Genomic DNA, 56484 nt, shown 5'->3' on the forward strand with positions numbered 1-56484 from the left:
CCCCCCCCCCCCCCCCCCCCCCCCCCCCCCCCCCCCCCCTCCCCGGTTGCGCCTTTGGCGCAACCGCATCTCCCTGAGATCAGCCAAAGACCAGAAGGACAAGGATCCCGCCCGTGATCAACAGGCTGCCGGTCACTTCGCGCGGCGCGATCTTTTCGCGAAAGAAGAACACCGTCGCCGCAAAGGTGAATAAAAGCTCGATCTGACCAAGCGCCTTCACCACTGCCGCATTTTGCAAGGTCATCGCCGAAAACCAGCACAGCGAGGCCCCTGCCCCGCAGACACCCGCAAAAAGCGATACTTTCCAGGCCTTTGCGATGCGGGAGAATTCCTCCCGCTCGCGCCAGAGCATCCAGCCCCCCATCACCACCACCTGCACGACCAGGGTCGCCACCAGCGTCAGGGTCGCCTGGGTCAGGAAATCCGGCCCGCCAAGCGAAAGCGACGCCGCCCGGTACGACACCGCCGACCCCCCGAACGTCGCCCCGGACCCCAGCCCGATCAGCGCATTGCGCGAGAAAACCGAGGTCAGGAGGCTCCGCCACCCCCCCTGGACATGCGCGACTGATATCAGCATCACACCCGCCACGCTGATCGCGATCGCAGCCAGCGCGCCCGGCGTCACCCGCTCGCCCAGAAAGATCAGTCCGAACAGCGCGGCCTGGGCGGGCTCGGTCCGCGAATAAGCCGTCCCGACCGCAAAATTCCGAAAGGAAAACAGGTGGATCAGCAGGAATGTCCCCGCAATCTGCGACAGCGCTCCAAGCAGAACCCAGACCGCGAAGTCGATCTGCGGCACCGGCAGTGGCCCGCGCCCCGAGGCCAGCATCCCCGCCAGCATCAAAAGCGCCACCGGCAGACCAAAGCCAAAGCGCACGAAGGTCGCGCCGGTCGTGCCCATCGCGCCTTTCAGATGCTTCTGCGCCGCCGAGCGCAGATTTTGCAAAAAGGCACCGGCAAGGGTGATCGGGATCCAGATTTCCATGCTCAGAACCTCCAGTTTTCAAGGGACTATGCGAGCCAGGCGCCACTGGCAAGCGCTCAGGGCATGCGCCTTCCCCACAGGGCGGCACGCGCCCCGGTGAAAGCGCCCCGAATGAAAGCACCCCGATGAAAATAGCCGGAAAACCCTCCCTTGCGCCTCAGGGCATTTCCCTCCAGCCTCGCGTGAAACCCGATTTCAGGATGTCCGATGCGCCCGTTTGCTCTTGCTGCCCTTGTCCCTCTGGTCGCCGGCCTGCTCTCCGCCGCCCCCGCCTTTGCCGCCTGCCAGGGCGAGGGTCTCTTTGAATGCCGCATCGGCAAGAAAGAGCTGGAAGTCTGCCGTACCGGCAGTGCGGTGAGCTATCGCTTCGGCCCCGCAGGCAAGCCCGAGCTCGAGATCGCCACGGCGCTGAGCGAACTGCAGTACCAGCCCTGGCCTGGCGTCGGCCGCGCGATCTGGGAGGCTGTCACATTCCACAATGACGGCACCAGCTATGAGGTCTGGTCCAGCTTTGACCGCCAGGACTCAGATGCAAAGCCCGAAGGCGGGGTGAATGTGCTCAAAGGCGAGAAGCTGATCGCCGCGCTCGACTGCACCAAAGGCTCGGTGCGAAACGGGCTCGATCTGCTTTACGGCGCGAAAGAGAGCATCGGCCAATGCTGGAGCTTTGAGAATCACCGCTGGACCACCGCGCCCTGCAACTAGGCCAAATCCCCTTTTGATTGCCCCTGCCGTCCGCCCCGGGCGGACCGATCTGCTGCGGACCCTCAGGCAGGATCGGTTTTCTTCGCCGGCGGAACGGCGTCAGGGGGAAGCGCGCGCCCCACCCCACCCGCGCGCGGCGCGGTCGGGCCCGCGCCGTCCCAGGCCTCGCCCATCGCGAGAAGGCAGCTCAGCCCATCCGCATAATTTTGCAGCAAAAGCCAGTTTCCATCCACATCGGCACGGATCTCGATCATCGCCTCGGAATCGCGCAACCCCTGGCCCTGGGCGGCAAAGTCCCGCCCATGTTCCAGACGCGCCAGCAGCCGGGCCCTCGGGGCGCAGATCGTCTCGCCGCCGGGTCCCTTTTCCGCCGGGCCTGTCTCTGCCGGGCCTGTCTCTCCCGGGCCTTTCAGGGCCTCCTGCGCCGATAACCCAGGGGCACCGCCCGGAAACACGGCGAGACAGGCGGCGGATAAAAGGGCGAGGCGCTGCGTCATGCATGAAATCGTAACATAGAAATGACAGATGCCATGCAAAAACACGCCCCTCCGGGGGGCCGCGTTTGAGTCCTCCCGGCCACACCTGGCCCACACAATATCCGGTGGTTAACTTTTTCCCTTTCTCCTCATCCGGTGGTGGTGCCTATAGTCAGAGCAATGAACCGGGGGGAACACCCGGTCTTGAGGCAGGCCAATAACAACAAGCAAGGAGGGCGCGATGCGCTGCCCGTTCTGCGGTAATATCGACACCCAGGTGAAGGACTCGCGTCCCGCCGAAGATCACGTCTCGATCCGTCGTCGCCGTTTCTGCCCCGCCTGTGGCGGGCGTTTCACCACCTATGAGCGCGTGCAGCTGCGCGATCTGGTGGTGGTCAAATCCAATGGCAAACGCGAGGATTTCGACCGCGACAAGCTGGAGCGTTCGATCCGGATCGCGATGCAGAAGCGCCCCATCGACCCCGAGCGCATCGACCAGATGATCTCCGGCATCGTGCGGCGGCTCGAAAGCATGGGCGAAACCGATGTGCCCTCGCGCACCATCGGGGAAATTGTGATGGAATCCCTCGCCAGGATCGACACGGTCGCCTATGTTCGCTTTGCCAGCGTTTACAAGAACTTCCAGGCTGCGGGTGATTTCGACCGCTTTGTCAGCGAGCTGCGGCCCGCCACCGACAAGGCCGAGGAATAATCCCCCGGGGCCTGAAAAAGGCCCCGGAGCGACCATGACCCGCCAGATCGACGAGACCCATATGACCCATGCCCTGCGCCTCGCGGCGCGGGGCAATGGCACGTGCTGGCCCAACCCTTCGGTCGGCTGCGTGCTGGTGAAAGACGGGCGGGTCGTCGGGCGCGGCACCACACAGCCCGGCGGGCGCCCCCATGCCGAACGCGTGGCGCTGACCCAGGCCGGCGCGGCTGCGCGCGGCGCCACCGCCTATGTGACGCTGGAGCCCTGCGCCCATCACGGCAATACCAGCCCTTGCGCCGAGGCGCTGGTGGCGGCAGGTGTGGCGCGGGTCGTCACCGCGATCACCGATCCCGACGCCCGCGTCGCCGGTCGGGGCCACGCGATCCTGCGCGCGGCGGGAATTGAGGTCACCGAAGGCATCCTCGCCGCCGAGGCCACGGAAATCACCGCAGGTTTTCTGAAACGCGTGACGCGCGGATTGCCTTTTGTGACGCTGAAACTCGCCACCACACTCGATGGCCGCATCGCCACCGGCACCGGCGAAAGCCGCTGGATCACCGGGCCGGAGTCGCGCCGCGCAGTCCATGCCATGCGGATGGAGCATGATGCGGTGATGATCGGCTCCGGCACCGCCCGCGCCGATGACCCGGATCTGACGGTGCGCGACCTCGGCGCCCCCCGCCAGCCGGTGCGCATCGTGATCGACAGCCGGCTGAGCCACCGCCCCGGCAGCCGCCTCGGCCGCACAGCGCGCGAGGTGCCAGTCTGGCTGCTGCATGGGTCCGACGCGCCCTCCGCCGCACAGGCGGCCTGGGCCGCAACGGGCGCGAAACTGCTCCCCTGCCCCAGAACCGGCGCCCATCTCGACCTGACGGCCGCGCTGAAAACCCTCGCCGCCGAGGGCCTGACCCGTATCTTCTGCGAAGGCGGCGGCAGCCTCGCCGCAGCGCTGATCCGCGCGGGCCTCGTCGATGAACTGGCATGCTTCACCGCCGGCGCGCTGATCGGAGAAGACGGGCGCGCCGCCCTCGGCCCGCTGGGGCTCAGCGCCCTGCAAGACGCGCCCCGCCTGCGGCTGATCTCAGAACGGCGGACAGGCGCAGATCTCCTCTGTCGCTGGAAATTCTGACCCTCGGCGCGCCACAGAGAAACAAGGCGCCCGTGTGGCACGCCCCGCCCCCTGCCTGAAAGGCCGCGGCGTGCTTGTGGCCCCCGCATGCCGGGATCAACAGGCTCAGAAATCGGTCGGCGCGCCGCCTTCCTGCTTGCGCCGCGCCACAAAGCGCGCGAGCTCCTCCTGCGCCGTATGATCCATGGCCGGAGGCTCGAATTCCGCAAGGATCTGCTTATAGATCCGATGCGCCCGCTCGGCGGTCCAGGTCGCGCCATCCAGCGCCCAGGCCTCATAATTGCGCCAGTCGCTGGCAAAGGGCTGATAGAACGCGGTCTGATAGCGCGCCTGGGTATGGGCGCAGCCAAAGAAATGCCCGCCCGGTCCCACCTCACGGATCGCATCCAGCGCGATGTCGTCCTCGCCGGAAGCAAAAGTCGCCTCCTCGAAATAGCGCTGGATCATCTGCAGGACCTCGCAATCCATCACGAATTTCTCAGGGCTCGCTATCAGCCCCCCTTCGAGCCAACCCGCCGCGTGATAGACCATATTGGTCCCTGACTGCACCGCCGCCCAGAGCGAATTCGAGGTCTCCCACATCGCCTGGCCATCGGGCACATTGGCCGCGCAAACGCCGGAAGACCGCAGCGGCAACCCGTAATATCGCACCAGCTGCCCGGTCATCTGCGTCGCGCGCATATATTCCGGCGTCCCGAACGCGGGCGCACCCGATTTCATATCGACATTCGAGGTGAAGGTTCCGATCGCCACCGGACAGCCCGGATTGATATACTGGAGCAGCGCCACCGCTGCCAAAGCCTCGGCCAGTGACAAAGCCACCGCCCCCGCCATCGTGACCGGCGCCATAGCCCCCGCCAGCGTGAAGGGTGTGATCACCACCGGCTGGCCACGGCGCGCGAGCCGCATCGCGCCATCCAGCATCGGATAGTCATGCTTCAGGGGCGAGACCGAATTGATATTCGTGTACATACGCGGCTTTGCGTCAAATTCGGAATGCGAAAGCCCGCCCGCGATGCGGACCATCTCCATCACATCCTCGACCCGCTCGGCGCCCAGGCTATAGGCATGGACCACCTTATCACTCACCACCAGCTTTTCCTGCAAACAGTCGAGATGGCGCACGCTTGCGTGAATATCAATCGGTTCGACCGGATAGCCGCCCGCGACATGGATGCAGTTGAAATACTGCGTCAGTTTGATGAATTCCTGGAAACTCGCGAAATCGCCGGATCTTTTGCCGCGCTCCAGATCCCAGGAGTTCGGCGGTGACGACACATTTACAAACACCATGTGTTTGCCGCCGATCACGATCTCCCGCTCGGGGTTGCGCGGCGTGATGGTGAACTGGCTGGGAGCATGGCCCAGCATCTCCATCACAAAGGCCTCATCCATCCGCACATTGGTGCCGTTGATGATGCAGCCCGCCTTACGCATGATCTCCAGCGCTTCGGGGTTCAGGAACTCAATGCCGATCTCCGAGAGGATAGTCATCGCACCCCGGTGGACACGCTGGACGCCATCTGCATCCAGCGGCTCGGTCGGGCGGTCGGGGTTCAGCGGGATCCGCCAGGGCATCTGTTCAATGGCCAAAGCGCCGCGAGATTTCATCCCGGCGCGACCGCCGCTGCGCTTGCGCCGACCCGTGTCAGCCCCGCTGTCAGAAGCGTGGTCACCTGCCTGGATCTCTGAATCCCCGGTCATCTGCGGCCCTCCCTGAAGCTCCGGGCGCGCGGCCCGGTCAGGAATCACGATGACTGAGCCGGCGCGCACAGGCGCAACAAACCGGCGACATGCTGGTGTCGTTTTTGGCGCGCGGCTGCAGATAATCAGTCCGACAGCTGATCCAGCCAGGCCGGCAACGCACCGATATCACGCAAGACCAGATCGGCATGCGGCGCCAGATCGGCCTCGGTGGCGATCCCGGTCAGCACCGCGATCCGCGTCATGCCCGCCGCGTGCCCCGCCTCCATATCATGGCGCGAGTCGCCGATCATCGCCACCCGCTCGGGCCTGAGGCCCTGTTCGCGCAGAAAGGCGTTCAGCATCCCCGGCCCCGGTTTCGCACCATGGCCGCTGTCATAGCCGGCGATGTAATCGACCAGCCCGGTCAGCCCATGTGCCGCCATATGTGCCTTCGCCGGGCGTTCGGAATCATTGGTGACGATGCCAAGTTTCAGCCCGCGCCCCCGCAGCGCGGTGAAAAGCGGCACCAGCGGCACCGCCTCGACCATGCCCGCCTGGGCCGCCGCCTGGTCGATCCGCCCGGTCAGTGCGGCAAGTCCGGCCCCCGGCAGATGCGGTTGCAGCGTTGCGGCAATATCCGCCGCTGTCGCCGCGATGACCGGGCTGTCGGGGTGAAAATCATTGGTATCAGGCAGATAGCCGATAGCCGCCGCCAGCCGGCTGGCATGATCCGCATCGCTCGCGATCTCGGTCAGAAAGCTTTGCGCCCAGGCGCCCCAGCTTTTACGGAAGTCGAAAAGCGTGCCATCCTTGTCGAAAAGCAGGGCGTCGATCATCACTCGGGTTCCTCTGGCTGCGGCCCTTTGCACCATAGGACCGGGGGTATGCATCAGGATCGTCTCACAGATCACAGCCGCCGCCGAAAACGCGCATGCGGCCTGATCCGGGCGGCTCAGGTCCAGTCGGGCACCTCGCCCCCGGGCAAAGCTGCCCGCGCCGCCGCCACCTCTGCGGGCGCACGCCCCGCCCCGGCCGCGAATTCAAGGACCCGTGCATCATCGCCCAGCAGGAAATCCATCACCGCTGCCAGGACCTCTGTCTCGCCGGCCCGCGTCTGCAAGTCCTGGATCCCGATACCGCTTTGCGCCAGGAACGGACCAATCCGGTCCTCATCCGCCGCAAGCCAGGCCAGGGCCTGCAGGGCCAGGATCTGCGCATTTTCCTGCTGTGTCATCGGGGCGGGCTCCTCATGTCATCGCGCGCGTCCTAAGCCTCATCCATTCCACAGACACCCGCGGCCGGCAATGCCGCATGTCCCGGCCGGGCCGGGATGGGTCGCCAAAACAGGCGGCGAATCCGCACCGGATCTTTGGAAAAGTTTCTGCCAGATCAACCTTCGGGAGAAACATTTTTGACCAGTCAAGGTCGCCGCCATACCTGGCCCTTGCTGTTATCCAGACCTTTACCCACAGATTCCAGGAATTATCCCCGAAAGGTGACCAGATTCGAAAGGATTTGTTAACCATCTGCGTAACAAAATCCTCACCAGTGAAACCACACTGTCATTCCTGCTTCCTGCCGACTGATGATCATACAATCTGACCCTTTGTCGGGCCGCCCCCTGTCGTCCGCCACTGCCCCAACTCTCCTCCGCGCCCCATTCCGACCTCTGTTCCAGCATGGAAGCCTTATATGCAACGCCGTATCCTGATCGCGGATTCTATCCCGGCGAACCGGGTCATCTTCCAGGCCCGGCTGGGCGATGGCTTTTTCCGGCCCCTGCTGACGGCGGATGCCGGCTCCTGCCTGCGCGCGGCGCGGCGCGAGCGCCCCGATCTGATCGTGGTCGATTGTGACCTGCCCGATATGCCCGGCCCGCAGCTGATCGCCGCCTTGCGGAGCGATCCGCGCACCCGCAACCTGCCGGTGATCGCCCTTGTCGCGCCCGACTCGGCACAGCGCCGGCTTGTCGCCCTGCGCGCCGGTGCGGATGATGTGATGGTCAAGCCCCCCGATATGTCGGTCCTGCTGGCGCGAATCCGCAATCTGCTGCGCCAGCGCGAGGAACGCCAGATCATGTCGCGCGCCTGGGGCAGCGAGATTCCCGAGATGCTGGGCCTCGCCGACCGCAAGGACAGCTTTCTGCCGGTCGGTCCCATCGGTCTGATCGCCGCCCGGCCCGAGACCGCGCAGAGCTGGAAACAAAAGCTGGCACCAAGGCTGCGTGACCATGCGCGCGTGCATGCCCCGGTCGAGGTGGCAAGCTATGGCGAGCAGCCGGCCCCCACCCATGTCTTTCTGATCGAGGCCGATACCGGCACCCATGGCGGCGGTCTGCGACTGATGACCCAGCTTTCCGGCATCTCGCATTTCCGCCACAGCATGTTCTGCATCATGGCGCCGGAAACCAGCGACACCGCCGCGCTGGCCTTTGATATGGGCGCCCATGACGTGCTCGACCCTTCGGTCAGCGCCGAAGAGCTGGATCTGCGCATCCGCCTGCTGTTGCGGCGCAAACAACAGGCCGATGCCGAGCGGAGCTCGATCGAAGCCGGGCTGCGGCTGGCGATCATCGACCCGCTGACCGGCGCCTATAACCGCCGCTATGCTTTCCCGCGCCTGGCAGGCATCGCCGAACAGGCGGCGGTCGAGGGCAGCGAATTCGCGGTGCTGGTGATCGACCTCGACCGGTTCAAATCCGTCAATGACTGCTATGGCCATACCACCGGCGACACTGTCCTGGTCGAAGTGGTCCGCCGCCTGCGCGACAATCTGCGGATCGACGATATGCTGGCGCGGATCGGCGGCGAGGAATTCCTGATCGCCCTGCCCGAAACCACTGCCGCCGAGGCGCAGCGCATTGCCGAACGGCTGCGCTGCGTGGTCGGCGCTACGCCGGTCGATGGCGGCAAGGGGGTCGCGCTCAGCGTGACGGTCTCCATCGGCCTGAAAACCGGCGGCGGCCCGATGGCGCCTTCCGAGGATATCACGGCCATGGTGGATGCGGCCGATGGCGCGCTTTTGCAGTCGAAAACCCTGGGCCGCAATGTCGTAACGCTCAGCCATACCGCCGTGTGACGCCACCACTTGCCGCCATCCTGTGGCGCCCCCGTGATATGGTCTGGCGGGAAGAACCCGCGTCCAGCGCCTTGCCCGAACCGGGTGCCAGACCTCGCCCTCGTATCCTCAGGCCAGGCAGCGCCGCACCTGTCGCTGCAGGAGACCTTCGGGCGGCCCCTGCGCCCTGGTCATGAAGCCAGCTTTCCAGCCGTTGCCAGAGAGCGCAAAACGCGATCGGGCAGAGCTTATCCGCCGCCGCGTTTTGCGGAAGAACCCTTGCTGGAAACCGGTCCCACAGCCGCCCCGCCGCGGTCCCCACAGGCAAAACAGCGCGGACGGGCCCGGTGCGCCAGGTCAGCGGCGGATCGCCGCCAGTTCCGCCAGACCCGCCAGAAATTCCGCGCTGCTCAGCATGACCTCCTGCCGTCCGAGCGCCGCTGCCTCCCCCATTGCAACCCCGGTGAGCTTTTGCGCAAAAACAACGGCTTCGGACAGAGAACGACCGCGCCCCAGCCCGGCAATGATCAGTGCGGCGAACAGATCCCCGGTCCCCGACAGCGCCAGCGGCAAATGCGGCGCGGGGTGACGGCTCACGCCGTCCGGCCCCGGCTCCGGCCCGATCACCACGCTTTCAAGGCAGCCCGCCGGGCTGTCTTCCAGCACGCATCCGGTCGCAATCACCCGCGCCCCGGGGCGCAGGTTCAGCCCCGCCCGCGCCAGCGCCAGATCTTCGAGCCGCGCAATCTTCTGCCCCGACAACAGCGACAGCTCAAACGGGTTCGGCGTGGTCAGATCGGCCAGCGGCAGCAATTCGTCGCGGATCACCGCCACCACCGCTTCGGGCACATAGCGCCCCGGCCCGGCATCGCCGATCACCGGGTCGCAGAGATAGACCAGTCGCGGGTTGATCTCGCGCGCTTTTGCAATGAATTCCGCCGCCAGATGCGCGATCGCGGCCGAACCGATATAGCCCGTCACAATGTAATCGGCCCGTTCGGGCAACCCGCGCTCCATCGCGCCCAGAAGCAGATCGGCGAAGAAATCCTCGGGCAACGCGCGACCGCGCAGGCTCGGGTAATCGGGGGTATTCGAGAACACCACCGTCGGGATCGCTGCCACCTCCAGCCCCGCCGCGCAAAGCGGAAACAGCGCCGCCGAATTGCCGACATGGCCGAACACGACCTGGCTCTGGATCGAAATGACGAAAGGCGGTGTCTGCATGGCTATGTCCTTCCCGCACATGATCCCGGTCATGGCTCCGGGCGCGCGGGCAGAGGTTACAACCGCCCGCGCGCAAAAGACCATGGGGTAAACCACGGGGCTTTGGGGAATTTCCGCAAAGACCTGAAGACGGGGCCCGAATGACAGACCCCCGGCCTGCCGCTCAGGACAGGCCCCGGACGCGCCCTTGTAACGCGCCCGTGAGAACGGGCGTTGACAGACCGCCATTGCGGCAGGTAGCGCAGAAGCGACGGTTCCCGCGAGGGAGGAAAGAGGGAACGCAGCAGGGCATCCGCCTCATCTGCGGCTGCCCCCGCAACTGTGAGCGGCGAGGGTTTCGCGATATGCCACTGGGGCCACAAGGCCCTGGGAAGGCGCGAAACCCGGAGACCCGCGAGCCAGGAGACCTGCCGTCGGCCATATTCACGGGCAGGCGCATCGGGCGGGGGTTCCTGATGGCGAGGGTGACATGCGGGTGAGTGCCCGCCGGTTCCTTGCAGTCTGCAGTGACGTGCAAAACGCCTTTCGGGGTAAACTTCATGCCGTCCATTTCCCGCCGCACCTCTGTGCGGCTTTTGCTGACACTTACCGCTCTCACCCCCATCGCCGCTGTGCCGGCGCTGGCCGAAGAGACCACCATCGGCCTTGGCACCATCTGGCTGCCGGTCGATGACGACGCAGGCCAGGGGCTTGAGGCCAGAGCGCCCACCGCCAGCCGGCTGGGCGAAAAAATCCGCGACATCCCTGCTGCCGTCGAGGTGATCGGCACCGAGACCATGGCCGAACGCGGTCTCCATTCGATCACCGCCGCCGTGTCGCAGACCGCAACCGGGGTCACCTCTATCTCTGCGCCGGGCTATGACAATGCCTTTGCCGCGCGCGGCTTTCAGGGCACGAGCTCGGTCATGATGCTGTTTGACGGCACGAGGCAGTTTCCCGGACGCGGCAATATCTCCTTCCCGGTCGACAGCTGGCTGATCGAGGAATTCGAGGTCCTGAAAGGCGGCGGTTCGGTGATCCATGGCCATGGCGCGATTGGCGGTTTCGTCAATGCGATGCCCAAACGCCCGTTTGACGGCGCGCCACGTCATTTGCTGACCGCGCTTGCGGGGTCAGATGGCAGGCTGCGCTTTGGCGCCGACAGTGGCGGCTCGCTCTCGGACACGCTTTCCTACCGCATCGCGGTGATCGCAGATGGATCCGACGGCTGGATCGACGGTGCGGATGACAGTCTCGGCGCCGTGACCGCCGCGCTGAGCTGGAAGGCGACGCCTGATCTGACCTTCACCTTGTCCGCCGATTACGCAAAGCGCGAGCCGATGACCTATTATGGCACGCCTTTGCGCAACGGGGTCCTCATCGCGGGGACCGAGGCGCTGACCTACAATGTCGAAGACGCGAAGACCGACTTCACCGATCACTGGCTGCAGCTGAAAACCGAATGGGCGCCGTCGGACGCGGTCCGCGTGTCGGCAGTGCTTTACCGCATCGGCTCTGACCGCAGCTTCCGCAATGCTGAAACCTATGAATGGGATCCGGTGACCGATACGGTATCGGTCGGCGAATTCGTCGCCATCGACCAGGATCAGGATCAGACCGGCTTCCGGCTGGATGCAGGCTTTCGCCATGGGATCGCGGGCTATGACAGCCATACGGTGATCGGCTTTGACCTGAACCGCTCGAAATCCAGCTATGCCAGTGCCTTCAACTTCGGCTCGGTCACGGTCGATCCGTTCAACCCGCGCCCCGGCCGTTTCCCCACCGGCCTGACCCCGGTGGCGCAATACCGCTCGACCCTCGACCAGCGCGCGATCTTTCTGGAAAACCGCACCGAGCTTGGCCAGGGGCTGGCGCTCAGCCTTGGCCTGCGCCAGGACTGGTTCGACCTGAGCCGCCAGGGCATCGCAAACCCCGCCACGAGCTTTGACGCCAGCTACAAGGCCCCATCGGCGCGGGTCGCGCTCAGCTGGGCGGCGACTGAGACCACGGTGGTTTACGGCCAGCTGGCCTGGTCCACCGACCCGGTGAACATGCCGCTGATGGATTACGCCGCGAATTTCCGCGATTTCGATCTGACCACGGGGCGGCAATTCGAGATCGGGCTGCGCCAGAGCTTTGCCGATGGCCGCGCCGAATGGTCGCTCACCGCCTATGATATCGTGAAGCGCAATGTGCCGGTGCTGGCGCCGGGCTCTTTCACGATGCAACAGGCCGGGCAGCAATCTTCGCGCGGGATCGAGCTGGCAGCCAGCGCCAGGGTGACCGATACCCTGCGGCTCAGCGGCAACATCGCCCGCACCAAAGCGCGGTTTGACGATTTCACCTTCCTCGATTTCAACACCTTTTCCTGGGTGGATTATTCGGGGAATGTGCCGCTGCTCGTGCCGGAAACCTCGGCCAATCTCTGGGCCTCCTGGGAATTCGCCAATGCCTGGACCGCGCATCTGGGTGTGCAATTCGTCGGCAAGGCCTGGTATGATTACGCCAATACCGGGAAACGCGGCAGTTTTTCACTGATCAATGCCGGGCTTGACTGGCAGGCGGGCGAGACCTCGACCCTGTCTTTGCGCGTGACGAACCTCTTCGACAAAAGCTATGCGGCATATCTCTACCCCGAAAAGGGTCAGGTGGCTCTCGGTGCGCCGCGCCGGTTCGAGTTGCAGCTGACCTCGAAGTTCTGAAAGCGCCCCCATGACCGATGCCCCACAAGATGAAACCTTCGCGTTGCTTGAACGGCTTTTCGGCGCCGAAGGGCATTTGTGGAGCATCGGCACCCTTGCAGGGTTCATGGGGTTTGACCTGACCGGTATCCCGCAAAAGATCGGCGGGGCACTGGTGCTGGAAGGTGAGACCGGGCGCGCCCGCCTCGCCCCCGGCGCAAAGCTTCTCGCGTTCGAGACCCTCAGCAGCGAGCCGAGGGGCTGGAACCACGGGATCGCGCTCTGCCAGGCGGGCGGGCCGCCGCCCCGGCCCCGCGACCGCCGCCTCACGGTGGTCGCGGATGACGCGGCCCTGGTCACCGCAGACCAGGGCGCACCGGCGCTTGATCTGGGGCTGGGCCATGCCGGGCTTCGCTGTCTCTTTCGACCTGCAGCGACGACCCGCGCCCAGGCTCTGCTGCTGGCGGGCCAGCACTGGAACGATTGCCGCGAGGCGCTGGCCGCTCTGCCGGGTGACTGGATTGCCGAGACGCCTTTTCTGCGCGCCGAGCGGGTGGCGGATGGCGCCTGCCCGATCCATGCGATCCCTTCGGCCGGGAGCCGGGGCCTGACCCATGCCGCGACCACGCCGGTACCGGAGGGCTGGCTGCCCTTTGCCCATATCTTCCCGCCGCATCCGGCGCGGGTGCGCCCGGGACAGCTCCGCCCGTTCGATCCCGATCTCCATGCTGCATTCCAGACCATCCTCGCGCGTCACGGCCGCCCCGACCTGACGGCGCTGAAAGCCGCAACCCGCGCGCGGCTGCAAAACCACCTGCCGCCCGAGGCCACCGATGCGCCCGGTCAGAGACCCGACCGCCACGCCCAGGCCGTCATCCGCGTCACCCTTCGCCAATGGCTCGCCGAGACCGGCCTCGCCCCGCCCGAAGCCTGGCTCTCGCGCTATGACCGCCCGCTTCTGGCTGCGGTCCGGGGCCAGATATGACCCCCTTCCCCCCTTTGACGCGGCGCGGGGCGCTGGCGCTCGGGGTTTCGGCACTCCTTCCGGCCCTTGCGCCGCGCGGGGCCCGAGCACAGGACGCGCGCGCGCCCCGTTTTGTCACGAGCGAACTGATCCTGACCGAAACCGCGCTGGCGCTTGGGATCAGCCCGCTCGCCGCCGGCAATCTGCCGCTCTATCGCCGCCTCGTCGGCGTTCCGGCTTTGCCCGATGGCCTCCATGACCTCGGCCCGCTCAATGAGCCGAATATGGAGCTGCTGGTTCACCTTGCCCCCGATCTGATCATCGCCGCCGACTGGCAGCGCGGGCCGCAGGCGGCACTGGAGCGGATCGCGCCGGTCCTCTGGCTGGAGACAATGCCCTTTTCCCGCCCCGGTCTTGAGATCGCGACCGATCTGGCCCGAAAGATCGCCGAGGCGGGGCAGATCAGCGCGGATGACCTTGTCACCGGATTTGACCGCGCCCGGAACCGCCTGAGCCGGGCCATCGCCAGCCGCAACCCGCCTCCTGTTCTGCTGGCCCGCTTTCTGGAAGATGGCCGACACGCGCTGGTTTTCACCGAAGGCTCGCTGCCCGGCGATCTGCTGGCCGGGGCCGGAGGGCGCAATGCGCTTCCCGGCAGCGGCCCGCCGGGCGCCTTGCCGCTTGGCCTCAGCGAGATCCTCGCGACCGGCGCCCCGATCCTCGCCACCGGGCCGCTGCCGCAGGGCGCGCTCTTCACCCGTGTGATCGAAAGCGGCGCCCTGCGCGCCATTCCCTTGCCGCCGGTCTTCCCCGCAGGCGGCCTCGCCTCGGCCACCCGACTCGCCGATGCCCTTACAACCGGGATCGGGCTGATCTGATGCGCGCCCTGCTGATCCTTTTGCCAGGCCTTGCCGCGCTGGTGCTCTTCGCGCTGAACGCCGGGACTGCGCTGCCGGGCCGCTGGCCAGCCGCGATCCTCTGGGCCGATCCGGGCGATATCCCGGCGCTTATCCTGCATCTGAGCGCCGTGCCGCGCCTCGTCACCGCCGCTCTGGCGGGGGCGGCGCTCGCGCTGGCCGGTGCTTTGCTGCAGCGCGTTTTCCGCAACCCGATTGCCGAGCCCGCGACGCTGGGAATCACCGCCGGGGCGCAATGTGCGCTGACGCTGACACTCCTGAACGCGCCGGGCCTTGCGCCGGCCTGGCTGCCGCTGCCGGCTTTCGCCGGCGCGCTGGCGGCGCTGGCGCTGGCGCTGGCGCTGGCCGCGCTGCAGGGGGTCTCGTCGCTCACGCTGATCCTGTCGGGGCTGGTGGTGACCACGAGCCTTGGCGGGCTGAATGCCGTGCTGACCCTGTTTCACCATGAGGTGCTGCAAAGCCTGTTCCTCTGGCAGGCGGGCGCGCTGGAGCAGGAGGGCTGGACCAGTGCCGCACGGCTTGCCCCGGCACTGGCGCTGGCGCTGATGCTCGCGCCTTTCGCGCGCAGGCCGCTCGAGGTGCTGGCGCTTGGCGATCAGGGCGCAAGGGTGCTGGGGCTGGCGCCGGGCGGCTGGCGGGTCATCCTGGCGACGGCGGCGGTGAGCCTTGCCGCGCTGGTGACCGCGCTGACCGGGGTTTTCGCCTTTCTCGGCATCATCGCACCGCTGGTGGCCCGCGCGCTGACCGGCCGGACGCCGGGAACCGGCGCGATTGCGGTGACGGGCGCCGGGATCCTGATGCTGGCGGATCAGCTGGTCCAGCTGCTGCGCCCCTGGATCCCGGTGCAGACCGGCACGCTTCTGGCCCTGATCGGGGCGGTGCTGATGATCGCGCTGTTGCGAAAAAGCAGCCAGCCCGCGCCGGAGCATCTCCTGCCCGCTTTACCACGCCGCGCGCGGCCTGTGCCCCGGCTGTCCCTTCTTCTGCTGGGGCTTTTGGCGCTGTTTGCCGTCGCCCTTGCCATCGGGCGCGGGCCGGAGGGCTGGGACATCTCGCCCCTCGCCATGTTTGACTGGCGGGTGCCGCGCGTGGCCGGTGCTGCGGCAGCCGGTGCGGCCTTCGGTCTTGCGGGCTGCCTGATGCAGCGGCTGACCGGCAATCCGCTGGCCAGCCCCGAGCTTCTCGGCATCAGCGGCGCGGCGGCCCTTGGCCTCGTGCTGGCCGTCGTGATGACGGGCGGCGGCGGACGCGGGCTGCTTTACGGCGCCACCAGCCTTGGCGCTCTCGCAGGTCTTGTCCTGATCCTTGCCGCAGGTGCGCGGCTGCGGTTTTCTTCCGAAGGGCTGCTGCTTGCCGGGCTGGCGGTCTCGATGCTCCTGTCGGCGGTTCTGGCGATGCTGCTGGCCTCGGGCCATCCGCGCGCGGGGCAGCTGATGACCTGGCTCTCCGGCTCCACCTACCGGATCGCCCTTTCGGATGCCGTCATCGCGTTGAGCGTGACGGCGGCGCTTCTTGGCCTCGCGCTGCTGCTCCGGCGCTGGCTCGACCTGCTGCCTCTCGGGCCGAACGCCGCCCGCCTGCTGGGGCTGCCGCTGACACGGGCCCGCGCAAGCGTGGTGGTGCTCGCGGCGCTGGCCACGGCTGTCGGCACGATCCTGACCGGCCCGCCGGGCTTCATCGGGCTGATCGCCCCCGCCATCGCGCGGTTTTGCGGCCCGCCCCGCGCCAGCGCGCAACTGCCGCTTGCCACGATAAGCGGGGCTGCGCTGATGGTTCTGGCCGACTGGCTTGGCCGCAATCTGGCCTTCCCCTGGCAGATCCCTGCGGGGATGATGGCGCTGCTTTGCGGCGGGGTTTTCCTCATGATCTTTCTCGCAAGGAGACCGGCGTGACCCGCATGACCATTGGCGACCCCGCTGGATTTCATCTGGAAAATCTGGACCTTACCCTAAACGGTCAGCCGGTTCTGCAAGAGATCAGCCTGCGCCTTGCCCCCGGTCGGGTCTGTGGCGTGATCGGGCGCAACGGCTCGGGAAAGTCGAGCCTTTTGCGGGTGCTTGCCCGGCTGTCCCCGGTCGATGCCGGCCTGTGCCGCCTTGACGGCATCGCGCTTGACGCCTGGAGGGCGCGCGATTTCGCCCGCCGTGTCGCCCTGATGCCGCAAAGCGCGCCCGCCACCGGGGTCATGGTGCTGCAGGATCTGGTGGCGCTTGGCCGCTATCCCTGGCATGGCGCCTTTGGCCGCGCGGGCCCGGAAGACCAGCGGGCCATTGCCGAAGCCATCGCGCTCTGCGGGCTGGAGGGGCTTGCCACGCGCCCCCTCGACAGCCTCTCGGGCGGTGAGGCGCAACGCGCCCGGCTTGCGATGATGCTGGCCCAGGGCGCTGACTGGCTGTTGCTGGATGAGCCCTCGGCCTCGCTCGACCTGGCCTGGTCTTTTGATCTTTTATCCGCCCTGCGGGGCCTTGCGCGCACGGCCGGGCGGGGTGTGGTGATCGCGCTGCATGACATGAACCTCGCGGCGCGGTTCTGCGATGATCTGGTCGCGCTGAAGGCGGGCCGGGTGACCGGCGCCGGAGCGGTCGCCGACGTGTTCCGCGCGCCGATCCTGAGCGAAACCTTCGGCCTTGCTGTCACCACCGGCAGCCTTTCGGGCCTGCCTGTCGCGATCCCCTCGCCCTGATCTCCCCCTGATCCAATCCTCGGGCCCCATGAAAAACGCCGCTCCCGGAAGTTGGGAGCGGCGTTCAGAAGACTGACCCCTGTGAGAAACGTGAAGCCCGGCCAGCCCGTCTGTGGGATGGATCAGAACCTGATCTGCGAGGTCAGATAGAAGGTGCGCCCGGCCTCGGGGTAGCCCTCAACCACCGAGACATTGCGGTCAAAGAGGTTGCGGATGCCAAAGCCCACATTCGCCTGATCGCTCACCTGCCAGGCCATATCGAAATTGGCCAGCGCGAAGCCGCCCATTTTCGTATAGATCGGCGCGTTGCGGTTCCCCGAGCCAATGGCCGGATCCGACCAGCGGCCGCCATAGACCTCGACCGAGGGCGAGATGGTCAGCCGGTCCATCGCCTGCCAGTCCAGCCGCAGATAGGCTTTGTGATCGGGCAGATCGGTCACTTTCGCGGTGGTGACAACCGGATCTTTGACGCTGGTATGCAGGTAGGTGTAATTCGCCGTCAGCGCGACACTGTCATTCACGTCCCAGTTCGCCGCGATCTCAAAGCCCTTATAGGTGCCTTTCGCGAGGTTCTGGCGCTGCGATTGCGGAAGACCGGAAATCGGGTCGATCGTCCCCAGATCAATTGACTGGATCAGATCGGTGATGCGGCTGTAGAACACCGCGCCTTCCAGCTGCACCGGGCCAAGATCGCCCTTATAGCCCAGTTCGAAATTCAGCGCGCGCTCTGCATCCAGATCCGGGTTGGGCACCATCGAGCCAAAACCGGTCGAATAGCGGTGGAAGAGCGTCGGGAAGCTGGTCCTGGACGAGAGGCTCGCATGATATTCGCCGCCTGCACCCGGGGTCCAGATCGCAGCCAGCTGCCAGTTCACCGCATCGACCGAGACCGTCGGCTTGCCCGGACTGGCAGCAGTGCGGTCGGCCTCAAGCACTTTCGCCTTGTCATAGGACAGGCCCGCAACGATGCGCAGCTCGTCATTGACGCGCCAGGTGTCCTCGACCGCCAGCGAGAGGGTCTCTTCCTTGCTGTGCTCGGTCGGATCGATCCGTGCCAGCGTCGGATGGTCGGGACGCGCGTAATTGGTGGAGCGGTGGACATCGCGGCGGAAGAAAGACGCGATCCGCAGATCGTGATCGCCAAAGCTCAGCCCGTATTCGACGCTGCCGCCGACCGAATAGTCGTCATAGACGCTGTTAAAGGCCCGCGCGAGGGTCTGGGCGGAATGGTTCGCATTGTCCCAGGCCGAGAGCGTATTGTCGAACGTGTTGTAGAAAAGCCTGGTCTTCAGCGTACCGGATCCGACTTCGGTCGTCGAATAGAAGGCGATGCTGCTGATATCCCATTGCGGCCAGGTCCAGTCCCGCTGGTTCGACCCCGGACCGGTGCCCGGATAGCCCATGACCGGCAGAAGCGTGCTGTAAGGCGCCGATTTCGACCCTTCCTGGCGGGTATAGCTCAGGACATATTCGTCGGTCGCATTGGGCGTATAGCCAACTTTAAGGTTCAGACGGCTGTCATCGGTGGCGCTGTCTTTGCGCAGACCTTCGCCCTGATAGGGGTAGCGCGGATCGGGAACATAATCGCGCGACAGGTAGAAACCGTCGACATCGCGCCGCATGTAAGAGACCTGGCCGTACCAGAATTCCTGTTTCGTGCCGAGCGAGAGATAGCCCGTGCGCCCCGTCACATCGCCGCGATTGCCGGCGTCGATGCCCAGCCGCGCCTCGCCTTCGAAGGGCTGCGTCGGTTTGCGGGTCACGAGGTTGATCGCGCCGCCCATGCCGCCCGGGCCGTTGATCACCGAGACATAGCTTTTCTGCACCTGGACCTCGGCAAGATCCGGGGTCAGGAAGCGGCCATGATCCAGCCGGTTGTCGGCAGGCAGAAAGATGCGGATGCCGTCAATCGACAGCGGCACATGCCAGCGGTCAAAGCCGCGCACGAAAACCTCGCGCTCGTTTCTGGATCCACCGCCCGAGGGGGTGGAAGACACGCCGGGCAGAACGCTGAGTGTGTCATCAAGCGTGGCGCGGTTCTGTTTCGCGGCCTCTTCGCCGGTCACTTTCGCGGTGGTCCCCCCCTGACCTTCATCATCGACGCCAAGCCAGATCGTGCCGAGCGCGAAGGCGGCTTCCTCGGAGGACTGGGCGAAAACGGGGGCGGACAGCCCGGGGAATAACAGACCTGCAATCACCAGTCGCTGCAATAAAGACATCAGGAATCCTTCCAGTGGCATGGCTTTTCATCCGCACCCGCCGGGCTTTCGGCGGATTTTCGCGAATCGATATGTATGATGAAATATATCGAAACGAAATTGGCAAGAAGCCCGGGCGCAGGTTCCGGGGTCTTTTTCCCGGGCGTAGCAATCCGATCACTGTCAGTAGAAATGCGGCCTTCCGTCAGGCCCCTCGATCCGGCGCACCGGAAGGCCGTAAAGCCGGCTCAGGGCGGCTTCCTGCATGACGTCGGAAACCGGCCCCGAAGCGATCACACCGGCGCGGCTGACCAGCAGCGCCTCATCGCCCAGCATTGCCGCCTGGCCCGGATCATGGGTCGAGACCACCACCGCCTGGCCCGCTGCCGCCAGACCAAGGATCGCGGCCTCCACCGCTTTGACATTGGCAAAATCGAGGCTGGCGGTCGGCTCGTCCATCACCAGAACCTGCGCCTCCTGCGCGAGGGCGCGGGCGATCAGCACCATCTGACGCTGGCCACCCGAAAGCCGCGTGACATCCTCATCCGCCAGATCCGCAATGCCGAGCCGGTCAAGCGCGGCCATTGCGCGGGCCTCTTCGGCGCGACCGGGACGGGCAAAGGCACCGAGGCCCACCGAAGCCCCCATCAGCACAATATCCCGCGCCGTATAGGCAAAAGGCGAGGCCAGCGCCTGGGGCACATGCGCCAGCCGGGCGGCAATCTGGCTGCGGCTCAGACCGTCCAGATCGGCGCCGCCCAGCAAGACCTTGCCCGCAACCGGCGGGATCAGCCCCAGAAGGGTGCGAAACAGCGTGGTCTTCCCCGCCCCGTTCGGGCCGAGGAGGCACAGAACCCGCCCCGCATGAAGGTCGAACCCAATGCCCCGGATCAGTGCCCGGGCGCCATGGCCGACCGCCAGATCACGCGCCGACAGCAGCGGCGCCCCAGTCGCTGTCAGCCGTTCCATGCCCGCGCCCCCCTGGCCAGCAGGACCACGAAAACCGGCGCGCCAAGCACGGCGGTCAGGATGCCCAGCGGCACTTCCATCGGTGCGATCATCCGGGCGGCGGTATCGACCAGCACCATGAACGATGCCCCCGCCAGCAGCGCCGCCGGCAGCATCCGGTCAAAGCGCGGCCCCGCCACCAGTCGCGCCATATGCGGCACCATCAGCCCGATCCAGCCGATCACCCCCGCCAGCGCCACCGCCGCCGCCGTGATCAGCGTCGCCGCCGCGATCACCACAAACCGCAGGCGCCCGGCCTCGATCCCCATCGCGCGGGCCTCGTCATCGCCCATCGCCAGAAGCCCGATCCGCCAGCGCAGCGCGATCAGCGGCACGAGGCCCAGGATCACCGCAGGCGCCGCCGCCAGCAGATCGACCCGCTTGACGCCGGCAAGGCTGCCCATCAGCCAGAAGGTGATCGCGGGAAGCTGCTCATCGGGATCAGCGAGCAGCTTCACCAGCGAGATCCCCGCCCCCGCCAGCGCGCCGATCACGATCCCGCATAAGACCATGACCAGAAGCTGCGCACCGCCCCTGAGCGCCAGTGTCAGCCCGATCACCAGCGCCACCGTCGCGAGCCCAAAGCCAAAGCCCATCAGCTGGATCGCCATCACCGGCAGGCCCAGCAAGATCCCGAGCACCGCGCCAAACCCCGCCCCGGCCGAGACGCCAAGGATATCGGGCGAGACCAGCGGGTTGCGGAACACCACCTGATAGGCCGCCCCCGCCGCTGCCAGCCCCGCCCCGATCAGCGCCGCAGAGATCACCCTTGGGCCGCGGATATTCCACAGCACCACCTGCGCCTGGCGATCATCCCCAGCCCCCGTCAGGCCGCCGGTCAGCCCGCCGGTCAAAGCATCGAAAATCTGGCCGGGGCTCAGCGGGTAAGGCCCGAGACCGATCCCGAGGATCAGCGCGAAGACCAGCGCCAGCGCCAGCAGGGAAAGCCGCATTCTTCTGGTCCCGATCCTATTCGCCCAGCAACGCGTCCAGCGCTGCCGCATCCGGCGTCACCTGGTAGAAGAGCGTGTAGAAATCCGCGATCTCCTGGCGCAGATCACCCTGTTCCAGATCTCCCCCGACCAGGTCCGGGTAGAAGACATGCGCCAGATATTTCAGCCCGATCAAGCGGTTGACCGAAGGCGGCGCGTCGATAAAGCCAAAGGGCTCACCGGGTGCAAGATAGACGCGGCCCTGATCGACCGCCGGGATCCCCTGCCATTCCGGCATCCTGCGCACATTGGCCGCGAAATCGCGGTCCACCGTCAGAATGATATCCGGCGCCCAGGCCTGGATCTGTTCGGGCGAGACCGTCACCAGCCCGCGCGTCTCGGCCTCGACCACATTGATGCCGCCCATCCGTTCAATGATCTCGGCATTGATCGAGCCGCGCGCCGGGCTTTCCAGCCCCTCCGGACCACGGGCCAGGTAGACGCGGGGGCGGTCTGCATCGGGCACCTGGGCAAGCAAAGCGTCAGCCTCCGCATAGGCGGCTTCTGCGTAAGTTGCGAGCTGCTCGCCCCGCGCTTCGACCCCAAGGATCGCCGCCATCTCACGGATCGCCTGCGGCGTCGCGGCAAAGCTGCCATCGATCAGCACATAGGGCAGCCCCGCCTGATCCTGCACCCGCGTCGCAAGGTCGCGGTACGTGGCATTGACGGTGCCGAAATCGACGATCAGCTCGGCCCCGGTGGTCAAAAGCACCTCAAGGTTCAGCGTATCGCCCTTGCCGGTCAGCCGCCCCAGCGCCGGCAACCCGCGCGTCTCAGGCAAAAGATAAGGCAGATCGACGGGTTTTGGCGCCATCACCCAGCCGACCATCGCTTCGGGCTTCAGCGCATAAAGCAGCACCGAGGCAGGCGGCCCGGCGGCAAAGACCTTTGCCGGGTTCAGAGGCACCAGCACCTCGCGGCCGGTGGCATCGGTCACGCTTTGACCGTCAAATGCCAGAACCGGCGCGGCCAGGGCGGCAAAAACCGCGGCCAGCATGGCGCGGCGGGTTGGGAAGCTCATGGAATCGCTCCGAATTCGCCTTTGATATCAACAAGCGGCGTGCCATCGACACAATCGAGGCCGCGCACATGCAGAACCGCGCCTTCAACCCGCAACAGCCGCACCACCGTTGCCGCGATCGGATTGGGCCGGACCGGCGAGCGCAGCGAGAATGTCCCCACAGAGGCATCGCCGAAATTCGGGTTCTGCCGCATCAGATCGCGGCGCGAGAGATGCATCCAGTATAACAGCTGGATCCGCTCGCGCCCCTCGACCCCCGCCAGGCCCTCGATCCAGCGCGGGTCAAGTTCGACCCGGCAATCGGGCCCAGTCTCGGGATCGCCCCGGCGCGGGCACTGGCTGCGATCGGTCCAGGGGGTGCGCAACCGGCCGATGAACCAGATCGAGGCGTCGAATGCCCCGGGCAGCGGCACCGCCACCTCATGCGGGCGCAGGTCGGTCACGTGATCAGTCATCGGTGCCGATCATCACATCCGAGGCCTTGATCACCGCCGAGGCCTTTGCGCCCACGGTCAGACCCAGCTCTTTCACCGCCTCATTGGTGATCGCCGCCGTGACAATCGAGCCGCCAAGATCAAGGCGGACATGGCTCGTCACCGCGCCGGTGACAATCTCGATCACCGTTCCCGGCAGGACATTTCGGGCGCTCAGTCGCATCTCGGTCTCTCCCCTGATGGCGGCCCTATGGCCGCGCCATATGTATGGTGCAACACATCGGAGGGAGCAGCAAGCCCCGGCGCCCTGGCCACTCGGCCTGCCATGTGCAAAGCTGCGTGCAAAGCTGCGCGGAAAATATGCGTTTTGCCCGGGCGCCCGCTCTGCCAGGATGGACAGAGCAACCGGAGAACCGCATGCGGATCGCCCTTCTCAGCGATATTCATGGCAATCGCGAAGCGCTGGAGGCAGTGCTTGCCGATGCGGCGGCGCGGGATATCGGGCGCTGTGTGATCCTTGGCGATATCGTCGGATATGGCCCGGATCCGGCCTGGTGCGTGCAGCGGATCCAGGAGATGGAGGCCGCCGGCGCCCTGGTGATCCGGGGCAATCATGATGCCGCCATCGCAGGATCGGCGCGCGATATGAACGCCACGGCGCGGGCATCCATCGACTGGACGCGGCCACGGCTTTCCGCCGCGCAGACCGGCTGGCTTGCCGCGCTGCCGCTGACGATCCGCGAGGAGGACCGGCTTTACACCCATGCCTCGGCCCATAGCCCGGGCGACTGGATCTATGTCACCTCGGACCGCGATGCGATGGCAAGCTTTCGCAGCTCTGACGCCGGTGTGATCTTTTGCGGTCACGTCCATGTGCCGGCGCTTTACAGCAGTGACATCCATGACCGCATCCAGGCCCATGCAGAGAGGCCCCGGATCCCGGTGCCGCTTTTGGCGTCGCGGCGCTGGCTGGTGGTGGCAGGCTCGGTCGGGCAGCCCCGCGATGGCAGCCCCCAGGCCGGCTGGGCCATCTTTGACACTGCGACCCGCGAGCTCAGCTTTCGCCGCACGCCCTATGATACCGCCGTCACCGCCGGAAAAATCCAGGCTGCCGGCCTGCCCGAAGAGCTTGCCCTGCGCCTGAGGAGCGGAGAATGAGCCGCAGCCAGAAACGCCCGGCCGAGGGGCTTCAGATCGACGGTTTCACGCTTGGCCCGCTTTTGCATCGCGGCGGCTTTGCCACGATATGGGAGGTCACCCATCCGGACCATCCCGGGCCAATGGTGATGAAAGTGCCGACCATCCTCGACGGTGATGACGGGCCGACGATTGTGGGATTCGAGATTGAACAGATGATCCTGCCGCGCCTTTCGGGCCCGCATGTACCCCGGCTGATCGCGGCGGGCGATTTCGCGGTCATGCCCTATCTGGTGACGGCAAAACTGCCAGGCACCTCGTTCCAGGAGCTGTTTGACCGCGCGCCGCTGCCGCCCGATCAGCTGGTCGCGCTGGCCATCGAGATCGCGACGGCGCTGCATGAGGTGCATCGCCAGCGGGTGATCCACCTGGACCTCAAGCCCGGCAATCTGATGCGCGATGAGGCCGGGCGGCTGGTGCTGATAGATTATGGCCTCGCACGCCATCTTGATCTGCCGGACCTGCTGGGCGAGGAATTTGCCATTCCGATGGGCACTTTCCCCTATATCGCGCCCGAACAGTATCTGCATCACCGCGATGATCCGCGTTCGGATATTTTCGCTTTCGGCGCCATGCTTTACGAGCTTGCGACCGGAAGGCTGCCCTTTGGCCGGACCACCACGCTGCGCGCCGTGCGCCGCCGCCTCTGGCGCGACCCACAGCCGCCGCGCGCGCTGAACCCCGACCTGCCGCCCTGGTTGCAGGAGATCATCCTGCGCGCGCTGGAGGTCGAGCCGGAAGATCGCTTTCAGTCGGCGGCGCAGATGGCCTTTGACCTTGGCCATCCCGATCAGGTGCAGCTGACCGCCCGCGCCACAAAGCTGGAGCAGGACGGCGTCTGGCCGGTCCTGCGGCGGCGCTGGCGCGCGCGGCGGATCCGGGGCTACCTGCCGGCACCGACACAAGAAGACACCGCCCGCGCCCAGGTGGTGATGGCCGCCGTCGACCTCTCGCCCGAGATGGAGGCTTTGTCGCAGGAGATCCTCAGCGCCACACGCGAGATCCTGCATTTCCGCCCCGAGGCGCGGCTCGCCTGTGTCAATGTGCTGCGCAGCGCGCGGATCCAGCTGGATCAGGGCACCGATGAAGCGGGCAACAATCTGCATGTCGCCCGCCTTGTCGCGCTGAAAGCCTGGGGCGAGGCACTGGGCCTGCCCGAAGGCCGCGTGACCTATACCGTGCTGGAGGCCCCCGACCCCGGCAATGCGCTGACCGAACACGCGACCCGTATCCTTGCCGGTCATATCGTGATGGGCGCGCGGGCAAGTTCGGCGCTCCGCCGCTATCTTGGCTCGGTCTCGGCCCAGGTGGTGGCCGAAGCGCCCTGCACCGTGACCATCGTGCGTCTGCCCGCCCCCGGAATCTGAGACCTCTGCGCTGAGAGCGGGGCCTTTTCGTGCCCGGCAAATCAGGCTAGCCATGGGCGGAACAATTCTCCCGGGGAAATCCGATGCCGCGCTCCTGTTCTTTCAGCCACGCAATCAGCCGCAAACCGGCGCAATCGATCATCCGGGGGCTGCGCGCTGTTGATACCGGCAACCCGGATCTTGCCCTGATGGAGGAACATCACAGCGCCTATATCGCAGCCTTGCGCTCGACCGGGGCCGAGGTCACGGTGCTGGAGGCGCTGGACGCCTATCCGGACAGTGTTTTTGTCGAAGACACCGCGCTCTGCCTGCCCGAAGGGGCGGTGATCATGCGGCCCGGCGCGCCCTCGCGCCTTGGCGAAGCGGCTGAGATGGAGCCGCATCTGCGCGCGCTTTACAGCGAGATCCGCCGCATTGAGGGCGAAGACAGTTTCATCGAAGGCGGCGATATCCTGATGGGCGAGACCGAGATCCTTGTCGGCCGCTCGGCCCGGACCAATGAGGCCGGGATCGCGGAGCTTGCGCGTCTGGTCGCCGATTGGGGCCAGGTGGTGCGCGAGGTCCATACCCCGCCGGGCGTGCTGCATTTCAAGACCGATTGCTCGCTGATGGATGCGGAAACCGTGCTCGCGACCGACCGGCTGGCGGCATCGGGCTGTTTCACCGGCTATAAGGTGATCGCGGTTGCCGAAGGGGAAGAGGCCTCGGCCAATGCGATCCGCTTCAACGGGATCGTGCTCTTCCCCGCCGGTTTCCCAAAAACCCGCGACCGGCTGGTGGCGGCGGGCTATGAGGTGGTCGAGATCGGCAATTCCGAATGCCAGAAAATCGATGGCGGCATGTCCTGCCTGTCCTTGCGTTTCACGCCACGCTGAGCGGGGTGGCTCCGGTGGCCCCTGCCCGCCCGTTCAATATCGCCGCCGTGGTGCAACGCGGCCGCCTTGGGCATGAGGCGCTCTTGCTCGCGGCGTCGCTGCGCGCGGCGGATCCCGGTTTTCAGGGGCGCCTTTTGCTGGCCGAGCCACAACCGGGCCCGCTTTGGCCCGAAGATCCGCGCCTGCCAAAAGGCGCGCTGCGCGACCGGCTCGAAGAGCTGGGCGCCGAGTTCGTGCCCTTTGACAGCAAGGTCTTTGGCGCCGCCTATGCGATCGGCAACAAGATCGAGATGCTGGCCGCGCTGCCAGATGAGCCTTTCCTCTTTCTCGACACCGATACGCTGGTGACGGGGCCGCTCTCGACGCTGGCGCCGGATTTCTCGCGCCCCTCGGCTTCGATGAAACGCGAGGACACCTGGCCGGTGATCGAGCTTTACGGCCCCGGCTATGCCGAGACCTGGGCCGCGCTTTATGACCGGTTCGGGCTGGATTTCGCGGGATCGCTGGATCTGTCCTGGCCCGATGAATACTGGCAGCGTTACATGTATTTCAACGCGGGCTGGTTCCTGCATGACCGCCCGCAGGACTTTGGCCGCCGGTTTCTGGATTACGCGGTCGCGATCCACAAAGACCGCCCGGCGGCGCTGGTCTGTCAGGAGCTCTGGCCCTGGCTGGATCAGATCGCTCTGCCGCTGGTGATCGCATCTTTCGGGGGCGGCAGGCCAGGGACTGATCTGGCCGGGCTCGATGGTGATCTGACGCTGCATTACCGCACGCTGCCGCTGTTATACGCCACCGGGTCGGACCGGGCGGTGGACGTGCTGGAATCGGTTGCGAAAGAGAAAGAGAACCGCCGCCTGCTGCGCGACTGGGAACAGGCGAAACAGATGGTTTATCAGAACCGGGGCCGCAAGGCGCGGGCGCTGTTTGACCAGAGCGATCTGCCGGGCCGCGAGAAAGTGATCCGCAACACGCTGAAACGCGAAGGGCTCTGGCTGCGCTGAGCTGCGGCCAGGCCGGTTTCGGCGCATCAACAGCGGCAAAACCAGCATGAGTTCGCGCAGGCCTTATCCGGTCTTACGCGGCACCGGCGGCCCTTCTCCGCCGAACTCCACTTAAACGCCTTTAAATTCAGATATATAGAAGAAAGGACTTTCGGTTCCCCGCCGGGATCTGCCCCAGGGGCACGGGAACCGACATGCTGGCCCGCGTGTTTTCCCTGCATCTGGAACCGTGCCGCGTAAGATGCCGGACATTCCCGGACGTGGCCGCAGAACAGGAGTATTTCGCATGACGTTTACTGTGACCCGGATGAAAACCACCATCGCCGGAACCATGGCTGCCGCCCTGACAATGGCCGCTCTGGCGCTGCCGGCCTTTGCCGTTGATCGCGCGGATGCGGTGAAAAGCATCGAGGTGACCGCAGATATGGGCGCGGTGCAGAATACGGCTGCAGCCGCCTATTGGGCGACACTCGACAAGGATCTCGAAACCGCGATCCTGACCAAAGTGACCGACCGGATGGGAGATGAAGGCGCCGCGATCACCGTCGATATTGACGAGGTTTCGCTGGCCAGTGGCTTCGCGGAATCGATTGGCCTCGCGGACTCGAAGCTTTCGGGCCTCGTCAAAGTGTCCGACCCGACCCAGCCGGGGCGCGGCGATTCCTATACGCTGACGGTTGACATGAATTCGACACTGCCTGCGCTTGGGGCCGGGTTCGATATCACCTCACCCGAAGTCGATACCGCCGCGGTCTATGCCGCGATGCTTGACACATTTGCCGCCCAGGTGGTGACCAACCTGAAGTAACGCAAAAAGGCGCGGGAGCTATCCCGCGCCTTTTCAACCTTTGATCCCTTGACCGTCTCAGCCGTTCAGGGTCTCGGTCGAAGAAAAGAACATCGCCTGGCTCACCGCCGAGCGCACCTGTTCCTCGGTATAGGGTTTGTTGATCAGGAAGGTCGGCTCTGGCCGTTCGCCCGTCAGCAGGCGTTCGGGGAAGGCGGTGATGAAGATAACCGGGATCGGCCCAAGACCGGCCAGAATATCATTGACCGCATCAATGCCCGAGGAATTATCCGCGAGCTGAATATCGGCAAGGATCAGATCCGGCACCTTTTGGGCGGCAAGCGCCACCGCCTCGCTGCGGGTCCGCGCAACGCCGGTCACCGCATGGCCCATCGCCTCGACAATGGCGGTGATATCCATGGCGATGATCGCCTCATCCTCAATCACCATGACCTTGCCGAGGATCGAGCTGGCCATTTCGGCAAAGGCGCGTTCAACCAGCGATGTGGCACTGGCGGTGTCAACGCCAAGGATCGCCGCAACCTCGGCCGGGCTGAAGCCCTCGATGGTCTGCAGCAAAAGCGCCTCGCGCGAATTCGGGGTCAGCCGCGCCATATGCTGCTGCGCCGCAACCGCCAGACGATCTTCGGCGGCAGTCACCGGCGAATCGGCTTTTTGCCAGACCTCATGAAAGCAGGCGAAGAGCCCGACCTTCACCGAAACCGCCCTCAGCACCGGGGACGGATCCGCCAGAACCGCCTCGATTGCCGCAATAGCATAGGCATCGCCGCTGGCCTGATTGCCGGTCAATGCGCGCGCATAGCGCCGCAGATAGGGCAAATCCTGCGCAATTGCGCGGGAAAGATCTTCGCCGGACGCCACATGCCCGGCCATTTGCCCCCCGGCAGACACCGCAGCGGAAGCATCATCTGCCGCTGCCCCCGTCGCGGCTCCCGCAGGAGCCCGGGCCGGAGCCCTGGAATCGGCCATAAAAAAATCTCCGTTCTGCGCAGTTCTTACGGAACCAAACGCAACGAAGCCGCGTTTGGTTCCGTAGAGCAATGGCAGGACCACGAAAAAAATGCTACCAGGCAAACCCTCAGTCGCGACAGATCGCTCAGCGATCCGCACTCAGATCGATGAAAATCTGAGGCGGGTTTATGATGAGGTCCTGACTGAAGCGGTGCCTGACCGCTTTCTCCAGCTGCTCGCCCAGCTGAATTCTGCGCCGCCGGCCAATGCCGATGCCGATAAATGACCCCGACAAATGACCCCGCTTCCGGCCGGACTGCCGGCTCCGGAGCCGCGCAGGACAAGGTGGTGAAAGACAGGGCCGTGAATGACCAGTCTCCTCCCGCTCAGGCCATACCTGATCCGCGCGAGCAGCTGGCGGCCCTTTTGCCCAATCTGCGGGCTTTCGCGATCAGCCTGTCGCGGAATGTGGTTCTCGCCGATGATATCGTGCAGGAGACCATCCTGAAGGCCTGGTCCAATATGGACAAATTCGATCCTGCAACCAATCTGGAAGCCTGGCTCTTCACGATCCTGCGCAACACCTATTATTCGTTCCTGCGCAAAACGCGCCGCGAGGTGCAGGACAGCGACGGCGTCTTCGCCGCCAGCCTCTCTGAGGCCCCGGCCCATGACAGCCGTCTCGCCTATGGCGATTTCCAGCGCGCCTTTGACCAGCTGTCGCCGGAGCATCGCGAGGTTCTGATCCTGATCGGCGCCTCCGGCTATTCGGTGGAAGAGGCCGCGCAGATGATGGGTGTGGCGCCGGGAACCGTCAAAAGCCGCGCCAGCCGCGCACGCAAGCGCCTGTCCGAGCTGATGGGCCTTGCCGAAGGCGAGGACCTGTTCTCTGGCTTCAGCAGCGTCACCGCCGCCGTGATCAGCCGCCCGACCACCCCGGCGACATGAAACTCTTCGCGGCACGCGAGATCACGTCCGGCCTTGCGCTGCGGCTGGCCGCGATGGTCATGATCGCCCTTTTGCCGCTTGGCCTGCTGGCGCTGGCCCAGACCTTTATGACCATGCGCCAGACCGACGAGACCCGCCTTGCGGCCTCGGTCGGACGGACCCTCCAGGAGGCGCTGCGCGAGATCCGGCTGATCCGCGCCTCGCAGGTGACCGCCCAGCTTTTGGCCAGCAGCCTGCGCAAGGATCCCGGGGATTGTGCCAGCCGGATCGCCGCCTATGCCACCAGCGACGGGCGCATCGCGCGCGCGGGCGTTGTGTCGGCAGATGGCCGGATGGACTGCAGCTCCGACGGCAGCACGCGCGATTTCTCGCAGACCGACCGCTTTGCCGGGATTCTCGCTTCGGACCAGCCACGTATTTTCCATGACCCGCAATGGTCCGAGCCCGGGCAATCGGATATTTCGCTGACCTGGCCGCTCGGCAATGTCTCAGATCAGACCGGTTCTCAGTTGGGCAACCAGCCTGAGGGGTTTGTCCTGCTCTGGCTGCCGGAAAGCGCGCTGATCGACCTGCCCGAAGACCCGATTGCCCTTCCCGGTGGCGCAATGCCCGAAGTCGGCGACCGACCACTGGCGCTGATCGCGGCCAATGGCGCGGGCGAGGTGATCTATGCTTCGACCGGGATTGCCGATGCCGGGGCATATCTGCCCGGCGAAGCCAGCCTGAACAGCCTGATCCCGCAGAAAGCGCATAGTTTCTTTGACCGCCCGAAGGGTGGAGAAACCCTGATGTTCTCCTGGGTGCCGGTCAATCGCGATCTCTTTTTGCTGGGCGCCTGGCCCCTGCCGGTCGAGGAAAACTTCCTGAACCGCCATGTGCTGCCCTATCTTTTTCCGGCGCTGATGTGGCTGACCGGGGTTGGCGTGACCATTCTCGGCGTCGAGCGGCTGGTCACCCGCCATGTCCGCCACCTGTCGCGCGCGATGCGCGATTTCACTTCGGGGAACCGGCTGCTCACACAGGAAGTCACCCTCGCACGCCCCCCCGCCGAGATTGCCGGCCTGGCCGAGGAATACCGCGCGCTGACCGCCACGATCCTGCGCGATGAGGCCGAGCTGGAAAATCTCGTGCGACAAAAGGATGAACTGCTGCGCGAGGTGCATCACCGCACCGGCAACAGTCTGCAACTGATCGCCTCTTTCCTTCGGATGCACCGGCGCGAGGCCGAGGACGAGACCATTCGCCTTGTGCTTGACGACCTGCACAACCGGGTGATGTCGCTTTCTTCAGTGCATCTCGGGCTTTACCGGATGGCCGGGGGCACCGCGGTCACGGTCGACCTGCTGATGGCCGAGGTGATCACCAAGGTCGATCTGATCCATGGCCGGGCGGGACTGAAAGGGGCGGTCCAGGCCGATCTGATGCCCCTCCTCCTCCAGTCGCAACAGGCGGTACCGCTGGCGCTTTTGCTGGCCGAGATCCTCTCCTGCTTCCCGCCCTCCGAGGCCGGAAATCAGCCGGTGCGAATCCGGCTGAGCCATGGCCGGGCCGAAGATCAGCCAGGGCCTGCCTCTGTTGCAGCGCCCCCGCCCGAGGCGAAGGCCGATCCGGGCGCGGGCACCGAGATCGCCCGGCTTGAGGTCTCCGGCGCCATTTCCGCGCGTGGCCGACTGACCGGAGAACATGCCGGCGCCCCTTCTGTGATCGGCGCAAGGCTGATCCGTGGATTTGTCACGCAGCTGCCCGGCGACCTGCAAATCATCGAAGACAGCGCGCGGGTCCGGGCAGTGGTCACCTTTGCCTTCGATCCGGCGCTGACGCAGGTGCCAGAGATCGCCGCCGCCAGTCGCGCCTGACCCACGGCGCGCGCGCCTGAGCGCATCCCGTCCGGAATCAGATCGGCCCCCCTCCCTCACCGGAGAGCGACCCGAAACACGGCCCGGGCAGGCGCCCTTTCGCAACTGAGCCACCTCAGAGCCCCGGTTGAGCCCCAGTCTGACGGCAGATACCGAGCCATGCCCCTCAGGCCGCGCCCGCATCCTTATCGTGCAAAGCCGCCTCCGCCGATGTCTCGCCCCGCCGTGTCGCGGTGCTGCCCGCTCGGGAGACGGTCTCGTCCACCACCGATCGCAAGGTCGAGGTCAATCGGGTCACAAGCCGGCTGAGCTGCTCCAGATCATCACGCAGCTCCTCGCGTGCTGCGGCCTCTTCCGCCCCGGTTTCGTCCGGGGCTCTCGCCGCCGCCTCTGCAGACGGCTGGCCCCGCGACAGCAGGCTGGCGACAAAGCCACCGGCCGCCGTCAATGCGGCTCCGGCCGTGACAATCTTCCCGACCCGGCCCAGCATTCCACCATTCTGTCCGGATGCGCCGGACCCGCCCTTGCCGAATTCGCGCCTGCAGGCGGCCTCGCGCGCGGCAAGCGCCGCAGTGCGGGTCTCTGCATCCAGCCCGTCCAGGCCCTGGCCGATTTCCTGGCGGATCGCATGGTCCAGCGAGGCCGCGATATCCTCGAGACTGTCACGCGCCGCAACCTCATCCAGCGCACCGCTGTCTCTGGAGCGCGCCACCCGGGCGCGCAACCGGTCGGCCTCCTCCCGCAGCGCGGCAATCCCGTCCAGCCATTCCGGTCGCGCCGCACGCGAAGATGTCACACGGCGCCGAATTCCGCTCCAGGCGAGCCAGGCCAGCCCCGCGCCGGCCAGCGCCGCCGCCCGCGGATTGGCCCGGATGGCAGCGCCTGCCGCCTCGATCACCGGCATCACCGCCGCGCCCGGCGCAGCGGGCTCTGCACGTCCTGACGCATCCGGGCCTGCTGAGCGGCCATGTACGCTCCCGAAAAACCGTGTAATATCAAAATTTTGCTTAAGCGCCGCAATGGCCTCGGCCAGATCCTTGCGGCTGCGGGCGAGATCTTCACCGATCCGGTCCCGATCATCCATCATCCGTTCCTCCACCATTGGGTCCCCGTTCACTGGCAACCCGTTCACTGGCAACCCGCTCGCTGCCTGCCCGTTCCCCCGCCGTGCCGCGCTGAAGTGCTCCGCCCCGCGCGAAGATCTCGCGACGCGCAAAATAGGAGGCGTGGCTGATGCGGCGCAATTGCCACCAGATCAGACCGGCGGCGATGAGGCACAGCCCCACCCCCAGCACCAGCGAGGCCCAGACCGGTGCCAGCCCCGCCATGACGAGGAGCGCATGAGCCGCCCCTGCCAGCTGCACAAGACCCAGCAAAACCAGCGCAAACCCGATCAGAATGACCACCAGTGCCCGGATCACGATCAGCGCGACCTCGCGCGCCTCGGCCTTGCGCATCGCGATCTCGCCGCGCAAGAGCCGCATCGCGGCACCGGCGATCTGCAGGATCAGACCACCAGGCGTCACCTCTTCACCTTCCGGAGCGCCGCTCAATCCCTGCGATCTCCGCGCGGCGTCAACAGTCGCGCAAGGGCAAAGCCCGCCAGCGCGGCGCCTGCCATGAAGACCCCGGGATGGCGCTTTGCCATATGCCGCAGATCGGCCGCGATCTCACCGGCAGTGCTGCCTTTCAGCCGCGCCGCCGCGTCGGACGCCGCTTCAGTCGCGCGCGCCGGGATCTCACGGGCGTAGCTTTCGGCAGTGGAGGCCGCCCTGCGCAATTTTTCATTCAGCCTCTCGCCGGAGTCGGTCAGCGCATCGCGCGCGGCATCGCGGGCGGAAGCAGCCCGTTCCAGCACCGCCTCACCCGCCGCACGCGCTGGCCGGCTGATCCGCCGCAGAACCTCCTGCCCGCTGTCCTGGACGCTTTCGGCGGCATCGCTCACCGCCTCGGCCATGGTCTTGGAGGCACTGGCCTGTTTGCCAGACCGTCTGGCTGACGCTTGCCGCGGGGGTTGCCTGGGGGTTTGTGCCATTTCAACGCTCCTGTCTTCGGGTTTCGTCTTCCGGTCCCGGCCTTTGCAGATGTGGCCGATCAACCGTTACCGCAATCCCATTGAAGACAATTCGGGATCTCCTGTCGCCAAAAGACGGGCACACAGGCTGTCTTTCGCCGACCCGGAGCCTCAACTGCGGAAATTCTTCCGGATTTTGCAATTTTGGATTGCGCAACGATCCGGGGTAAAACACGCGTCGGATGAAAGAATCTAAAATACAACTTTTTTGTATTTTTCCGGGAACCACCCCCATAGCACCGCGTTAACGGTTTGACAGGACACGGAGCAGGCCGAAATGCACAACTCCTTGTTCACATTATAAAATACCATGCTGCAACCGCGTAGAGGATTATGAGAGGGTGACGGTGACGAAAATATGTATCGGCGAGAATTTGCCGGCTTATCTTTCGGGTAACCGAACCCATTGCGACCCCTTCTTCATCGACCGGCAAGGGACGGTCAGCGGCGGCAAAGCCCCGTCTGCACCTGCCCCGACAAGGTCACGCAACTCAGGCTGACTTCCTGAAAACCGGAGAGGTTCAAAGGCGGCGCCAACCGCCCGCTGTCGTGCTGCCTGCTGGCAGGCGACGGTCTAAGGACAGATGTGCTTTGACGCCCCAAGGGCACAAGTTCAGAGCATATCCAAAATCCGCAGCCAGCCCCCAGACTGGCTCGGTCGCACCCCCGGTCAGGGAGGCGAACAGGACGCGGCTTTCGGCATTACGAGTGTTTTTTTATGTGCCAGTCACCGAAAGCAACGACCACAAAACGACGGGCCCGGTCCCAGGTAACCAGTGCGATTTTTTCCAGTCGCCGGGCCCGTCACCTTATCTCGCGCCGTTGTGCGAGATAGCCTGAGGCCGCTGTACCTCCACTGTATTCGGTTGTGTGACCGGGGGGCAGCGGCCTTATATTTTTTCGGCCATGTATTCTTTCGGCCATGTATTCTTTTTCGGCGCCGTTTTCCGCGGCGCACCGGCCTGGCCGACGAAGCCCCAGAATCATTCTCGCCGCATCAGGTCCAGCTGGCATGCGCGAAGTCGGGTTCGGAACGGCATTGACCGCGATCCGCGCTCATGCCGTCGACAGGGCTTTCTGCATATTGTGGTGCCGGCACATTCCGACACGACAGCATCCGGAATTCCCGACCCCCTGCCAGCAATCTGCTCAGCTCCTGGCAAGAATGTGAGAACAATCCCGCCGGCAAATGCTTGATTATGTGCGCAATCGCACTAGACTTGAGCGAGATCCAGCCAGCAGGTGAACAAGTGCGCCTTAATAGTATTCTCAGCGGCCTTTCTGCAACGAGCGCGTTGCTCATCGCTCTCTCGTCTCCGGCTCTCGCAGCTTTTTGCTCAGACAGCGGCGGTCGCTATGAAGAGTGGAAACCTGTTATCGCCAATGAGGCCCGTGCGGCCGGCGTCGGAGAGCGTGGGATCCAGGCCCTGATGGGCAGCTCTTATTCCAAGGCCACGATTTCGGCCGACCGGAACCAGAAGAGCTTTAAATACTCGCTTGAAAAATTCATGCAGGTGCGCGGCGCCGATACGATCGTGAAACAGGCGCGGTCGCGTAAGGCGAAGAACGCCGATTTCTATGCTTCGATCGAGCGGCAATATGGCGTCCCGGTCGGAGTATTGCTGGCCATTCACGGCATGGAAACCGCCTTTGGCAATTATATGGGCGATACCAATGTGGTTTCCGCCATTGCGACGCTGTCCTATGACTGCCGGCGCAGTGACTTTTTCACCCCGCATATGATTGCTGCCCTGATTTTGGTTGATCGCGGCTCGATCAGCCCGCAGAGCATTGGCGCGAAACATGGCGAGCTGGGCCATACCCAGTTCCTTCCCGGCAATGCGCTGCGCTATGGTGTTGATGGCAATGGCGACGGCAGGATTGACCTGAACAATGTGACCGATGCCCTTGCTTCTACAGCGAATTTCCTGCGCCAGAAAGGCTGGCAGCCGGGTCAGGGCTATCAGGAAGGCCAGCCGAATTTCGCGGTGATCCGCGAATGGAATGCCGCAACGGTCTATCAACAGGCCATCGCCATCATGGGCGGCCGCATCGACGGCTGAGCCAGGGGCTGACGGCACGGGGGGCTCACGGGGGGCTGCCCCCCGTGCTGATCCCTCTTGCGCCATGACGTCCTGGTGATGCCTCCCTTGCCGGTTGCGGCATCCGCCTTTCTGATACGTCATACAAAAAATACGCCTTCTGGCAGAGAAAGCCGGTCTTTCAGAGCGACTTCTGTCTCGCATCTCCGTTTGTAAATTCTGCAAAGGTGGCGCTCCCGCAGCAACGCGGACGGCGCGCCAGTCAGATGGGCAGGCTGCTCTGCCGCGAAAGCCATTCCGGCAAGACCGTCGACGCTGCGATGCAGCCGGAAGATCTGCGCGCTATCGCGGCCTTTCCCCGATCACCAGCTGCACCGGCCTCACGGGAGCTGCAACAGCGCCGGACATATTTTCCTCTGCCACCGCCACCTTACCGGTGACAAGCACCACACGGCCTCGCCCCGCGGCCCTGGCGGCATAAAGTGCTTTGTCTGCCTCGCCCAGCAGATCCGCCGGGTTCGGGGTCTCGCCTGCGGGGACAGTGACCAGACCGATGCTGGCCGCCGGGCCCGGTATCGCAGCCCCCCTGACCTGCCGCAGATCAGGGGGCGGGTCACGGGTTTACCAGTGACCGATATTCTGCTTCGTGCTCCAGGGCTCTGCCGGCGGCAGCGCGCCGCCCTTTTGCAACAGCTCGATCGAGACATTGTCGGGGCTGCGCACAAAGGCCATACGACCGTCGCGCGGGGGTCGGTTGATCACCACACCATTGGCCTCGAGATGCGCGCAGGTGGCGTAGATATCGTCAACCTCATAGGCGAGATGCCCGAAATGACGGCTGTCCGAGGGCAGCCCGTCATCGCCATCCCAGTTGAAAGTCAGCTCGACCGGGCAGTCCGGCTGACCGGGCGGCGCAAGAAAGACCAGCGTGAAGCGGCCATTTTCATTGTCAATGCGGCGGGTCTCTTCCAACCCGAGAAGCCGGTAGAATGCCATGGATTTCTCAAGGTCCAGCACCCGGACCATGGTGTGAAGATAGCGGATCGTCATCCTGATTTCCTTTGCCAAAGGGTGTGTTATGGCTAACACGACACAGGGCAAGGCGACAGACGGGATTTCCCCCCGATGTCCCGCAGCCGGCGCAGTGGCGCATAATCGCCCCGCGACACTGACCTAAGTCATTGCTCAAAATGCCAATTTATAGCGCAGGCAGGTCGCGGCTTCCCGGCCCCGGATCTGTGATATTGCCGAAGCCAGCGGGCCTGCCTATAGTCAGGGGACCTCAGGCCCCGTGGCCCGCGCGCATCCCCCTGTCGGCTGTCGAATGGCGGCCCCCCGGGCCAGACCCGCCACCACCTCACCAGGAAAGCCCCGCAGTGCGACACCCGGAATATCAATATCTCGACCTCATCGACCGCATCTTGAAAAGTGGCGATGAGAGGGTCGACCGGACGGGTGTCGGCACGCGGTCAATCTTTGGCGCAATGACCCGGTTTGACCTCTCCGACGGGTTTGCGCCCATCCTGACCACGAAAAGGGTCTATTGGAAAACCGCGATCAAAGAAATGCTCTGGTTCCTGAAAGGCGGCACCAATATTCAGCCGCTCCTGCAGGACAATGTGCGGATCTGGACCGACTGGCCGCTTGCGAAATACCGCAGGGAGACCGGCACGGCGATCTCTCAGGAGGAGTTTGAGCGCCGCATCATCGAGGATGACGATTTTGCGAAAACCTGGGGCGAGCTTGGCCCGGTTTATGGCAAGCAATGGCGCAGATGGGTCGGCTCAGATGGGCGCGAACATGATCAGATCGCCACGCTGATCCATACGCTGCGGACAAATCCGTCGAGCCGCCGGATGCTGTTCCACGCCTGGAATGTGGGGGAGCTGGAGGAGATGGCGCTGCCGCCCTGCCACATGGTCTATCAATATCATGTCACCAGCGATGGCAGGCTGAACAGCCTGTGTTTTCAAAGATCTGCCGATCTGCTGCTGGGGGTTGCGTTCAACTGGGTCGGGGCGTCCGCCCTGCAACTGATGATCGCACAGCAGGCGGGGCTGAAACCCGGCGAGCTGGTCTGGTGCGCGGGCGATGTCCATTTGTATCTCAACCACCTGGACCAGGCCCGGGAACAGCTGCAAAGAGAGCCCCGTGAAATGCCGAAGCTGCGGATCATTCGCGAGGTTGCGCGCATCGAAGATTATCGGATCGAGGATTTCGAAGTCGAAAACTATGCGCCTCATGCGGTGATCAAAGCCGAGGTCGCGGTCTGAACCTTTGCTGCATCGCAGGGCTTTTCTGCGTGCCGCCGGACGCGGCGCACAGATCTCTCTCAGACTTCATACGGGCCTCACGGCACGGCTGCCCCAGGCCCGCGATGCGGCCCTCGCAGTTTCGGTTGCCCCGAAACACACTTATACCTGAACATCATTTGCGCCGGCTGTCGGGCAGGGAGATCACAGTGAAATCAGGACATTCCGGGCGGGTCAGAGCGCCCTTCACCATTGCCCGTCCGCCCCATATGCAGGGGCGCGCCCTGCAAAGCATCCGTAAAGGGGCCGGTGAAACCCTGCCTGCCCTTGGCTGCGTCTGCTTCACATCAACCCTGATCGGGCCGGCGGCCTCCAAAGGCGGTGTTCCTTGCTGAGCCTTATCGTTGCCCGCTCGAAGGAAGGTGCCATCGGCCGCGACGGCGATATTCCCTGGCACGCGCCCGAAGATCTCGGCTTTTTCAAGCGCGAAACCCTTGGGGGGGCGGTGATCATGGGGCGGCGCACCTGGGAAAGCCTTCCCTTCAAGCCTTTGAAAAATCGTGACAACATTGTCGTCTCTTCGACGATGGAAGAAGATTTCGCAGTCCCCTCTCTGGAAGAAGCCCTCGCCCGTGCCACGGCGCTCGGCCATCGTCGGATCTATGCGATTGGCGGCGCCAGCATCTATGCGGCGGCGCTGCCGCTGGCCGACCGGCTGCTGATCACCGAGGTCGATCTATCGGTCCCCGATGCCGATACGTTCTTCCCGCATTTCGCCCCCGAAGACTGGCGGCTGGCAGGCTCGCAGGATCTGCGCCGCGAGGCACCGTCTTGCCGGCTGGATGAATATCTGCGGCGCCAGCACTGAAGGCACAGCGGGACCGTCAGGCCCCGCGCAGCGGGCGGAGGCCCCTTCCGGCAGCGTCGCCTTTGAGCTAGGCTGCCGCCTGATACAGGAGTTCCCCCATGTTCTTGCGCATATCCGCCCTTGCCATGATGCTCGCCTCGCCTGCTGTGGCGCAGATGTATTACGAACCATTCGAACCCAATGCCGAGCGCACCCGCGTCACCGGCGGTTATGAGCGCTATCAGACCCATGTGCTGAAACTCTCGAAACATCGCTATGCGGTGCTGTTCCAGCCGGGCTATGTCGATTTTGACACCGCTGTTCGCGCAGTGACCCCGCTTTGCGCGGCGCAGGGACGTGTGGCGCAGGGAGACAGCCGGGTCGCGCCGGTCGATGTGCTCCTGGAAAACGGCGCACCCGCGGTCCAGCAGGGCATCCGCGTAACCTGCGTGAAATCGGAGAAGTAACATGATCCTCTACGGCATCCCGACCTGTGACACCTGCAAAAAGGCGATCCGCACGCTGGAAGCGGCCGGGCGTGAGGTCACGTTCCGCGATATCCGCAAGGATCCGCTCTTGGAGGCCGAAATCCAGGAGATCGTCACCGAATTCGGCGAGCGCGCGATCAACAAACAATCGACCAGCTACCGCGCCTTTTCCGATTTCCTGAAAGCATCAGAACCGGAGGCGCAGATCGCCGCACAGCCCACTGTGATGAAGCGCCCGCTGATCCGCGACGGGGCCAGCTGGACCATCGGCTGGGACGAGGCCATCGAGACCCGTCTGACCGCAGGCTGAAGCCGGTCAGATATAAGCGCGGTAATACCAGGGGGAAACCGTTGCAGGCCCGTGGCCTGCGGCGCGTCTTTCGCAAATCGCCCCTGCCCTCGCGCACGGAACAGCCGGGGCACCTCATATAAGGGCAAAGCGCAGCGGTCTTTCGTCCGGTTCAGTTACCGCGCCCGGCGAACCGGACAGCGGCAAAGACTTTGCGTCCTCAAGACTTTCGTCCCTTAGACTGGCAGGCAACTGACGGGAAAGCCGGCTCCGCTCAGGTTCCGGCAGCGCCATCAGCGCTCAGCTGGTCAACGCGGGCGGTCAGAGCAGTTTCAGCTCGCTGGCCGAGGACTTGCCGTCACGTCCGGTTTGCAGCTCGTAGCCGATCTTTTGATTGTCGTTCAGACCCTTCAGACCGGCGCGTTCAACCGCCGAAATATGCACGAAGACATCTTTGCCGCCATCATCGGGCGCGATGAATCCGTAGCCCTTCGTTGCGTTAAACCATTTTACGGTGCCAGTCGGCATTCCCGTCTCTCCCTTAGTAACCCTCCGGGCTGCGGAATTGCGGCCCGGTCGTAGCCGCCAGGTCTTCCGGGCCTGTCAGGGTAGAGAGGCTAGTCAGAAAGTCTGTCGTTACAGGGGCAGGATGCCACGGAGATATTGGAAATCAAGAATTTTGCCACGATTTCACAGGGAATCGCGGTTTCATGCCGGGTTTCAGAGGGGAATCTCTTAAGAAACTGGCCGATCCCGGTGGTTTTTTGACCATTTGATCGAAAAATCACCAGAATCAGCCCATTCCTCAGTTCATTGGCGGCGGCAGCGCGTCAAAGGCCAGCGTGGCAAGTGCGGATTCGAATCCCATGCTTTCGGTACGGTTTTCGCCCAGACGGCGCAGCGAGACGCTGCGCTCCTCGACCTCTTTCATCCCCACGGCCAGAATCACCGGCACTTTGCCGACGGAATGCTCGCGCACCTTGTAATTGATCTTTTCGTTGCGGGTATCCGCCTCGGCCCGCACACCGGCCTTGCGCAGCGCAGCGACCACTTCGGTCACATAAGGGTCGGCATCCGAGACGATCGAGGCCACCACCACCTGGCGTGGCGCCAGCCAGAACGGCAGTTTGCCCGCGTAGTTCTCGATCAGAATGCCGATGAAACGCTCGAACGAGCCAAGGATCGCGCGATGCAGCATATAGGGGCGGTGTTTTGCACCATCCTCGCCGACATATTCCGCATCCAGCCGCTCTGGCAGGTTCGGGTCGACCTGGAAAGTGCCGCATTGCCATTCACGGCCAATCGCATCAGTCAGTTTGAAATCAAGCTTTGGCCCGTAGAATGCACCGTCGCCGGGGTTGATCTCATAGGGCAGGCCGAGGTTCTCAATCGCAGACTGTAGCGCGCCTTCAACCTTGTCCCATTGCGCATCGGTGCCGATACGGACCTCGGGGCGGGTCGAGAGCTTGATGTCGAATTTATCAAAGCCAAGGTCGCGGTAGACGGAAGACAGCAGTTTGATGAAAGCGCCGCATTCCGATTCAATCTGATCTTCCGTGCAGAAGATATGCGCATCATCCTGCGTAAAGCCGCGCACCCGCATCAGCCCATGCATCGAGCCTGAGGATTCGTAGCGGTGGCACGATCCGAATTCCGCCAGACGCAAAGGCAGGTCGCGGTAAGACTTCAGACCCTGGTTATAGACCTGGACGTGGCAGGGGCAGTTCATCGGCTTCAGCGCGTTGATGCGCTTTTCCTTCGCGCCCTCTTCGTCCACTTCCACGATGAACATATTCTCGCGGTAGGCTTCCCAATGGCCGGATTTCTCCCACAGCACCCGGTCGACGACCTGGGGCGTGCGGATTTCCTGATAGCCGGCGGCGCGCAGACGGCCGCGCATGAAATCTTCAAGGCCCCGCCAGATCTGCCAGCCATTCGGGTGCCAGAACACCATGCCCGGCGCTTCCTCCTGGAGGTGGAACAGATCCATTTCACGGCCCAGCTTGCGGTGGTCGCGTTTCGCGGCCTCCTCCAGCATGGTCAGATGCGCCTTGAGGTCGTCGCGATTGCGGAACGCCACACCGTAGATGCGTTGCAGCATCGGACGGGATGCATCCCCGAGCCAATAGGCGCCCGCGACATGGGTCAGCTTGAATGCATCCGCCGGCACCTGGCCGGTATGTTGCAGATGCGGCCCACGGCAGAGATCCTGCCAGTTCCCGTGCCAGTACATGCGGATGTCTTCATCGCCGGGGATGCGGTCGAGGAGCTCCACTTTGAAGGGCTCGCCGCGCTCTTCATAATATTTACGGGCGCGCTCTCGCTCCCAGAGCTCGGTTTTCACCGGCTCGCGCGCATTGATGATCTGCTTCATCCGCGCCTCGATGGCGCCAAGGTCTTCCGGCGTGAAGGGCTCTGCCCGGTCGAAATCATAGAACCAGCCCTGATCGCGGACCGGGCCGATGGTGACTTTCACATCCGGCCAGAGCTCCTGCACGGCGCGCGCCATGATATGGGCGAGGTCATGGCGGATCAGCTCAAGCGCCGGGGCCTCGTCTTTCATCGTATTGATGGAAAGCTGCGCATCCGTCTGGATCGGCCAGGCCAGATCCCAGTGCTGACCGTCAACCTGCGCCGAAATCGCTGCTTTCGCGAGCGAGGGTGCAATCGAGGCGGCAACCTCGGCAGGCGTTACACCGGCCTCATAGGTCCGGATATTGCCATCTGGAAAAGTAAGGGAAATCTGGGCCATCGGCCTTGCTCCTCGTCGGTCTGGCGCCCACTGCGCGCCCGGTTGCGGGTTATATCCGCGCCCATTTGCGCCTGCGCCGGTCCGAGGTCAAGCGCATTGGCGGGAAAATTTGCGAAGGGGACCTCAGAGCGCCGGGACGGCTTTGCCGGACCTGTTGCTCTGGCCGGATGCGGGCGATTGCGGCGAAGAAAGGCCGGGAAATGCAGTAAAGCGCCGGGGGATCCCGTCACAGGCCATGCGCGGTCAGACGGCGAGTGACAGGGACGGAACGGCCGCGATACCAGGAGGCCGCACCTGTGATCCTGCCAAATCCTGAATCAGCTAACTCACCCAGCGTTATGATTTCGACGGTCAGCCACCTGAAGCCACACCCCAGCCAGGGGCGCGGAAACCGAAACGGTTTCCGGCACGATTTCTTTGAAGAAATCGTGAGCCGCGCGATACTGGCGGGGGTACTTCGGCTCTGATAGGCTCCGGCCTGCGCGAAAGACGCCCGTGAAGGAGCAGCAGTTGACCGAATTCCTTACCTCGCCCCAGGGCCGCCGGCTCGCCTTTACCCAATCGGCAGGGAGTGACCCGACTGTGGTATTCCTCGGCGGTTTCAAATCCGACATGCAGGGATCAAAGGCCCTGTTCCTGGAGGCCTGGGCGCGCGACCAGTGCCGTGCCTTCCTGCGGCTCGATTATTCCGGTCATGGGCAATCCTCGGGTGATTTCGAGGCGGGCTGCATCGGTGACTGGGCCATGGATGCGCGCGCTGTGATCGAGGCCCGGACCGAGGGCCCGCTGATCCTTGTCGGATCGTCCATGGGCGGGTGGATCTCGCTCCTCCTCGCCCGTGCGATGCCGGACCGGATCGCGGGCCTAGTGGGCATCGCGGCCGCGCCGGATTTCACCGCCCGTACCTGGGCGGAAGAACTGAGTGACGCCCAACGCGATCAGGTCACTGCCGAGGGCAGGATCGAGATCGCCTCGGATTACGCCGATCAGCCCTATATCTTTACCCGCAGGCTGTTTGAGGATGGCGCGCAGAACCTGGTGCTGGAACGCCCGCTGCCGCTCCCTTTCCCGGTCCGGTTGTTACAGGGCACGGCGGATACCGATGTGCCGCCTTCGGTCGCGCTGAAGCTCCTCGCGCATGCCGATGGACCGGATCTGCGGCTTGCGCTGGTCAAGGGCGCGGATCACCGCTTTTCGACCCCGGATTGCCTGGCGCAGATCGCGGCCAGCGTGAGCGAGGTCATCGCGCGCGCGGCCGGGCAGCAGACAGCGCAGGACAGGGCCGCGCGGTGATACACCGCCTTTTCGCCGCTTTGCCGGTGCCCGCACGGCTTGTCGCCGCCCTGCTGATCGCCATGCTGCTGATCGCCGCGCTCTGGGTCTTCGCGCCCCGCGAAAGGGTCGAGCGCGGCATCAGCTTTACCCCTGCGGTGCTGGGCGATGACCCCGAGGTCTGGCTCCAGGTCAGCGAGCAGCAATATGCCGATATCCGCCCGGGCGCCGCGAAACGCATCCTCTGGGCCGGTGAAAAGGGGCGCAAAACGCCGCTTGCCATTGTCTATGTGCATGGGTTCACCGCCTCGGCCGAGGAAATCCGCCCGGTGCCGGATGAGGTCGCCCGGGCGCTTGGCGCCAATCTCTATTACACGCGGCTGGCCGGACAGGGGCGCGCGCCCGAGGCCATGGCCGGGGTCGAAGCCGACGCCTGGATCGAAGATATGGCCGAGGCTATGGCGATCGGGCGCATGCTGGGTGACCGGGTGATCGTGATCGGCACCTCGATGGGTGGCGCGCTGACTGCATTGGCGGCAACTGACCCGCAGCTTTCAGAAGCCATGGCCGGGGTGGTGCTGATCTCGCCGGCCTTCGCATTGCACAATCCGGCAAACTGGATGATCGACGCGCCCTTCCCCCGGCTCTGGACGCCTTTGATCCTTGGGGCGACCCAATCCACAGCGCCGGTCAACAGCGGGCATGAGAAATTTTGGGCGACCCGCTGGCCAACCGCCGCGCTCTACCCCCTGGGCGCCCTGATGCGCGAGGCGCGGGCGGCCGATTTCACCGCTGCGATGATGCCGCTTCTGGTGCTTTACGCGCCCGCAGATCAGGTGATCGACCCCACAGCCATTGCGCCGGTCATTGCGACCTGGGGCGGATCGGTCGCGGTGAACGAGCGCCGGATGCAGGCCGGTGATGACCCCTATGCCCATGTTATCGCGGGAGACATATTCTCGCCGGGGCAAAGCGAGGCCGTGGCAGAGCTGATCGTGAGCTGGGCGCGCGGGCTCTGAACCCGCCCTCTGAACCCGCGGCCCGCCGTCTCGCCCGCCGTCTCGAAAGCAAAAGGGCCCCGAGGGGGCCCTTTACCATATGTCTCGCAAGATCTGCAGCTGACCCGGGGCTCAGCCCGCCAGATCAGTCGGGCTGCCCTGAACGCTGGCCAGCCGGATCGGCGTCACGGTTCTGGCCCGTTTGCGCTCTGGCTTCGGGGCGGCCGCATTGGCGTCGATGAAGTCCAGAACCAGCGGGCGGATGTTCAGCCGCCAGGATTTTCCGGCGAAAATACCATAATGGCCGGCGCCGGGTTCCAGATGCTGCGCTTTTTTCTCTGGCGGCAGGCCGGTCAGCAGGTCGAGCGCCGCAAGGCATTGGCCGGGCGCGGAAATATCGTCATTCTCGCCCTCAACGATCTTCACCGCCACCCGGGTGATGGCCCCGATATCGACATGCTTGCCCTTCACGGTAAAGGCATTGCGCGCAATCTCGCGGTTTTTAAAGATCCGTTCGACCGTTGAGAGGTAGAATTCGGCGGTCATATCCATCACCGCCAGATATTCGTCATAGAAGCGGTTATGACCGTCCTGGTCCGAGGCCTCGCCCCGCGCCTCGCGCATGATCTGGTCGGAAAACGCCTTGCTGTGGCGTTCGCCATTCATCGAGATAAAACCCGCCAGCTGCAACAGCCCCGGATAGACCAGCCGCCCGGCGCCCTTATACTTAAAGCCGACGCGCTGGATCATCATATGTTCCAGCTGACCCATGGTGACGCGGTTGCCGAAATCGGTCACTTCGGTCGGCGCCGCATCAGGATCGACCGGCCCGCCCATCAGTGTCAGCGAACGCGGCTGCGCATCGGGATCTTCCTGCGCCAGCCAGGCCGTGGCCGCGAGCACCAGAGGCACCGGCTGACAGACCGCGACGACATGGGTGTCCGGCCCGAGTTCCTTCAGGAAATCCGCGATATAAAGTGTGTAATCCTCGACATCAAAGGTGCCCGCCGACACCGGAATGTCACGCGCATTATGCCAGTCTGTGACCCAGACATCTGCATCCGGCAAAAGTGACGCAACCGTAGACCGCATCAGGGTGGCATAATGGCCCGACATGGGCGCAACGATCAGGATGCGCCGCGCCATCGGCTCGCGGCGCCGCACAAAGAACTGCAGGAGATTGCCGAAGTCGCGCTCGAGCGTGATCTTTTCGTCGACGAGGTGGTCCTGGCCATCGGGGCCGACCACAGTGCGGATACCCCAGTCGGGCTTTGCCACCATCCGCGCAAAGCTGCGCTCGGTCACCTTGCCCCAGGCCGCCATCACCGGAAGCATCGGATTCATCGAAAGCGCAAAGATCGGATAGCTCGCAAGCGCCTGCATGGACGCGCCCAGCCACTCATTTGTGTTACGGGCGCTTTCCATCACGTCATAGGTCGCCATATACTTCACGTCACGTCTCCATACCCGCCGGGGGTTCCTGAGGCATTTGCCAAAGATAGCCCGTACCTGCGCTTCGCGCGCGACTGGTCCGGTCCCACATGGTTTCGGGCGGGGCGGGGCTGGAGTCGTTATGCTGCGCAGCAGCAAAGTTAGGGGGGAAATTTTTATATGACAACTACCGAAAAAAAAGAAGAAACGGATAGTGTCGCAAGGATGGAACGGCTGAATGCCAATCTTGCCCGTATCGAAGAGCTGACGCAGCGCCTCACAGCCGCCGTTTCCGCCAGGCGCAGCCATGATGCCGCCCTCGATGGTCCTGCCTCGGATGTCTATCTCAAAGCCGCCGCCTCCTGGGTTGCCGGCATGATGCGCGACCCTGGCCGGGTGCTGGAACAGCAGATCGGCTATTGGGGCAAGACGCTGAAACATTATGTCGAAGCGAATCAGGTGCTTGCCAAAGGCGAGTTCAAAGCCCCCGCCGACCCCTTCCCCAAAGACCGCCGCTTTTCCAACCCGCTCTGGGAAACGCATCCTTTCTTCAACTACCTCAAGCAGCAATATCAGCTGAACTCCGAGGCGATGACCGGCGCGGTCGGCCAGATGGAGACGCTTTCGCCCGAGGACAGAAAGCGGGTCGACTATTTCACGAAACAGATTGTTGACATGTTCTCGCCGACGAATTTCCTCGGCACCAACCCCGATGCGCTGGAACGCGCGGTCGAGACCGATGGCGAAAGCCTTGTCCAGGGGCTTGAGAACCTCGTCCGCGACATGGAGGCCAACAGCGGCGAGCTGATGGTGACGCTGGCCGATAAAGAGGCCTTTACCGTTGGCGGCAATATCGCGACGTCCGAGGGCGCGGTCGTCTATCGCAACCGGATGTTCGAGCTGATCCAGTACACGCCGACAACCGACAAGGTTCACAGGACGCCGCTGCTGATCTTCCCGCCCTGGATCAACAAATTCTACATCATGGATCTGAAGCCGCAAAATTCGCTGATCCGCTGGATCGTCGATCAGGGGTTCACGCTGTTTGTCGTGTCCTGGGTGAACCCCGATGCCTCTTATGCCGATGTCAGCCTCGATGATTATATCCGCGACGGCTATCTGCGCGCGATGGCCGAGGTGCGCCGCATCACCGGCGAAAAGCAGATCAATGTCACCGGCTATTGCATCGCCGGCACCACGCTGGCGCTGACGCTCGCGCATCTGCACAAGGCCGGCGACAAGACCGTCAAGACCGCGACCTTCTTCACCACCCTCACCGATTTCTCGGATCCGGGTGAGGTGGGGGTCTTTCTCGACAATGATTTCGTCGACGGGATCGAGCGGCAAACGGCCCAGGACGGCATCCTGTCGAGCCTTTTCATGCAGCGCACCTTCAGCTTCCTGCGTTCGAATGACCTGATCTACACGCCGGCGATCAAAAGCTATATGATGGGCGAGGCGCCGCCGGCCTTTGATCTGCTCTATTGGAACGGTGACGCCACCAATCTGCCGGCAAAGATGGCGGTCGAATATCTGCGTGGATTGTGCCAGCAGGACGGGTTCGCGAAGGGCGAGTTCCCCGTTTTCGGCGAGCCGGTGAACCTGGCCCAGGTTCAGGTGCCGCTTTGTGCGATCGCCTGCGAGACCGATCACATCGCGCATTGGAAAGGCAGTTTCAACGGCATCAAACAGATGGGGTCAAAGGACAAAACCTTCATCCTGTCGGAATCCGGCCATATCGCCGGGATCATCAACCCGCCCTCCAAGGGCAAATACGGCCATTGGACCAGCGCGGCCCAGCCCGAGGGCACGCCCGAGGCCTGGCTTGCTGCCGCTGAAAAGACGCCGGGCAGCTGGTGGCCCCGCTGGGGGGCCTGGCTCGCCGCCTCTTCTGGTGCGATGGTGAAGGCCCGCGCGCCTGGCGGGCCGGAAAACCCGGTTCTTTGCCCTGCGCCCGGAACCTATGTGAAACCGGCGGAGGCTCAGGACTGAGCCCCAGATGCATCGGTTATGCCCCGTGGGCGATTCGAAAAAGCCAGGTTTTCCTGGCTTTTTTGCTGTGTCATCCCCCCGGGAATGGGCGAGCTTCCGCCAGGTCACCCAGACCTCTGCCGAAGCAACGATCCGCCTCACGGGCGCAGCGGAAAGCCGGGCGTATGAAAATAGCGTTAAATCACAATTGCCTGCACGAAAGACGCCGTGGCGGCCTTTGTCACTGCCCTGTGATCCGGTCATGCTAATGCTGCATCGCAGAATAATCCTTGAAATGCTGCACCGCAGCATGTATATAGTCCTTCAGGAAACGGGCTGAACCGCTGCAACCGCCCGATATTCAGGAGAATTGCAATGACCAAGACCACCGACTTCACCAAAGTGTTCCAGGACGTCCTGGCTTCTTTCCCGGTTGACGCTTCGGCTTTCCAGAACGCTTTCAAAACCCAGGCCGCTTTCGGCGAGAAATTCTCGAAAGTTGCTCTCGAAGCCGCCGAGAAATCGACCGAGCTGTCGGCCATCTGGGCCAAAGAGACCTTCTCGCGCCTCTCGGACATCACCAAAGCCAAAACCGATCCGGCTGACTACACCAAAGCCGTGACCGATTTCGCCTCGAAATCTGCCGAAGCTGCTGCCGAGAACCTGGCTGCCTTCGCTGAAATCGCGAAAAAAGTCCAGGTCGAGACCGTTGAGCTGCTGCTCGCCGCCGGCAAGGAAGCCCAGGACGACGCATCCGCCGCAGTGAAAAAAGCCGCGGCCGACGTGCAGTCGGTTGCCAAAAAGGCCACCGCCGCCGCGAAATAATCGCAGCAAATCATAGCCCCGTGCCGGCGCGCCCCTCTCTCCCCAGGGGCCGGCCGGGGACCTGGTTTGAGCGGGCTCAGTCGAGCCCGCTCTTGCTTTTTGATCAGACGCGCCGCTAAGCTTCTCTGCGAGCGCAAACGGAATTGATGCCCTGCAGCGTCCATTACCGTAAATCCCGGGAGGAGAGCAGAATGTCCGCCACTGACAAGCCATTGCTGATCAAGCGCTATGCCAGCCGTCGTCTCTATAATACCGAGACCTCGGATTATGTGACGCTCGAGGATATCGCCGGCCTGATCCGCAAGGGGCGCGAGGTGCAGATCATCGACCTGAAAACCGGCGATGACCTGACGCGGCAATATCTGCTGCAGATCGTGGCGGAACATGAATCCAAGGGCCAGAATGTGCTGCCGGTGAATGTGCTCACCGATCTCGTGCGCAGCTATACGACCGGCATGCAGGCGGTGATGCCGCAATTCCTTGCAAGCTCGTTTGAAATGCTGCGCAACAGTCAGTCGAAAATGGTCGAGAACCTGTCGACCTTCCCCAATCCGATGGCCACTATGCCGGGCTTTGATGCGCTCCGGAAGCAGCAGGAGGCCTTCCTCAAGACCGTGATGAACGGCATGCCGGGCTGGCCGGGGGCCACTTCGGCGCCGGAAGCCGAGCCGGCAGAGGAAAAGGGCGAAGACCTCGCCGATATCCGCAAGCAGCTGGCCGAATTGCAGGCAAAGCTCTCGAAACTCTGACCCCAGCCCGCTGCGGAGGCCAATATGGCGGAAACCGAGGGCCGTGTAACGCTCTGGGGGATCGAGGTTTTCCTCGCTGCCGCCGAGGAGGGTGCGATTTCTGCAGCCGCGCGGCGGCTCGGGGTCAGCCCGTCGGCGGTCAGCCAGCAGCTGAGCGGGCTTGAAGCCGCGCTTGGCACGGTCCTGCTGGATCGCGGCGCAAGGCCGGTGCGGATGACCCCGGCGGGGACGATGTTCCGCCGCCATGCCCAGACCATGCTGAATGCAGCCCAGGAGGCGCGGGCGGAGCTTGCGCGCTCAGATCTGGCCGGGCTGACGACGCTGCGTCTCGGGATGATCGAGGATTTCGAGGCCGATGTGACGCCCCGGCTTTTATCGGCCCTGGCGCGCGAATTGCCGGGCTGCCGCTTCCTGCTCGAGACCGGGCCGTCGCACCGTCTGCTGGAGAAGCTCGACGCGCGGGCGCTGGATATCGTGGTTGCGGCGGATCTGCCCGGCGAAGTGACCTGGGAAGGCGAGCGCGAGCAGCATCCGATCCTGCGCGAGCCGTTTCTGGCGATCCGGCCGAAAAGCGGCGCGGCGGATCTGCCACTGATCCAGTATTCCGCCCGGCATCTGATGGGCCGCCAGATCGCGGCGCATCTCTTGCGCGAGGGCCAGCGCCCTGCGGCGCGTTTCGAGCTCGACAGCTATCATGCGATCCTTGCCATGGTGGCCGGAGGCGAAGGATGGGCTATTCTGCCACCGCTGGCGCTGCATCAGGCGCGGCGCTTCCGCGCCGAGGTAGAGGTATCGCCCCTGCCCTTCGCCGCCCTGTCGCGCAGCCTCTCACTGATGGCCCGCGCGGACGTCATGCGTGATATACCGGCCCTGATTGCGGGCCGGTTGCGGATCCTGGTGCGCGAGGAAGTTCAGACCCCTGCCCTGCAGGACTGGCCCTGGCTGAAAGACCAGCTCTCGATCCTGTAAACCACGCCCCGCCAGAGACGCGCCAAACGAAATCTTTAAAGATTTCGTGCCGGTTCCTTGTAAGGAACCGGGCGTTTCAATCCTTGACGGCTTTCACCGCGTCAAGCACCGCCGTTGCCAGATAGTCCAGCTCCTCGCGCTTGAGCCGCACCGGCAGCCGCATATCGCAGGCCCGCATCAGCATCGCCCTGGTCATCGGCAGCTCGGGCGTCTCACCAAGGAACTGCCAGTTCCAGAAGGCCCGCGCATTGCCCTCGGAAAGGCCGAAAATCTGCACCGGCACACCACGCGTTTTCGCCTCGGCCTGGAACTCCCGCGCCTCGGCATCGCTCCATTCGCCGATCAGACTGAACTGGATCGAATCCGGCGCGCGTTCCTCTGGCGCCAGCGCCTGCGGCACCGAGAGCCAGGGGCTTTCATTCAGCAGCAAAGCCACATGGTCGTGATTGGCCCGCCCCTTCGTCACCCGATCCGCCAGCATCGGCAATTGCGGCCGGATCACCGCCGCCGACAGGTTCTGCATCCGCACATTGTACAAAGGCAGCTTGTTCTGCCAATGGCCGAAGCTGTTTTGCAACCCGCCATGCTTCTTCCAGTTTTCCTCATAGGCGCCCGACATGATGATCGCGCGCGCCGCGAGTTCCGGATCATCGGTGATCAGCATCCCGCCTTCGCCCGCATTCACCATCTTGTAAGACTGGAAGCTGAAACAGCCCGCCTTACCGATCGTCCCCAACTTTTTGCCATGCCAGAGCGTGCCAAGGCTATGCGCCGCATCCTCGATCACCGGGATGCCGGCGGCATCGGCAAGCGCGCAAATCGCATCCATATCCGAGGTATGGCCCCGCATATGGCTGATCAGCACCGCATCGGCACCCGGCAGTTTCGCTTTGAAATCAGCGATATCGATGCGCATATCCTGGCCCACTTCGACCAGCACCGGCACGCATTCCGCATGCACCACCGCCGAGGGCACCGCCGCAAAGGTAAAGGCCGGGATCAGCACTTTCGCGCCCGGCTTCAGATCCAGCGCCTTCATCGTCAGGAACAAGGCCGCCGAGCAGGAGGACACTGCCAGTGCATATTTCGCGCCCAGAAGTTCGGCGAATTCGGCCTCCAGCAGCGCGACCGGCGCGTCTTTCGGCGCATTGTAGCGAAAGAGGTCAGCCGATTGCAGCAGTTCCTCGATCGCGGCACGGGCCGCCGCCGGGATCGGCTCTGCCTCATGCAGATCGGGGGCGTTATGGGCGTTCATACGGGGGGTGTCTTCGATCACCGGGTTCTGACCATCGGCAGCCATGTTCAGCTTTCCTGAAAACTCTATTCAGGAAGCATTTAAACCCGCTCCCTGCGACATGCCAGTGACGAATTTTTAACTGGCCGGTTTCCGCCAGTCTTTTCTCCTCGGACGCAGGCTGAAAAGAGAAGGATTTACCCTTCCCTCTTCACTCAGCCTGTTCTGGCCGGAGCCGAAGCGCCGCCCTGCACGGCTGCTGCACGGGCGGCAAGATGCTCCAGCACCTCGACCAGCTCGGCCCAGGCGCTGCGTGCCATGGAACGAAACACCCGGATATGAAACTCCGTCTCGCCCTCGCGCAGGATGATTGCCGGGATATGGTTCAGCCCGGTCCGGACCACATGACCGACCGGGAATGCCGCGAGCCGCAGATCCGGCGTGACCAGTCGCGCGAGCGCCGCCTCGCCGCCAATGCCGCTCAGCGAAAACCCCGCCCAGGCGCCGGACTGATCGGTCACCGCTGCCGCCAGCCCCTCGGGCGGGCGCCCACCGAGGAGGAAGGCCTGATCGCGCCCGGTCCAGATCAGGCGCAGATCACCGGCCCTGTTGCTGCGCCCCGGCGCCGGAAAATCAAGCCCGAGAGCCGCAAGCGCAGGCGTAAGATCCTCGCCCGGAAAGGGCGCAATCGACCAGACCGGCGCGGGCGGCAGCACAGAAAGCACCAGCCCCGCCCGTGTCACCGGCCCCTGCCCGTCCAGCGCCGCTTTTGCGATCAGTTCAGCCACGCATCCGTCCTCCATCCGCGTCGAAGAACACCGGATGGGTGACTTCGCATTCCACATCAATGCCGCGCAGGTGGTCGACCAGCCGGATCCTCTCGCCATGCCGCGCACGGCCATCGGTCAGGAAGGCCAGCCCGAGCCAGCTGTCGAGCGTCGGCGACCAGCAGACCGAAGTGACATAGCCCTGATCATTCTCACGCTCGACGGCAAAGCCGGGGCGGAAGAGATGCGCACCGGCAGAAATCGCCCCGGCAGCCTTGAGCCCGACCAGCTGCTCGCGCTCCGGCCCCCAAAGGCCGGGGCGCTGGCTTGCCGCGCGACCGATGCAATCCTTCCTCGGGCTGACCATGGCCCCGAGGCCGACATCATCAGCCGAGACCCGGCCATGGATCTCGGCATGGGTCAAAAAGCCCTTCTCGATCCGGAGCACATTCAGCGCCTCCATCCCGTAGGGGCCACCGCCCATGGTCTCGGCCCGGGCGACCAGATCGCGAAACAGCGCCTCGCCGTAATCGACGGGCACCGCCAGCTCATAGCCTTCCTCGCCAGAAAACGAGATGCGGAACAGCCGCGCCTCCACCCCGCCGACCGAGACCGGCCGAACGCCCATGAAGGGCAGATCGCCCAAAGGCTGATCCAGCACCGTGTCGATCAGCGCACGCGCCTTCGGGCCGGCAATGGCGAATTGCGCGAAGGCCTCAGTGACCGAGATCAGCCGCAGCTTCCAGGTGGCGCAAAACGCCTGCTGCACGAAATCGAGATGGCGCATCACCTGGCCCGCTGCGGCCGTGGTGGTGGTCATCAGATAGTGGGTCTCTGCCAGGCGCGCCGATGTGCCATCATCCATGACAAGCCCGTCTTCGCGCAGCATCAGCCCGTAGCGGACCCTGCCGACCGGCAAGGTGCTGAATGTATTGGTATAAACGAAATCGAGGAATCGCCCCGCATCCGGCCCCTGAATGTCGATCTTGCCAAGCGTCGAGACATCACAGACCCCGACCGCACCGCGCACCATGCGAACCTCGCGGTCGCAGGCCTCGCGCCAGGTCGTCTCGCCCGGTTTCGGGAAGTAGGAGGGGCGATACCAGAGCCCGGCCTCGATCATCGGCGCCAGCCGGTCGCGCGAGGCCTGGTCCGAGGTCAGGAAGCGTTCGGGCGCAAAGCCCTTCGCGCGCCCCCCCGCCCCCATCGCAGCGATGGAAACCGGCACATAGGGCGGGCGGAAAGTGGTCGTCCCGGTTTCCGGGATGCCACGTCCGGTCGCATCCGCCAGCACCGCCAGCGCGGCGACATTCGAGTTTTTGCCCTGATCAGGCGCCATGCCTTGCGTCGTATAGCGTTTCATATGCTCGACGCTCGCGAAATTCTCCTGCGCCGAGAGCTGCACATCCTTGACCGTGACGTCATTGGCAAAGTCGAGCCAGGCGCGGCCATTGCGGCCCTTTGCACCCTCGACCGACCAGATCGCGCGATGGGTATAGGGCGTGTCTTCCGCCGCCGGCACAGCCAGATCCGGCGCGCGCAGGTCCAGTGCCGCCAGCGCCCGTTCTGCGGCCAGCCTGCCCGCCGTCAGCGCGCCATGGGTCGAGAAAGACCCATTCGCGGCGCCTGCCGCAGCAAGCCCCGGCACCGCCGCTTCGACCGGTACGAAAGCCGCGATCTCCTCCGACCAGCGCGGACGGCTGTTCATATGGCAGGTCAGGTGCAGGCCCGGATTCCAGCCGCCGGAAACCGCCAGGCAATCGGTTTCGATCCGGAAGGTCTCGGACCCTTTCCTGACGGTGATCGCCTGCAAAGCGTGGCGGCCTTTGGTGTCGATCACCACCGCGCCTGCATGGACCGGGCACTCCTCGACCACCGAGACATCCTCTCGCGGGTCGATGATCGCCGCGACCTGGACGCCTGCCGCCATCAGATCGCGGGCGGTCTGGCGGGCCTGGTCATTGGCGGCGAACAGGGTCACACGTTTGCCCGGCGCCACGCCAAAGCGGTTCAGATAGGTCCGCACCGCCGAGGCCAGCATGATGCCGGGCCGGTCATTCATCGGAAAAGCGATATGGCGTTCCTGCGCCCCGGTGGTCAGCACCGCGCGCCTCGCCACGATGCGCCAGAAACATTCGCGCGGCAGATTGGGCCGGGGTGAGCGGTGGAGGCCCACGCGTTCAAGCGCGCCATAAGTGCCGTTGTCATAGGCGCCGGTCACGGTTGTCCGGGTCATGATGCGGACATTCGGCATCGCGCGCAGCTCTGCCTCGACCCTATGCACCCATTGCGCCGCCGGATCGCCGCCGATCAGCCCGCCATCCGCGATCAGGCGTCCGCCGGTCAGGGGCTGTTCCTCAGCGAGGATCACATCGGCCCCGGCCCGGGCGGCGGTCAGCGCGGCCATCAGCCCCGCCGGCCCCGCCCCGATCACCAGGAGGTCACAATGCGCCCAGGCTTTTTCATAGACACCCTCGTCATGGACCTTTGCCAGGCTGCCAAGCCCGGCTGCGCGGCGGATGATGGGCTCGTAAAGCCCTTCCCAGAAATGGCGCGGCCACATGAAGGTCTTGTAGTAGAAACCGGCGCTGAGAAAGGGCGAGACGAGATCATTCACCGCCATCAGATCATGGCGCAGGCTGCCGAGCCGGTTCTGGCTGCGGCTTTCCAGCCCGTCGAAAATCTCCTGCATCGTGGCGCGGGTATTGGGGGTGCGCGAGGTCTTGCCGATCACCTCGACCAGCGCATTCGGCTCTTCCGGGCCTGCCGTCAGCAGGCCGCGCGGGCGGTGATATTTGAACGACCGCCCAAACAGCTTTACCCCATTCGCGAGCAAAGCCGAGGCGAGCGTATCGCCGCGAAAGCCGCGATAGTCGCGGCCGTCAAAGCGGAATGACACCTCGCGGGTGCGGTCGATGATGCCTTTGCCCTCAAGCCTCATCGCGCGCTCCTTTGCGGGCGGCGACCAGCTCGACGCCGGTGATGTCATGGGTGAGCGTGTTGCGGCTGACGAGAAGCCAGGCGGCGCAGCCCTGGTCGTGATACCACAGATCGCGGGTCGGCCCGGCCGGGTTGTCCCGCAGATGCAGGTAATTGTCCCAGGCCCCCCCTTGCGAAAGATCGGGCGCGGCATCCGGGCCCGGGCGGTGGAGATATTCCTCCGCCCCGTAATAGGTGAATTCACGGCGGTCGCGCGGGCCGCAAAGGGGGCAGGTCAGTCTCACGTCAGGCTCTCCGCAAAGGGCGGCAGGGTTGATGGCAGGGAGCGAAAAAGGGGGCTCTGCCCCCCGGCCCTGGCGGGCCTCACCCCGGGATATTTCCGGACAGAAAATGAAAGGTGGGGCATCGGTTTACTCCCAGGGCGGGCAGGCAGCGGCCGGCGCGCGGGTCAGGCGGTAGGTGGTTTTGGCGCTGCCGGTCTCAGCCAGATCGCTGAGCCCGCCGCAGCCTGTCTCGGCCCCGGCACCAGGAACCTCCAGCGTGAAACTGCTGGTCTCGATTTCGAGACTGTCGCCTCTGGCGCTGCGGATGGTGAAATTGCCGCCATCGCATTCGACCTGGCAGGTGGTTTTGCCGCCGGTCTCGCCGCAAAAGGCGGCCTGGCGGAAGCTGTGGTTCGAGAACCCCTCGCTGCGGGCACGGCCCTGGTCGCTGAACCGGCCGGTCA

The 56484-nt window shown here is 64.6% G+C and carries 54 protein-coding genes and 1 riboswitch (1 of these 55 running past the window's edge); of the genes, 29 read left to right on the forward strand and 25 right to left on the reverse strand.

Going from position 1 to position 56484, the window contains the following annotated elements:
• Positions 1 to 79 precede the first annotated feature (79 nt).
• The gene (locus JC607_RS11560; RefSeq protein ID WP_198837077.1) at positions 80 to 985 is read right to left on the reverse strand and encodes a DMT family transporter; all 906 of its coding nucleotides are present in this window, start codon (positions 983 to 985) and stop codon (positions 80 to 82) included.
• 207 nt (positions 986 to 1192) lie between these two features.
• On the opposite strand from JC607_RS11560, the gene JC607_RS11565 reads away from it, so the two are divergent.
• Complete coding sequence (locus JC607_RS11565) at positions 1193 to 1690, forward strand: hypothetical protein (protein WP_198837078.1); 498 nt, start codon at positions 1193 to 1195, stop codon at positions 1688 to 1690.
• 62 nt (positions 1691 to 1752) lie between these two features.
• Here the strand turns inward: JC607_RS11565 and JC607_RS11570 are convergent, their stop codons facing one another.
• Entirely contained in the window at positions 1753 to 2187 is a 435-nt protein-coding gene (locus tag JC607_RS11570; RefSeq protein WP_198837079.1) for a hypothetical protein, read from the reverse strand.
• Between the two features lie 220 nt (positions 2188 to 2407).
• Between JC607_RS11570 and nrdR the strand changes: the two genes are divergently transcribed.
• Both nrdR and ribD read left to right on the forward strand, forming a co-directional pair.
• A complete protein-coding gene (gene nrdR, locus JC607_RS11575) occupies positions 2408 to 2878 on the forward strand; it encodes a transcriptional regulator NrdR (RefSeq protein ID WP_198837080.1) in 471 nt (156 codons plus the stop codon).
• Between the two features lie 34 nt (positions 2879 to 2912).
• Positions 2913 to 4007, forward strand: a complete 1095-nt coding sequence (gene ribD / locus JC607_RS11580; RefSeq protein WP_255532476.1) for a bifunctional diaminohydroxyphosphoribosylaminopyrimidine deaminase/5-amino-6-(5-phosphoribosylamino)uracil reductase RibD — start codon at positions 2913 to 2915, stop codon at positions 4005 to 4007.
• A gap of 105 nt (positions 4008 to 4112) precedes the next feature.
• Here ribD and JC607_RS11585 read toward each other — a convergent pair whose 3' ends face one another.
• The 3 genes from JC607_RS11585 to JC607_RS11595 form a co-directional block, all read right to left on the reverse strand.
• Positions 4113 to 5711 (reverse strand): trimethylamine methyltransferase family protein, encoded by a 1599-nt coding sequence (locus tag JC607_RS11585; protein WP_198837081.1) that lies wholly within the window; start codon positions 5709 to 5711, stop codon positions 4113 to 4115.
• A 125-nt stretch (positions 5712 to 5836) separates the two neighbouring features.
• A complete protein-coding gene (locus tag JC607_RS11590; RefSeq protein ID WP_198837082.1) occupies positions 5837 to 6529 on the reverse strand; it encodes an HAD family hydrolase in 693 nt (230 codons plus the stop codon).
• Between the two features lie 116 nt (positions 6530 to 6645).
• On the reverse strand, positions 6646 to 6927 hold the full coding sequence (locus JC607_RS11595) for a DUF3572 family protein (RefSeq protein WP_198837083.1): 282 nt from the start codon (positions 6925 to 6927) through the stop codon (positions 6646 to 6648).
• A 458-nt stretch (positions 6928 to 7385) separates the two neighbouring features.
• Here JC607_RS11595 and JC607_RS11600 point away from each other — a divergent pair, with 458 nt between their 5' ends.
• The gene (locus tag JC607_RS11600; RefSeq protein WP_198837084.1) at positions 7386 to 8771 is read left to right on the forward strand and encodes a diguanylate cyclase; all 1386 of its coding nucleotides are present in this window, start codon (positions 7386 to 7388) and stop codon (positions 8769 to 8771) included.
• A 336-nt stretch (positions 8772 to 9107) separates the two neighbouring features.
• On the opposite strand, the gene pdxY is transcribed toward JC607_RS11600, so the two are convergent.
• Positions 9108 to 9974 carry a pyridoxal kinase gene (gene pdxY / locus JC607_RS11605; protein WP_198837085.1) on the reverse strand — a complete coding sequence of 289 codons (867 nt, stop codon included), beginning with the start codon at positions 9972 to 9974 and terminating at the stop codon, positions 9108 to 9110.
• A 234-nt stretch (positions 9975 to 10208) separates the two neighbouring features.
• Positions 10209 to 10404: riboswitch (cobalamin riboswitch) on the forward strand.
• Positions 10405 to 10513: 109 nt separating this feature from the next.
• On the opposite strand from pdxY, the gene JC607_RS11610 reads away from it, so the two are divergent.
• From JC607_RS11610 to JC607_RS11630, 5 genes are read left to right on the forward strand one after another with little or no spacing between them, the layout of a single operon-like run.
• Positions 10514 to 12655 carry a TonB-dependent siderophore receptor gene (locus JC607_RS11610; RefSeq protein WP_198837086.1) on the forward strand — a complete coding sequence of 714 codons (2142 nt, stop codon included), beginning with the start codon at positions 10514 to 10516 and terminating at the stop codon, positions 12653 to 12655.
• A gap of 10 nt (positions 12656 to 12665) precedes the next feature.
• Positions 12666 to 13619: a hypothetical protein gene (locus JC607_RS11615; RefSeq protein WP_198837087.1), complete on the forward strand. Its 954-nt coding sequence runs from the start codon at positions 12666 to 12668 to the stop codon at positions 13617 to 13619.
• Positions 13616 to 14476, forward strand: a complete 861-nt coding sequence (locus tag JC607_RS11620; RefSeq protein WP_198837088.1) for an ABC transporter substrate-binding protein — start codon at positions 13616 to 13618, stop codon at positions 14474 to 14476. The genes JC607_RS11615 and JC607_RS11620 overlap by 4 nt, the downstream gene beginning before the upstream one ends.
• Positions 14476 to 16407, forward strand: a complete 1932-nt coding sequence (fhuB, locus tag JC607_RS11625; protein WP_198837089.1) for a Fe(3+)-hydroxamate ABC transporter permease FhuB — start codon at positions 14476 to 14478, stop codon at positions 16405 to 16407. Before JC607_RS11620 ends, fhuB begins: the two co-directional genes overlap by 1 nt.
• 5 nt (positions 16408 to 16412) lie before the next feature.
• Complete coding sequence (locus JC607_RS11630; protein ID WP_233092873.1) at positions 16413 to 17198, forward strand: ABC transporter ATP-binding protein; 786 nt, start codon at positions 16413 to 16415, stop codon at positions 17196 to 17198.
• A gap of 122 nt (positions 17199 to 17320) precedes the next feature.
• On the opposite strand, the gene JC607_RS11635 is transcribed toward JC607_RS11630, so the two are convergent.
• From JC607_RS11635 to JC607_RS11660, 6 genes are all read right to left on the reverse strand, one after another.
• Complete coding sequence (locus JC607_RS11635; RefSeq protein WP_233092869.1) at positions 17321 to 19438, reverse strand: TonB-dependent siderophore receptor; 2118 nt, start codon at positions 19436 to 19438, stop codon at positions 17321 to 17323.
• A gap of 141 nt (positions 19439 to 19579) precedes the next feature.
• Positions 19580 to 20365 carry an ABC transporter ATP-binding protein gene (locus JC607_RS11640; RefSeq protein WP_198837091.1) on the reverse strand — a complete coding sequence of 262 codons (786 nt, stop codon included), beginning with the start codon at positions 20363 to 20365 and terminating at the stop codon, positions 19580 to 19582.
• Positions 20353 to 21357 carry an iron ABC transporter permease gene (locus tag JC607_RS11645; RefSeq protein ID WP_198837092.1) on the reverse strand — a complete coding sequence of 335 codons (1005 nt, stop codon included), beginning with the start codon at positions 21355 to 21357 and terminating at the stop codon, positions 20353 to 20355. Before JC607_RS11645 ends, JC607_RS11640 begins: the two co-directional genes overlap by 13 nt.
• Positions 21358 to 21373: 16 nt before the next feature.
• Positions 21374 to 22417, reverse strand: coding sequence for an ABC transporter substrate-binding protein (locus JC607_RS11650; RefSeq protein ID WP_198837093.1), 1044 nt, complete (start codon positions 22415 to 22417; stop codon positions 21374 to 21376).
• Complete coding sequence (locus tag JC607_RS11655; protein WP_198837094.1) at positions 22414 to 22872, reverse strand: SAM-dependent methyltransferase; 459 nt, start codon at positions 22870 to 22872, stop codon at positions 22414 to 22416. The genes JC607_RS11650 and JC607_RS11655 overlap by 4 nt, the downstream gene beginning before the upstream one ends.
• Positions 22865 to 23074 carry a molybdopterin-binding protein gene (locus JC607_RS11660; protein ID WP_092898552.1) on the reverse strand — a complete coding sequence of 70 codons (210 nt, stop codon included), beginning with the start codon at positions 23072 to 23074 and terminating at the stop codon, positions 22865 to 22867. Before JC607_RS11660 ends, JC607_RS11655 begins: the two co-directional genes overlap by 8 nt.
• Positions 23075 to 23268: 194 nt before the next feature.
• On the opposite strand from JC607_RS11660, the gene JC607_RS11665 reads away from it, so the two are divergent.
• From JC607_RS11665 to JC607_RS11685, 5 genes are all read left to right on the forward strand, one after another.
• The gene (locus JC607_RS11665; RefSeq protein WP_198837095.1) at positions 23269 to 24009 is read left to right on the forward strand and encodes a metallophosphoesterase; all 741 of its coding nucleotides are present in this window, start codon (positions 23269 to 23271) and stop codon (positions 24007 to 24009) included.
• The gene (locus JC607_RS11670; RefSeq protein WP_198837096.1) at positions 24006 to 25415 is read left to right on the forward strand and encodes a bifunctional serine/threonine-protein kinase/universal stress protein; all 1410 of its coding nucleotides are present in this window, start codon (positions 24006 to 24008) and stop codon (positions 25413 to 25415) included. The genes JC607_RS11665 and JC607_RS11670 overlap by 4 nt, the downstream gene beginning before the upstream one ends.
• 83 nt (positions 25416 to 25498) lie before the next feature.
• A complete protein-coding gene (locus JC607_RS11675) occupies positions 25499 to 26290 on the forward strand; it encodes a dimethylarginine dimethylaminohydrolase family protein (protein WP_198837097.1) in 792 nt (263 codons plus the stop codon).
• Complete coding sequence (locus JC607_RS11680) at positions 26233 to 27294, forward strand: hypothetical protein (RefSeq protein WP_233092870.1); 1062 nt, start codon at positions 26233 to 26235, stop codon at positions 27292 to 27294. Before JC607_RS11675 ends, JC607_RS11680 begins: the two co-directional genes overlap by 58 nt.
• Positions 27295 to 27580: 286 nt before the next feature.
• On the forward strand, positions 27581 to 28102 hold the full coding sequence (locus JC607_RS11685; RefSeq protein WP_198837098.1) for a hypothetical protein: 522 nt from the start codon (positions 27581 to 27583) through the stop codon (positions 28100 to 28102).
• A gap of 57 nt (positions 28103 to 28159) precedes the next feature.
• Here JC607_RS11685 and JC607_RS11690 read toward each other — a convergent pair whose 3' ends face one another.
• The gene (locus JC607_RS11690; protein WP_198837099.1) at positions 28160 to 28975 is read right to left on the reverse strand and encodes a response regulator; all 816 of its coding nucleotides are present in this window, start codon (positions 28973 to 28975) and stop codon (positions 28160 to 28162) included.
• A 187-nt stretch (positions 28976 to 29162) separates the two neighbouring features.
• On the opposite strand from JC607_RS11690, the gene JC607_RS11695 reads away from it, so the two are divergent.
• Genes JC607_RS11695 through JC607_RS11705 form a run of 3 tightly spaced genes read left to right on the forward strand, consistent with a single transcriptional unit; the run spans position 29163 to position 31857 of the window.
• Positions 29163 to 29339, forward strand: a complete 177-nt coding sequence (locus JC607_RS11695) for a NepR family anti-sigma factor (protein WP_198837100.1) — start codon at positions 29163 to 29165, stop codon at positions 29337 to 29339.
• The gene (locus JC607_RS11700) at positions 29336 to 30001 is read left to right on the forward strand and encodes a sigma-70 family RNA polymerase sigma factor (RefSeq protein WP_198837101.1); all 666 of its coding nucleotides are present in this window, start codon (positions 29336 to 29338) and stop codon (positions 29999 to 30001) included. The genes JC607_RS11695 and JC607_RS11700 overlap by 4 nt, the downstream gene beginning before the upstream one ends.
• Entirely contained in the window at positions 29998 to 31857 is a 1860-nt protein-coding gene (locus JC607_RS11705; protein ID WP_198837102.1) for a sensor histidine kinase, read from the forward strand. The genes JC607_RS11700 and JC607_RS11705 overlap by 4 nt, the downstream gene beginning before the upstream one ends.
• Positions 31858 to 32023: 166 nt before the next feature.
• On the opposite strand, the gene JC607_RS11710 is transcribed toward JC607_RS11705, so the two are convergent.
• Genes JC607_RS11710 through JC607_RS11720 form a run of 3 tightly spaced genes read right to left on the reverse strand, consistent with a single transcriptional unit; the run spans position 32024 to position 33892 of the window.
• Complete coding sequence (locus JC607_RS11710) at positions 32024 to 32944, reverse strand: hypothetical protein (RefSeq protein WP_198837103.1); 921 nt, start codon at positions 32942 to 32944, stop codon at positions 32024 to 32026.
• Positions 32934 to 33410, reverse strand: a complete 477-nt coding sequence (locus JC607_RS11715) for a phage holin family protein (protein ID WP_198837104.1) — start codon at positions 33408 to 33410, stop codon at positions 32934 to 32936. Before JC607_RS11715 ends, JC607_RS11710 begins: the two co-directional genes overlap by 11 nt.
• On the reverse strand, positions 33407 to 33892 hold the full coding sequence (locus JC607_RS11720; protein WP_198837105.1) for a hypothetical protein: 486 nt from the start codon (positions 33890 to 33892) through the stop codon (positions 33407 to 33409). Before JC607_RS11720 ends, JC607_RS11715 begins: the two co-directional genes overlap by 4 nt.
• 1238 nt (positions 33893 to 35130) lie before the next feature.
• Between JC607_RS11720 and JC607_RS11725 the strand changes: the two genes are divergently transcribed.
• Positions 35131 to 35994, forward strand: a complete 864-nt coding sequence (locus tag JC607_RS11725) for a lytic transglycosylase domain-containing protein (protein WP_198837150.1) — start codon at positions 35131 to 35133, stop codon at positions 35992 to 35994.
• Between the two features lie 600 nt (positions 35995 to 36594).
• Here the strand turns inward: JC607_RS11725 and JC607_RS11735 are convergent.
• Positions 36595 to 37023: a VOC family protein gene (locus JC607_RS11735; protein ID WP_198837106.1), complete on the reverse strand. Its 429-nt coding sequence runs from the start codon at positions 37021 to 37023 to the stop codon at positions 36595 to 36597.
• 326 nt (positions 37024 to 37349) lie between these two features.
• Between JC607_RS11735 and thyA the strand changes: the two genes are divergently transcribed.
• The 4 genes from thyA to JC607_RS11755 all read left to right on the forward strand — a co-directional run bounded on the left by thyA (position 37350) and on the right by JC607_RS11755 (position 39870).
• Complete coding sequence (thyA, locus tag JC607_RS11740; RefSeq protein ID WP_198837107.1) at positions 37350 to 38246, forward strand: thymidylate synthase; 897 nt, start codon at positions 37350 to 37352, stop codon at positions 38244 to 38246.
• A gap of 367 nt (positions 38247 to 38613) precedes the next feature.
• A complete protein-coding gene (locus tag JC607_RS11745; protein WP_198837108.1) occupies positions 38614 to 39093 on the forward strand; it encodes a dihydrofolate reductase in 480 nt (159 codons plus the stop codon).
• A 98-nt stretch (positions 39094 to 39191) separates the two neighbouring features.
• On the forward strand, positions 39192 to 39539 hold the full coding sequence (locus JC607_RS11750) for a hypothetical protein (protein WP_198837109.1): 348 nt from the start codon (positions 39192 to 39194) through the stop codon (positions 39537 to 39539).
• A 1-nt stretch (position 39540) separates the two neighbouring features.
• Complete coding sequence (locus JC607_RS11755) at positions 39541 to 39870, forward strand: arsenate reductase family protein (protein ID WP_198837110.1); 330 nt, start codon at positions 39541 to 39543, stop codon at positions 39868 to 39870.
• Positions 39871 to 40170: 300 nt separating this feature from the next.
• Here JC607_RS11755 and JC607_RS11760 read toward each other — a convergent pair whose 3' ends face one another.
• Together JC607_RS11760 and thrS are read right to left on the reverse strand one after the other, a co-directional pair.
• Positions 40171 to 40377 (reverse strand): cold-shock protein, encoded by a 207-nt coding sequence (locus JC607_RS11760; protein WP_092898588.1) that lies wholly within the window; start codon positions 40375 to 40377, stop codon positions 40171 to 40173.
• Positions 40378 to 40654: 277 nt separating this feature from the next.
• Positions 40655 to 42601, reverse strand: coding sequence for a threonine--tRNA ligase (gene thrS / locus JC607_RS11765; protein WP_198837111.1), 1947 nt, complete (start codon positions 42599 to 42601; stop codon positions 40655 to 40657).
• Positions 42602 to 43111: 510 nt separating this feature from the next.
• Between thrS and JC607_RS11770 the strand changes: the two genes are divergently transcribed.
• Both JC607_RS11770 and JC607_RS11775 read left to right on the forward strand, forming a co-directional pair.
• Complete coding sequence (locus JC607_RS11770; RefSeq protein WP_198837112.1) at positions 43112 to 43894, forward strand: alpha/beta fold hydrolase; 783 nt, start codon at positions 43112 to 43114, stop codon at positions 43892 to 43894.
• Positions 43891 to 44892 carry an alpha/beta fold hydrolase gene (locus tag JC607_RS11775; RefSeq protein ID WP_198837113.1) on the forward strand — a complete coding sequence of 334 codons (1002 nt, stop codon included), beginning with the start codon at positions 43891 to 43893 and terminating at the stop codon, positions 44890 to 44892. The genes JC607_RS11770 and JC607_RS11775 overlap by 4 nt, the downstream gene beginning before the upstream one ends.
• A gap of 111 nt (positions 44893 to 45003) precedes the next feature.
• Here JC607_RS11775 and phaZ read toward each other — a convergent pair whose 3' ends face one another.
• Positions 45004 to 46323 carry a polyhydroxyalkanoate depolymerase gene (gene phaZ / locus JC607_RS11780; RefSeq protein ID WP_198837114.1) on the reverse strand — a complete coding sequence of 440 codons (1320 nt, stop codon included), beginning with the start codon at positions 46321 to 46323 and terminating at the stop codon, positions 45004 to 45006.
• Positions 46324 to 46482: 159 nt separating this feature from the next.
• On the opposite strand from phaZ, the gene phaC reads away from it, so the two are divergent.
• The 5 genes from phaC (at position 46483) to JC607_RS11805 (ending at position 50816) form a co-directional block, all read left to right on the forward strand.
• Entirely contained in the window at positions 46483 to 48294 is a 1812-nt protein-coding gene (gene phaC, locus JC607_RS11785; protein ID WP_198837115.1) for a class I poly(R)-hydroxyalkanoic acid synthase, read from the forward strand.
• Between the two features lie 25 nt (positions 48295 to 48319).
• On the forward strand, positions 48320 to 48613 hold the full coding sequence (locus JC607_RS11790; protein ID WP_198837116.1) for a hypothetical protein: 294 nt from the start codon (positions 48320 to 48322) through the stop codon (positions 48611 to 48613).
• 35 nt (positions 48614 to 48648) lie between these two features.
• A complete protein-coding gene (locus JC607_RS11795) occupies positions 48649 to 49098 on the forward strand; it encodes a Phasin (RefSeq protein ID WP_198837117.1) in 450 nt (149 codons plus the stop codon).
• 191 nt (positions 49099 to 49289) lie between these two features.
• On the forward strand, positions 49290 to 49847 hold the full coding sequence (gene phaR / locus JC607_RS11800; RefSeq protein WP_198837118.1) for a polyhydroxyalkanoate synthesis repressor PhaR: 558 nt from the start codon (positions 49290 to 49292) through the stop codon (positions 49845 to 49847).
• 24 nt (positions 49848 to 49871) lie between these two features.
• Positions 49872 to 50816 carry a LysR family transcriptional regulator gene (locus tag JC607_RS11805; protein ID WP_198837119.1) on the forward strand — a complete coding sequence of 315 codons (945 nt, stop codon included), beginning with the start codon at positions 49872 to 49874 and terminating at the stop codon, positions 50814 to 50816.
• A gap of 76 nt (positions 50817 to 50892) precedes the next feature.
• On the opposite strand, the gene JC607_RS11810 is transcribed toward JC607_RS11805, so the two are convergent.
• The 5 genes from JC607_RS11810 to JC607_RS11830 form a co-directional block, all read right to left on the reverse strand.
• On the reverse strand, positions 50893 to 52071 hold the full coding sequence (locus JC607_RS11810) for a DegT/DnrJ/EryC1/StrS aminotransferase family protein (RefSeq protein WP_198837152.1): 1179 nt from the start codon (positions 52069 to 52071) through the stop codon (positions 50893 to 50895).
• A 194-nt stretch (positions 52072 to 52265) separates the two neighbouring features.
• Positions 52266 to 52838, reverse strand: a complete 573-nt coding sequence (locus JC607_RS11815) for a sarcosine oxidase subunit gamma (RefSeq protein WP_198837120.1) — start codon at positions 52836 to 52838, stop codon at positions 52266 to 52268.
• Entirely contained in the window at positions 52831 to 55758 is a 2928-nt protein-coding gene (locus JC607_RS11820) for a sarcosine oxidase subunit alpha family protein (RefSeq protein WP_198837121.1), read from the reverse strand. Before JC607_RS11820 ends, JC607_RS11815 begins: the two co-directional genes overlap by 8 nt.
• A complete protein-coding gene (locus JC607_RS11825; protein ID WP_198837122.1) occupies positions 55748 to 56041 on the reverse strand; it encodes a sarcosine oxidase subunit delta in 294 nt (97 codons plus the stop codon). Before JC607_RS11825 ends, JC607_RS11820 begins: the two co-directional genes overlap by 11 nt.
• A 126-nt stretch (positions 56042 to 56167) precedes the next feature.
• Positions 56168 to 56484: the 3' portion of a hypothetical protein gene (locus tag JC607_RS11830; protein WP_198837123.1), read on the reverse strand. 202 nt of this gene lie beyond the right edge of the window; only the last 317 of its 519 coding nucleotides appear in the window; the start codon falls outside the window, past its right edge — the gene reads right to left on this strand; its stop codon occupies positions 56168 to 56170.

The organism is Paracoccus sp. IB05 (genome assembly GCF_016405985.1).
Taxonomy (GTDB): domain Bacteria; phylum Pseudomonadota; class Alphaproteobacteria; order Rhodobacterales; family Rhodobacteraceae; genus Pseudogemmobacter.

Coding starts and splice junctions, on each gene's coding strand:
- JC607_RS11560 (WP_198837077.1), bottom strand. CDS start 985: ATGGAAATCTGGATCCCGATCACCCTTGCCGGTGCCTTTTTGCAAAAT.
- JC607_RS11565 (WP_198837078.1), top strand. CDS start 1,193: ATGCGCCCGTTTGCTCTTGCTGCCCTTGTCCCTCTGGTCGCCGGCCTG.
- JC607_RS11570 (WP_198837079.1), bottom strand. CDS start 2,187: ATGACGCAGCGCCTCGCCCTTTTATCCGCCGCCTGTCTCGCCGTGTTT.
- nrdR (WP_198837080.1), top strand. CDS start 2,408: ATGCGCTGCCCGTTCTGCGGTAATATCGACACCCAGGTGAAGGACTCG.
- ribD (WP_255532476.1), top strand. CDS start 2,913: ATGACCCGCCAGATCGACGAGACCCATATGACCCATGCCCTGCGCCTC.
- JC607_RS11585 (WP_198837081.1), bottom strand. CDS start 5,711: ATGACCGGGGATTCAGAGATCCAGGCAGGTGACCACGCTTCTGACAGC.
- JC607_RS11590 (WP_198837082.1), bottom strand. CDS start 6,529: ATGATCGACGCCCTGCTTTTCGACAAGGATGGCACGCTTTTCGACTTC.
- JC607_RS11595 (WP_198837083.1), bottom strand. CDS start 6,927: ATGACACAGCAGGAAAATGCGCAGATCCTGGCCCTGCAGGCCCTGGCC.
- JC607_RS11600 (WP_198837084.1), top strand. CDS start 7,386: ATGCAACGCCGTATCCTGATCGCGGATTCTATCCCGGCGAACCGGGTC.
- pdxY (WP_198837085.1), bottom strand. CDS start 9,974: ATGCAGACACCGCCTTTCGTCATTTCGATCCAGAGCCAGGTCGTGTTC.
- JC607_RS11610 (WP_198837086.1), top strand. CDS start 10,514: ATGCCGTCCATTTCCCGCCGCACCTCTGTGCGGCTTTTGCTGACACTT.
- JC607_RS11615 (WP_198837087.1), top strand. CDS start 12,666: ATGACCGATGCCCCACAAGATGAAACCTTCGCGTTGCTTGAACGGCTT.
- JC607_RS11620 (WP_198837088.1), top strand. CDS start 13,616: ATGACCCCCTTCCCCCCTTTGACGCGGCGCGGGGCGCTGGCGCTCGGG.
- fhuB (WP_198837089.1), top strand. CDS start 14,476: ATGCGCGCCCTGCTGATCCTTTTGCCAGGCCTTGCCGCGCTGGTGCTC.
- JC607_RS11630 (WP_233092873.1), top strand. CDS start 16,413: ATGACCATTGGCGACCCCGCTGGATTTCATCTGGAAAATCTGGACCTT.
- JC607_RS11635 (WP_233092869.1), bottom strand. CDS start 19,438: ATGCCACTGGAAGGATTCCTGATGTCTTTATTGCAGCGACTGGTGATT.
- JC607_RS11640 (WP_198837091.1), bottom strand. CDS start 20,365: ATGGAACGGCTGACAGCGACTGGGGCGCCGCTGCTGTCGGCGCGTGAT.
- JC607_RS11645 (WP_198837092.1), bottom strand. CDS start 21,357: ATGCGGCTTTCCCTGCTGGCGCTGGCGCTGGTCTTCGCGCTGATCCTC.
- JC607_RS11650 (WP_198837093.1), bottom strand. CDS start 22,417: ATGAGCTTCCCAACCCGCCGCGCCATGCTGGCCGCGGTTTTTGCCGCC.
- JC607_RS11655 (WP_198837094.1), bottom strand. CDS start 22,872: ATGACTGATCACGTGACCGACCTGCGCCCGCATGAGGTGGCGGTGCCG.
- JC607_RS11660 (WP_092898552.1), bottom strand. CDS start 23,074: ATGCGACTGAGCGCCCGAAATGTCCTGCCGGGAACGGTGATCGAGATT.
- JC607_RS11665 (WP_198837095.1), top strand. CDS start 23,269: ATGCGGATCGCCCTTCTCAGCGATATTCATGGCAATCGCGAAGCGCTG.
- JC607_RS11670 (WP_198837096.1), top strand. CDS start 24,006: ATGAGCCGCAGCCAGAAACGCCCGGCCGAGGGGCTTCAGATCGACGGT.
- JC607_RS11675 (WP_198837097.1), top strand. CDS start 25,499: ATGCCGCGCTCCTGTTCTTTCAGCCACGCAATCAGCCGCAAACCGGCG.
- JC607_RS11680 (WP_233092870.1), top strand. CDS start 26,233: ATGCCAGAAAATCGATGGCGGCATGTCCTGCCTGTCCTTGCGTTTCAC.
- JC607_RS11685 (WP_198837098.1), top strand. CDS start 27,581: ATGACGTTTACTGTGACCCGGATGAAAACCACCATCGCCGGAACCATG.
- JC607_RS11690 (WP_198837099.1), bottom strand. CDS start 28,975: ATGGCCGGGCATGTGGCGTCCGGCGAAGATCTTTCCCGCGCAATTGCG.
- JC607_RS11695 (WP_198837100.1), top strand. CDS start 29,163: ATGCTACCAGGCAAACCCTCAGTCGCGACAGATCGCTCAGCGATCCGC.
- JC607_RS11700 (WP_198837101.1), top strand. CDS start 29,336: ATGACCCCGACAAATGACCCCGCTTCCGGCCGGACTGCCGGCTCCGGA.
- JC607_RS11705 (WP_198837102.1), top strand. CDS start 29,998: ATGAAACTCTTCGCGGCACGCGAGATCACGTCCGGCCTTGCGCTGCGG.
- JC607_RS11710 (WP_198837103.1), bottom strand. CDS start 32,944: ATGATGGATGATCGGGACCGGATCGGTGAAGATCTCGCCCGCAGCCGC.
- JC607_RS11720 (WP_198837105.1), bottom strand. CDS start 33,892: ATGGCACAAACCCCCAGGCAACCCCCGCGGCAAGCGTCAGCCAGACGG.
- JC607_RS11725 (WP_198837150.1), top strand. CDS start 35,131: ATGTGCGCAATCGCACTAGACTTGAGCGAGATCCAGCCAGCAGGTGAA.
- JC607_RS11735 (WP_198837106.1), bottom strand. CDS start 37,023: ATGACGATCCGCTATCTTCACACCATGGTCCGGGTGCTGGACCTTGAG.
- JC607_RS11750 (WP_198837109.1), top strand. CDS start 39,192: ATGTTCTTGCGCATATCCGCCCTTGCCATGATGCTCGCCTCGCCTGCT.
- JC607_RS11755 (WP_198837110.1), top strand. CDS start 39,541: ATGATCCTCTACGGCATCCCGACCTGTGACACCTGCAAAAAGGCGATC.
- JC607_RS11760 (WP_092898588.1), bottom strand. CDS start 40,377: ATGCCGACTGGCACCGTAAAATGGTTTAACGCAACGAAGGGCTACGGA.
- thrS (WP_198837111.1), bottom strand. CDS start 42,601: ATGGCCCAGATTTCCCTTACTTTTCCAGATGGCAATATCCGGACCTAT.
- phaC (WP_198837115.1), top strand. CDS start 46,483: ATGACAACTACCGAAAAAAAAGAAGAAACGGATAGTGTCGCAAGGATG.
- JC607_RS11795 (WP_198837117.1), top strand. CDS start 48,649: ATGACCAAGACCACCGACTTCACCAAAGTGTTCCAGGACGTCCTGGCT.
- phaR (WP_198837118.1), top strand. CDS start 49,290: ATGTCCGCCACTGACAAGCCATTGCTGATCAAGCGCTATGCCAGCCGT.
- JC607_RS11805 (WP_198837119.1), top strand. CDS start 49,872: ATGGCGGAAACCGAGGGCCGTGTAACGCTCTGGGGGATCGAGGTTTTC.
- JC607_RS11810 (WP_198837152.1), bottom strand. CDS start 52,071: ATGAACGCCCATAACGCCCCCGATCTGCATGAGGCAGAGCCGATCCCG.
- JC607_RS11820 (WP_198837121.1), bottom strand. CDS start 55,758: ATGAGGCTTGAGGGCAAAGGCATCATCGACCGCACCCGCGAGGTGTCA.